Consider the following 57,245-nt stretch of genomic DNA (forward strand, 5'->3'; position numbering starts at 1 on the left):
CCGAGAGTGGCCCCGCCCACCGGACGGCCCGCCACAACCCGACAGGCAGGCCGTGACGGGCAGGTCCCGAACCGGACACCGCACGCGTCAGGCGCCGGACCGACCGACTCCAAGATCCCCACACTTTCGGGCGAAGTGCTGCCTGCGAACGCGCCGAGGCGACACCTTCCCGGAAAGTGCGCACATCTTGCCCACCACGCCAGCGGACGAGACGCCCCCACGGCCGCAGGTGCACACCGACGGACCAATCCCCCGCAGACAGCGCGACCACCCGATCAAGATCGTGCTCGATCCCGGAAATAGGCCCCATCCGGGCCGACCGAGGCCACTACACCCGGGATCGGGCACGATCATGAACCAAACATGTCGCACCCATCGGCGGCCAGCCGCCTCTGGGCACGGCCGTCCACCGTCGGTCAGGGCGTGGTGGCGGTACCGACTGGCGGCGGGCTCACGAACTCGCCTCGGCGCCCTCGACGACCCCGGTGCCCTTGTCGAGCGCGGCAAGGATCGCCTCGGCCGTGCGCCGGCCCACCCCGGGCACCTCGGTGATCTCCTCGACCGTGGCGGCGGAGAGCCGCTTGAGCGAGCCGAAGTGCCGCAGCAGCGCCTTGCGGCGCACCTCCCCCAGACCGGGCACGTGGTCCAGCGCCGACTCGGTCATCCGCTTGGAACGGCGCTGCCGGTGGAAGGTGATGGCGAAGCGGTGCGCCTCGTCGCGGACCCGTTGCAGCAGGTAGAGCCCCTCCGACGTACGCGGCAGGATGACCGGGAACTCGTCGTCGGGGAGCCAGACCTCCTCCAGCCGCTTGGCCAGCCCGCACAGCGCCACGTCGTCGATGCCCAGGTCGGCGAGTGCCTGGGCGGCGGCCGCGACCTGCGGCGCTCCGCCGTCCACGACCACCAACTGCGGCGGGTACGCGAACTTGCGCGGCCGGCCGGTGGTGGGGTCGACGAGTGCGCCGATCTGCGGCTCCTGAGCGTCGGTGGGGGCCTCCGGGTCGTCGGCCGACTCCACTCCCACCTCGCCGGTCTCGGATCGCGCGTCCAGGTAGCGGGCGAAGCGACGGCGCAGCACCTCGGACATCGCGGAGAGGTCGTCGGTGGCGCCCCGGACGATGAACCGCCGGTACTCGCTCTTGCGGGGCAACCCGTCCTCGAAGACGACCATGCTGGCCACGACGTCGGTGCCCTGGATCTGCGAGATGTCGAAGCACTCGATGCGCAGGGGCGAGGTGCGCATGCCCAGCGCCTCGCTGATCTCGTCCAGCGCCTTGCCCCGGGTGGTCAGGTCACCGGACCGCTTGAGCTTGTGCCGGGCCAGCGCGTCCTTGGCGTTGCGCTCCACCGTCTCCATCAGCGAACGCTTGTCTCCGCGCTGCGGCACGCGCAGCGACACGCGGCTGCCCCGGTGGGTGGAGAGCCAGTCGGCCAGCGCGTCGGCGTCCGCGGGCAACTCGGGGACCAGCAGCTCCCGGGGTACGTCGGCCTCGCCGTGCTCGCCGCCGTACACCTGGGTGCAGAAGTGGTGGACCAGGTCGCCGGTGGTCAGGTCCTCGGTCTTCTCCACCACCCAGCCCCGCTGGCCGCGGACCCGGCCGTCGCGGACGTGGAACACCTGCACGGCTGCCTCGAGCGGGTCGTCGGCGAACGCGACCACGTCGGCGTCGGTGCCGTCGCCGAGGACCACGGTCTGCTTCTCCATGGCCCGCCGCAACGCGGCCACGTCGTCGCGCAGCCGGGCGGCCCGCTCGAACTCCAGTTGCTCGCTCGCCTCGGTCATCTCGCGTTCGATCTTGCGGACCATGGTGTCGGTGCGCCCGGCCATGAAGTCGCAGAAGTCGTCGACGATGGCCCGGTGCTCGTCGGCGGAGACGGTGCCGACGCAGGGCGCCGAGCACTTGCCGATGTAGCCGAGCAGACAGGGGCGGCCGACCTGGCCGGCCCGCTTGAACACCCCGGCGGAGCACGTCCGGGCGGGGAACACCCGCAGCAGCAGGTCGAGGGTCTCGCGGATCGCCCAGGCGTGCGAGTACGGCCCGAAGTAGCGCACCCCCTTGCGCTTGGCGCCGCGCATCACCTGCAGCCGAGGGTATTCCTCGTCGAGGGTGACCGCCAGGTAGGGGTAGGACTTGTCGTCGCGATAGCGGACGTTGAACCGCGGGTCGTACTGCTTGATCCAGGTGAACTCCTGCTGGAGCGCCTCGACCTCGGTGCCGACGGTGATCCAGTCGACCGACTCGGCGCTGGTGACCATCTGCCGGGTGCGCTCGTGCAGGTTCCAGATGTCGCCGAAGTAGGAGTTGAGCCGGCTGCGCAGGTTCTTCGCCTTGCCGACGTAGATCACCCGGCCGGTGCCGTCGCGGAAGCGGTAGACCCCCGGTGACTCCGGGATGGTGCCGGGTGGGGGACGGTAGGTCGAGGGGTCAGCCACGCTGTCAAGCCTAGTCCGGCCCTCCGACAGCAGCCGGGTCCGGCAGATCCACTCGGCTTCCGGGAAGCCGGCGTGTCGGGAGCCGCCGAACACCCCGACTTCCCGGAACGCGAGTCGATCAAGCGGCTGAGCCGCGAGGCCCGACCGACGGGGCCGGGCCTCGGTCGATCGGAACGCCCGGCCAGGCCGGCCGGTCAGGCCAGCGAGATCTGGTCCCCGGTGACCTTGATGTTCTTGGGCGGCAGTGGCTTGGTGGCCGGGCCGGCCTTCACCGAGCCGTCCTCGATGGAGAACTTGCTGCCGTGGCAGGTGCAGTTGATGGTGCCGCCGTCGACGTTCGTCACCGGGCAGTTCTGGTGGGTGCAGATCGCGCCGAAGCCCTTGAACTGGCCGGCGGTGGGCTGGGTGATGACCACGCCCTCGGCGTTGAGGATCTTGCCGCCGCCGACCGGGATGTCGTTGGTGGTGGCCAGGGACTGGGCGCCCTGCCGGTCGCCGCCACCGGCGTCTCCGGTGCTGGGCACCGCCGGGCCGCCGCTGGTGGGGGCGGCGCCGTCGCCGCTGCCGGTGTCGTCGCTGCCGCAGGCGGCCAGTACGACGGCTGCGCCGATCGCCCCGACACCGGTGAGCAGGGTCCGACGGGTCTGCGTACCCGGCCCGGTCAGCGCCTGATCGTCACTCATGCCTCGCCTCTCTCTGGGCTGCTGCGCCGGTCCCGATCACCCGGCCACACTCGTCAACACGGGCAACTGTGCCGGATGGTTCACGGTGGCATGGTCTCGACCCAGGAAATGGGAAACGCCGGCGGTGCCCGATCGGGCACCGCCGGCGTTCCTGCTGGTCGGCTCAGCGCGCGACGGCGCGGGCCTTGCGCGGTGCCCGGGTCTTGGTGACGCCGTTGGCCTGGGCGGCCCGGCTGGTTGCCGCCGCCGCGCCCTTGGCCTCGCCGTCGAGCTTGAGCACCTGGCGCAGGAACTGCCCGGTGTGGCTCTCGGGCACCTCGGCGACCTCCTCGGGGGTGCCGGTGGCGAGCACGGTGCCGCCCCGGTGGCCCCCCTCCGGACCCATGTCGATCAGCCAGTCGGCCGTCTTGATCACGTCGAGGTTGTGCTCGATGGTGATCACGGTGTTGCCCTTCTCGACCAGCCCCTCCAGCACCATCAGCAGCTTGCGGATGTCCTCGAAGTGCAGGCCCGTGGTCGGCTCGTCGAGCACGTAGACCGTCCGCCCGGTGGAGCGCTTCTGCAGCTCGGAGGCGAGCTTGACCCGCTGCGCCTCACCGCCGGAGAGGGTGGGCGCGGGCTGACCGAGGCGGACGTAGCCGAGGCCCACGTCGACCAGCGTCTTGAGGTGCCGGTGGATGGCCGGGATGGCCGAGAAGAACTCGGCGGCCTCCTCGATCGGCATCTCCAGCACGTCCGAGACGGTCTTGCCCTTGTAGTGCACCTCCAGGGTCTCCCGGTTGTACCGGGCGCCCTTGCAGACCTCGCACGGGACGTACACGTCGGGCAGGAAGTTCATCTCGATCTTGATCGTGCCGTCGCCGGAGCACGCCTCGCAGCGCCCGCCCTTGACGTTGAACGAGAACCGGCCCGGACCGTACCCGCGCACCTTGGCCTCGGTGGTCTCGGCGAAGAGCTTGCGAACGTGGTCCCAGACCCCGGTGTACGTGGCCGGGTTGGATCGCGGCGTCCGGCCGATCGGCGACTGGTCCACACCGACGACCTTGTCCACGTGCTCCAGGCCGCCGACCCGGGTGTGCCGGCCGGGGACCAGCCGGGCGCCGTTGATCTGGTTGGCCAGCACCGCGTACAGGATGTCGTTGACCAGCGTCGACTTGCCCGAGCCGCTGACACCGGTGACCGCGATCAGCTGGCCCAGCGGGAACGAGACGGTGAGGTTGCGCAGGTTGTGCTCGCGCGCGCCGTGCACCACCAGCTCCCGGTCCTTGGTCTGCGGGCGGCGCTTCTGCGGAGTCGGGATCGACCGGCGCCCGGACAGGTACGCCCCGGTGACCGAGTCCGGGTTCTCCAGCAGCGCCGGCACCGAGCCGCTGTGCACGATCTCGCCGCCGTGCTCACCGGCACCGGGGCCGATGTCGACGATCCAGTCGGCGGTGCGGATGGTGTCCTCGTCGTGCTCCACCACGATCAGCGTGTTGCCCAGCCCGCGCAGCCGGATCAGGGTCTCGATCAGCCGGTGGTTGTCGCGCTGGTGCAGCCCGATCGACGGCTCGTCGAGCACGTAGAGCACGCCCACCAGGCCGGAGCCGATCTGGGTGGCGAGCCGGATGCGCTGCGCCTCGCCGCCGGAGAGGGTGCCGGCCGGCCGGTCCAGGGAGAGGTAGTCCAGGCCGACGTCGAGCAGGAACCGCAGCCGGGCGTTGATCTCCTTGAGCACCCGCTCGGCGATCATCTTCTGCCGGTCGGTCAGCTCGATGCCGGCGAGCAGCTCGGCGCACTCACCCACGGACAGGTTGCAGACCTCGGCGATGCTCTTGCCGGCCAGGGTCACCGCGAGCACCTCGGGCTTGAGCCGGGCGCCGCCGCACGCCGCGCACGGCACGTCGCGCATGTAGCCCTCGTACTTGTCGCGCGACCACTCGGACTCGGTGTCGGAGTGCCGGCGCTCGATCCACTGCACCACGCCCTCGAAGCCGGTGTAGTAGGAGCGCTCGCGGCCGTACTTGTTGCGGTAGCGCACGTGCACCTGGTCGTCGGAGCCGTGCAGGATCGTCTTCTGCGCCCGCGCGGGCAGCGCCCGCCACGGGGTGTCGACGTCGAAGTGCTGGGCCTCGCCGAGCGCCTCCAGCAGACGGAGGAAGTATTCGAGGTTGTGGCCGGTGGACCAGGGCTGGATGGCGCCCTCGCGCAGGGTGCGCTCCGGGTCGGGCACCAGCAGCTCCGGGTCGACCTCCTTCTTGGTGCCCAGGCCGGTGCACTCCGGGCAGGCGCCGTAGGGCGCGTTGAAGGAGAAGACCCGGGGCTCGAGGTCCTCGATGGCGAGCGGGTGGTCGTTGGGGCAGGCCAGGTGCTCGGAGTAGCGGCGCTCCCGGTCCGGGTCGTCCTCGGGGAGGTCGACGAAGTCGAGCAGCACCAGGCCGCTGGACAGGCCCAGGGCGGCCTCGACGGAGTCGGTCAGCCGCTGCTTGGCGCTCGGCTTGACGGTGAGCCGGTCGATCACCACCTCGATGGTGTGCTTCTCCTGCTTCTTGAGCTTGGGCGGCTCGGTCAGCGGGTGCACCACGCCGTCGACCCGGGCCCGGGCGTAGCCCTTGGCCTGCAGCTCGGAGAAGAGGTCGACGTACTCGCCCTTGCGGCCGCGGATGACCGGGGCGAGGACCATGAACTTGGTGCCCTCGGCCATGGCGAGGACCCGGTCGACGATCTGCTGCGGGCTCTGCCGGGAGATCCGCTCGCCGCAGACCGGGCAGTGCGGCTCGCCGATGCGGGCGTAGAGCAGCCGGAGGTAGTCGTAGACCTCGGTGATGGTGCCGACCGTCGAACGCGGGTTGCGCGAGGTCGACTTCTGGTCGATCGAGACGGCCGGGCTCAGCCCCTCGATGAAGTCGACGTCGGGCTTGTCCATCTGGCCGAGGAACTGCCGGGCGTACGAGGAGAGCGACTCCACGTAGCGTCGCTGCCCCTCGGCGAAGATCGTGTCGAAGGCCAGGCTCGACTTGCCCGACCCGGACAGCCCGGTGAACACGATGAGCGCGTCCCGGGGCAGGTCGAGACTGACGTCACGCAGATTGTGCTCGCGCGCGCCACGGATGATCAGTCGGTCGGCCACGGTCCGTGTACTCCCGGATGAAGATGAAGCGGAGAATCTGTCCCGCTCTGGGGTGATTTTGAGCGGTGGTGCGGGCGCGGAAAACACGCCTCGGCAACTCTAGCCCCGAGGTACGACAGTTTCCCGCGCCCGCACATTCCCCCAGCTCAGCCCGGTCGGCCGGGGCCGGTCAGTAGCCGCCGGGCGTCGGCGGTCGGGCCGCCCGACGCCGCGCCGAGCGCCAACCGCCGCGCCGCTCCGCGGCCAGCCGCGCCTCCCGCCGCCGGCTCTCCTGGGCCACCTCCCGCTGCAACCGTCGCCAGCTCTCCCACCGCCGGGTGGACAGCTCCCCGGTACGCAGCGCCTCCCCGACCGCGCAGGCCGGCTCGCCGTCGTGCCCGCAGTCGGCGTACCGACAGCCCTCGGCGAGCCCGGCGATGTCGGCGAACGCCCGGTCGAGCCCGGCCACGCCGTCCAGCAGGCCGACCGCTCGCACGCCGGGAGTGTCGATCACCGCGCCACCACCGGGGATCGACACCAGCGCCCGCCAGGTGGTGGTGTGCCGGCCCTTGCCGTCGACCCGGCGGATCGCCTGGGTCGGCATCATCACCGCACCGGCCAGCGCGTTGACGAGGCTCGACTTGCCCGCGCCGGACGGCCCGAGCAGGCCCAGAGTGCGGCCGGGCGCCACCTCCGCGAGCAGTGGGTCGAGCCCGACGCCGCGCTCGGCGCTGACCGGCAGCACCGGCACTCCGGGGGCGACCGCGGCGAGCTGACGGGCCAGCGCGGCCGGGTCGGCCGCGAGGTCGGCCTTGGTCAGCACGACCAGCGGCCGGGCCCCGGACTCGTGGACCAGGGAGAGCAGCCGCTCGATCCGGCCGACGTCCGGTTCCGGGTGCACCGGCTCCACGACGGCGGCGGCGTCCAGGTTGGCGGCCAGCACCTGGCCGCTGGCGTCCTTTCCGGCGGTACGGCGGATCAGCGCCGCCCGCCGGGGCAGCACCGCCTCCGCGGTGGTGCGGCCGTCCGGCCACTGCGCGAGCAACACCCAGTCCCCGGCACAGGGCAGCGCGGAGGGGTCCCGGGCGGCGGCGACCAGCACCGGCCCTCCCAGGCTGGCCCGGACCGGGCCGGTCGAGGTGAGCACCGTGCAGACCCCCCGGTCCACCCGGGCCACCCGGCCCGGTCGGTGCTCGCCGCGCCGCGCGGCGTACGCCGCCCATCCGGCGTCCCAGCCGAGGGCGGTCAGATCGATCGTCATGGCATCCTCATCGGTGTCGAAGGTGGTGATGGCGGAACACGCGTGCCACGGCCGGCATGGTCACCACCCCCCTCCGACGTCCCGGTGTCGCGTATGCGCCGACGGTAGGGCGCGCGCCGACGCGCCGAAAGCGATTTCCCCGGCGACGACGCGACGGCGGACCGCTAGGGTCGACGCGTGACCACCGACCCACTGCTGCTGATGGGCGAGGTGGACGACGCGACCAGTCGGCTGCTCCGCACCGCGGCCTCCTTCGACGCCGCGGACCTGGCGGCCACGTCGCTGCTGCCGGACTGGACGCGCGGCCACGTGCTGGCCCATTTGGCGCGCAACGCCGACGGTTTCGTCAACCTGCTCACCGCGGCCCGCACCGGCGAGCCGGTGCCCATGTACGCCTCCCCCGCGGCCCGCGCGGCCGACATCGAGGCCGGCGCGGGCCGGCCGGCCGCCGAGCACCTGGACGACCTGCGGCGCAGTGCGGACCGGTTCGCCGAGGCCGTCGCAGCCATGACGGTGCAGGCGTGGGCGGCGACGGTGCAGACCCGCCGGGGCCCGTGGCCCGCCGCCCTGCTCGTCTGGGGCCGGCTGCGCGAGATCGAGGTGCACCACGTCGACCTGGCCGCCGCCTACCGGCCCGCCGACTGGCCGGAGACGTTCGCCCAGCGGCTGCTGCGCGAGGTGGCCGCCCATCACGCCGACCAGCCGGCACCACCGTCGATGGTGCTGCGTTTCGACGGCAGCAAGCACGAGCTGGTGATCGGGGAGCGGGCCGGCGCCCCGACCGTCGCCGGCCCCGCCCCCGACCTCGCCGCCTGGCTGATCGGCCGCGACGGCGGCGACGCGCTCGCCGTCACTCCCGACGGTCCCCTGCCTACTCCACCGGAATGGATATAGACACCTCATGACATACAGCGGAGACGTCACCCCCGGCGGCGCGCCGGCGGTGCGGGAGCTGGACGGCCTCACCATCAGCAAGCTGTCGGTGGGCCCGATGGACAACAACGCGTACCTGCTCCGCTGCACGGCCACGGGCGAGCAGGTGCTGATCGACGCCGCCAACGAGGCACCCCGGCTGCTGGACCTGATCGGCGACGCCGGTCTCACCGCCGTGGTGACCACCCACCAGCACATGGACCACTGGGTGGCGCTGGAAGAGGTGGTGGCCAAGACCGGCGCCCGGACGCTGGTGCACGCCGACGACGCGGCCGGGCTGCCGATCGAGGCGGAGCGGCTCGCCGACGGCGACACCGTGCCGGTCGGCGACTGCGCCCTGGAGGTCATCCACATCAAGGGGCACACCCCGGGCTCGATCGCGCTGCTCTACCGCGACCCGAACGGGACCCCGCACCTGTTCACCGGCGACAGTCTCTTTCCCGGCGGGGTCGGCAACACCGACCAGGACCCGGAGCGTTTCGCCGCGCTGATCGACGACGTCGAGCGGAAGGTGTTCGACAAGCTGCCCGACGACACCTGGTTCTATCCGGGGCACGGCAAGGACAGCACCCTCGGCGCGGAGCGCCCGGCTCTGCCGCAGTGGCGCGCCCGAGGCTGGTGACCCGAGCGGGGCCGGCCCCCCGGCCGGCCCCGCACCACCCACCCGACCACCCGGGCGCACCCCCCGCCCGCCGGTCGGCCGATCCGGTCAGGGCGTCGGCGGGCCGGCGACCGCGCGGAGCCTGCGCCGGGTGCCCAGCAACACCACGGCGGCCAGCACCAGCCCGACGCCCATGGTGACCAGCAGCGGGCTCGACTCCCCCGGCAGCAGCCCCGCCAGGGAGCGCGACGCGGTGCCCAGCGCGAGGTAGAGACCGGCCCAGGCCGTCGCGCCGAGCGCCGCACATCCCAGGAACCGCCGGTACGACATGCGTAGGCCGCCCGCGGCCAGCGGCAGCAGCGCGTTGAACACCGGCAGGAACGGCGCGACCACCATCATCCGGCCGCCACCGCGGCGCAGGATCCCCTCCGCCGCCGTCCAACGCGCCTCGCCGATCCAGTCGCCGACCCGGCTGTGTCGCAGCCGCTCGGAGTACCGGCGACCGACCAGGAAACTCAGCGACCATCCGGCCAGGCAGCCGACCAGCACCGCGGTGAAGGTCGCCAGCCCCGTGGCCGGGCGACCCACGCCGACCGCGGCCAGGATCGCCACGTCACCGGGGATCAGGACCCCCAGCAGGGGTACGGCGTCGAACAGCATGACCAGCCCGAGTGCTCCCATCAGCAGCAGGATGGGCAGGTCTCCGACCTCGGCGAGCCATTGCGTCATGCCCCGTACGCTATGGCCGACACACCACCCTGGACATCCGGTCGCATCCCCCAGCGGCCCCTGGTATCCACCTCGGGGTCGCCCCTGAGATCGGCCGCGCCTCAGGCGGGTCGCAGCACCAGCACCCGGCGTAGCGACGAGTCGACCGACGGTTCCGTCGTGGGCACCGGATAGTCGGCCAGCACCGTCAGCCGGTCCGCCGGCAGGTGCCCCCGGTCGGGGTCGCCCACCAGCACCTCGGCACCGCCGGCGGCGGCCCGTTGCAGGAACGGCAGCATCCGGTCAGCCAGTGCGCGGCTGTAGAAGACGTCGCCGGCGAGGACCACGTCCGCCTCCGCGTCTCCGGTGTCGAGCAGATCACTTCCGGTGGCGTCGACGGCGACCCCGTTGGCCCGCGCGTTGACCGTGACGGCCGCGACGGCGTACGGGTCGATGTCGTTGGCGACCACCTCGGCGGCACCGGCCAGCGCGGCGGCGATGGCCACCAGCCCGGACCCGGCAGCGAGGTCGAGCACCCGCCGGCCGGCGACCAGTTCGGGATGGTCCAGCAGGTGGCGGGCCAGGGCCTGACCTCCGGCCCAGGCGGAGGCCCAGTACGGCGGCGCCAGGGTGCGCCCGGCGGCGGCCTCCATGCGTGCCCACCAGACGATCGCGTCCTCGGCCAGGTGCAGCCGCACCTCGGGAACGAACGGGGTGGGCACCAACCGGAGCCGGTCGAGGCCGTCGCCGGGCGCGTCGATCTCGCGCTCCAGCTCGGACAGCGCGGTGGCTGCGGCACCTCTCATCGGGGCCAAGCATGCCCCAGTGGCGGGTGGCGGGGGCGCGTTTCGCATCGCGCCACGTAGAGTTCACCCGAGTTCCTACGGCACTTCGGCCGGCGGATCCGGGTTTTGCCCGTTACTGTCGGACAGGTACGGGCGATCATCGGCCACACGCCGAGGGTCAGCCGCTTTGAACAGGGAGAGATGCATGGCAACCGGCACGGTTAAGTGGTTCAACTCGGAAAAGGGCTTTGGCTTCATCGAGCAGGACGGTGGAGGGCCGGACGTGTTCGTCCACTACTCCGCCATCGCCTCGAGCGGCTACCGGGAGCTCAACGAGGGCCAGAAGGTCGAGTTCGAGGTGACCCAGGGGCAGAAGGGTCCGCAGGCGGACAACGTCCGCCCGATGTAGCTCCGTGCCGGTGGCGGCGGCCGGTCGACGGCCGCCGCCGCAGTGCACTCAAGACGCCGCCGGGGCGGCGGGCAGGTCCCGCCGCCGCCGGAGCGGCCCTATCAGCAGGATCAACGGGGTGAGCGCCAGCCAGCTGGTCATCACCCCGATCGCCGTGTCGACGCCGTACCGCGCGCCGAGCGCGCCGGCCAGCACGGCGGCCAACGGGATGGTGCCGTAGTTGAGCAGGTGCATGCTCACCGTCACCCGGCCCAGCAGGTGGTGCGGCGTGTAGGTCTGCCGGAAGCTGCCCTTGACCACGTTGCCGATGGCCACACCGAGGCCGATCAGCACTCCGCCGAGGGCCGGCCAGACCAGCCCGGCACCGGGCGCTGCCAGCGGGATGAGCAGCGCTGGCGGGCCGGTGAGGGCCGCACCGAGCAGCATGGCCCGCGCGGTGCCGAAGCGGCGGGCCAGCGTGGTGGCCAGCAACGCACCGACGATCCCCCCGGCGCTCATCACCGCGATCAGGATGCCCACCAGGCCCGGCGCGAGCCGCAGCTCGCGGACCAGGAAGACCACGAGGACCGCCTGGTAGCCGATCAGCCCGATGTTGCTGGCCGCGCCGTAGACCGACAGCACCCGCAGGTACGGGTCGCGGGCGACGAAGCGCAATCCCTCGGCGATGTCCCCGCGCAGCGAACGGGACACCTCCGCCCGCCGGGTGCGCGGCTCCACGGTGCGGATCCGCAGCAGGAAGGCCGCGGAGAGCAGGAAGGTGAGCGCGTCCAGCAGCAGCGCGGCGACCGCCCCGGTGAGCTGGGCGATCAGGCCCGCGAGGCCCGGCCCGACGACGTAGCTCACGGTCTGGGTGGCGTGCAGCTTCGCGTTGCCCTCCGGTAGCTGCTCGGGTCGCAGCACGACCGGCAGGTACACCTGGTCGGCGGTCTCGAAGAAGACCCGCGCGGTGCCGGCGCCGAGCGCGACCACCAGCAGGTGCCAGACGGTGAGCCGGTCCAGCGCGGCGGCCAGCGGCACGCTGAGGAAGGCCAGCGCGCAGAGCACGTCGCAGACGACCATCACCGGTCGGCTCGGCAGGCGGTCCACCCACGCGCCGGCCGGCAGGCCGATCAGCAGCCAGGGCAGCCAGGCCGCGGCGGTGAGCACCGCCACCTGGAAGGTGCCGGCGTCGAGCACGGCCACGGCGACCAGCGGCAGGGCGACGGTGGTGACGTTGCTGCCGATGCTGCTGACGGCCTGGCCGGCCCAGAGCAGCCGGAAGTCCCGGTGCCGCAGCAGACCGCCGGCCGGCCGGGCCGGGGTCGGATCGGTGCGGGTGGCCGTGGTCACGGCCGGGCCGGAACGCCGTGGGCGAACACGAAGACGGGCTGCCGTTCGCGGCCGTCGTCAGGCAGCGGCCGGTCGGCCCAGCGGGCCAGCAGGTCGATCATTTCGCGGCTCAGCTCGGCGAGTTCGTCGGGGGTGAGGTGCAGCCACTTGTCGGTGGAGAACGGGCCGTCCTGCCAGGCGGCCTGCGCCGCCTCGTCGGCGGTGTGCCACGCCCGGGCCAGGGCGACGTGCCGGTCCAGGTTGAGCGAGGTGGCGGCGTCGGCGACCGCCCGTGCCGCGGGGTCGGCGTCGAAGTCGGCGTTGGACCAGCGCACCCCCCTGGTGACCAGCCGCCACCACCGCTCGCGCCGGTCCCGGGCCAGTTCGGGGGCCTCGGTGACGAGTTCACCAGCGGCGAGCACCTTGAGGTGGTGGCTGACGTTCGCGGGCGCCTGGTCGGTGCGCTCGGCGAGCATGCCGACGGTCGAGGGCCCGTGCACCTTGAGCACGTCCATCAAACGGCGGCGCAGCGGGTGGGCCATGGCGGCCAGCACCCGCGAGTCGGTGACCTGGCGTACGTCGGGTCTCTCCATGCCACCGACCCTGCCATCCGCAATGACTGTTGCGCAACAGTTATTGCCCAAGAGTCGCCGCGGACTGGCAGGTTCGGCGCGGCCGGCGAGCCCGGCGGGTCAGGCGACCAGCCGGCGCGCCAGTTCGTCGGCGACCTGCTTGGCCATGGTCGGTGGGATGGCGGCGGCGATCTTCTCCGGGGTCAGCCCGGCGAGTACGCCCTGGATGATCGCCGGCTCGTCGGTGAAGTCCCGGCCGGACAGCGCGGTCAGCGCGCTCTGCAGAGCGGTCACCTGGGCGGCGATCGACTTCAGCGTCGGGTGCGCCGGCGCGTAGTTGGCGACGGTGGCGTCCTCGCCCAACGCCATCCGGGTGTAGATCTGCCCGACCGGGTTGCGGCCGTCCAGCACGGTCAGGTTCCGGTGGACGGTGGCCAGCCAGGCGTGTTCCTCGGGGGTCATGTCGTTCTCCTCCAGAAGTCCGATGGAGCTGAGGTAGCGGCGGAACAACGGCCGCTGGTCGCGACCGGCCTTGATGGCGTCACGGAAGAAGCTGAAGTGGGTGTGCCAGCGGTGCGAGCTGTCGCCGCTGGTGCGCTTGCCGAGCCGGTCCCACCGCTTCACGGTCGTACCGTCAGGGCTGTAGATGATCTCGCGGATGTCCCGGGTGTCGGCCGCGTTCGCGGCGCACTGCCCCACACACCAGAGCGAGAAGCTGCGCATGGTGTGCGTCCCGCCACCGGAGCGGATCTCGAAACCGCCGACGTCCAGCGCCGCCGCGTCGAGGGTCAGGCCGGCACGGTCCCGGGGCGACTCCACCACCGAGTAGTCGTTGGTGACCACCCGGTCCGATCCGCAGTGGTAGCCGCCGCGGTGCGCCGGATCGCCGACGATGCCGACCTCCGCCGGGTCCAGGTCGTCCGGCCCGGGGGCGTTGTCGAGGTGCGTCAGCAGCAGGGTACGGACGGCCAACAGGTTCGCCGGGGCCCGGGTCATGGGGTCCCCCTTTCCATGAGAGGGGACCGGGCACGACGTCACACCGCGTACGCGGTGCAGGGCTGCGGACGAGCCCGGCCTACTGGTGCACAGCGCCGGGCGTTGACCCAACGATAGCCCGCGTTTTGGATGAATGCCCAGCTCAGCGAGGGTCAGTTCAGATTGGAGCCCGCTCGGAGCCAGAGTGGACGGTCGGCAACAGCAGCGCCGAGGGGTGCGCCGGGTCATGCAGGATCTGCTGCCGGCCGGCACGCAGCGTCACGGCCGTACCGAGAGGTTCCCCGGTGCCGGGGTTACGCGCCCAGCGCGGGTGGGCGCCACCGGCCACCTGCACCCGCAGACGGTGCCCGGCGCCGAACCGGTACGCGGTCGGCCACAGTGGCACCGGAACCCGGCGGACCCCGGACGCGTCGGCCGCGAAGCGATCGGGTGTGACCCGGACCAGGCCGTCGCACACGTTCCGGGAGCGGCCGCGACGGTCCACGTCGCACAGTCGGACGAACACGTCCAGGTAGGGCAGCTCAGCGCGGACGTGGATCTCGGCGCGCACCGGGCCGATCACCTCGACCGGCCGGGCCAGCGGGGCGCTGGTGTACGTCAGCACGTCGGGTCGGGCCTCGACGCGCCGGTTGTCGACCGGGCCGGCCCGCTGCGCCACGAGCAGCGGCCCGCCCAGCGACGGGGTGGGGTCGCCGGGGTCGTACCGGAACTCGTCCGGCGCCGACGCGACCGGCGGGCGCGTGGCCAGCTCGCCGCCCGGGTGCAGATGCCAGGCGGTCTCGACCGCCGGCGGAGGCCAGTCCGGCAGGTCCCGCCAGCCGCCGCCGGGGCCGCTCACGTACAGCCGGACCGGAGCCGACGCGGACGGCCCGACGCGGGGCGGCCGGTCGCGCGCGGAGGCCGGGCCCGCCAGGTGCTCGTCGAGCCAGGCCAGCCCCTCCCGCAGGGCGGCGACGAACAGGCCGGGGCTGCCGTGCGTCCACGGGCCGATGACCAGGCGTGGCCGGGCCCCGGCGGCACGCAGGGTGGCGTGGTCGTCGAGCTGGGCGGGCAGGAAGATGTCGTGCCAGCCGGTGACCATGACCACCGGCGCCCGCACCCGGGCCACCCGGTCGGCGAAGACCCTCCTCCGCCAGTACGCGGCGTCCGGGGTGTGGTGGCGCAGCCACTCCTGGAAGAACGGGATGGTCACCCCGGTGGCCACCCGGTCGGCATCGGCCAGCGGCAGGTGCTCCAGCGCGGCCGCCAGTCGGGGCTGTCCACGCTTGAGCTCCCACTGCCGCGTCAGCCACGGCACGGTCTGCGCGTGCAGCAGCTCCGCCCAGGTCAGGACCGTGTCCAGGGCGAAGGACTCCCCCGCGTACGTCGAGTCCCGGGTGGCCGAGGCGGTCACGACCGCGACCATCGCGCGCAGCTCGTCGCCGGCGTCGGCGGCCAGCGCCCACTGGGCGAAGCCCTGGTAGCTGACCCCGAACATGCCGAGCGCGCCGGACCACCAGGGTTGGCGGCGCAGCCAGTCCAGGGTGTCCAGCCCGTCGTCGCGCTCGTGCACCAGCGGGGCGAACGTCCCACCGGAGCCACCGGTGCCCCGACAGGACTGGATGACCGCGTGCCGGCCACGCGCGGCGAGCAGCCGGCCGAGCAGCCGCAACGGTCCACCCCGCCCGTACGGGGTGCGGATCAGCACGGTGGGCGCGTCCGAGACGGCCGGGGCGTAGTGATCGGTGCGCAGCACCACGCCGTCGCGGACCCGGACCGGGATGTCGCGGGTGACCCGTACCGGGCCGGGGCGGGTCGCGGGCAGGCGCAGCGCGGTGCCGGCGAGGCGGGCGACGAGCCGGTGCGGCACGGTCAGCCTGTCGGGCGGCGGGGTGACTCGGGCCGCGCTGCGCGCACCGAGTCGCGGTGCGCGCGCAACGACTCGCTCATCTCCGTCATGAACCGGTGCACCACCTCCAGCTCGTGGTCGGCGAACCGGGCCATCACCTCGTCGGTACGGGTGCCCAGCGGCTGGAAGAACCGCATGGCCAGGGCGGCTCCCTGGTCGGCGTAGTGCAGCAGCACCTTGCGTCGGTCGACGGTGTCCCGGTCGCGGCGGATGTGGCCGGCGCGCTCGAGCCGGTCGATCAGGGCGGTGACCGAGCCGGAGGAGAGGTTGAGCTGCTCACCGAGGCGGCCGGGCGTGATCGGCTCACCGAGCAGCTCGGCGTCCATCACGGCGATCAGCGCCTGCAGGTCGGTCGGGTTGAGCCCGTGCAGGTTGGCGAAGGCGTGGCCCACCTGCTGGGCGTCCACCGAGTAGCGCCGCAGGTTGTTGGTGATCTCCGCGACCAACTGCTCGCGGCGCGTGTCGCGCCGCCGGTACATGCCGTGAGTCGCCACGTCGCGCCGCTTCTTCCCATCGTCGGTCCCCCGGCTTGCAGCATAGAACAGGCGTCGATAATCTCGATAGTCAAGATACTTGGCGTTCGAAGGACCCAGAGGTCATCTGATGTCTGTCTTCACCAGAGTCGCCCGCGGCCGGTTGGCCGCCTGGTTCACCGTGGCCGCCGCCGTCGTCGTCGGCGCGGCGGTCTTCGGACTGCCCCGACCGGACAACCCGGCGCCGGTCTCCGCCAGCGGGTTGTCCGTGCGGTGGCAGTCGACGCAGGTGGAGCGGCTGCAGGACCAACTCCCGTCCAGTGAGGTGCAGCCGGCCATCGTGGTGGTCAGCCGCGCCGACGGCGGCGCGCTGGTCGAGGCCGACCGGGACGCCCTCGCCGCCCGCTCCGGAGACCTCAGCCGCTTCGCGGTGGGTGGGCTGATCAGCCCCGCCCAGATCTCCCCGGACGGCACGGTGGCGCTCGTCGCCGTGCCGCTGAGCACCGCTGGCGGGCAGGACCAGGTCACCGAGACGATCAGCCAACTCCGCGCCACACTGACGGACCTGCCCGGCGGGCTCACCGTCGCGGTGACCGGCGCCCCCGCGTTCACCGCCGACCTCTCCTCGGTCTTCGACGGCGCCGACATCACCCTGCTCGCGGTGACCGCCGCCGTGGTCGCGCTGCTGCTCCTGATCACCTACCGCAGCCCGTTTCTGTGGATCGTGCCGCTGGCCGTGGTCGCGGCGACCGAGCAGCTGACCCTGCGCGCGGTGGACACGATCGTGCCGGCCGTCGGCATCACCCTCCAGCAGGGCCAGGTCACCGGCATCGCCAGCGTGCTGGTCTTCGGCGCCGCCACCGACTACGCCCTGCTGCTCATCGCCCGCTACCGGGAGGAGTTGCGCCGCGAGGAGGACCGGTTCACGGCGATGCGCGCCGCGCTGCGCCGGACGGCCGAGCCCATCCTGGCCAGCGGCGGCACCGTGGTGCTCGGCGTGCTCACCCTGCTGCTCAGTGAGCAGGAGACGAACCGCGCACTGGCCGTGGCCTGCGCGACCGGGGTGGTCTTCGCCATGCTCTCGGCGCTGTTCGTGCTCCCCGCCGTGCTGGCGCTCTTCGGCCGCGGCCTGTTCTGGCCGTTCGTACCCCGGGTCGGTGGGCAGGTCCGCGAGGGCCGGCTCTGGGGCCGGCTCGGCACCGCCGTGGAGCGCCGCCCGGTGCCGGTCGCGGTGCTGGCGACGCTCCTGCTCGCCGGTCTGGCGCTGGGCGGGCTCGGCATCCGCACCGGCCTGTCCGAGACCGAGCAGTTCCGGGCCGAGCCCGAGGCGGTCGTCGGCGCGCAGACCCTCGCCCGGGCGTTCCCCGCCGGCACCACCCAGCCGGTGGCCGTGCTCACCACCCCGACGGCGGTGCGGGCGGTCACCGACGCCGCGTCCGCCGTCCCCGGGGTCGCCTCGGCCCGCCCCGGCGACGCCGGCCAGGCTGTCGCCCAGGTCGACGTGGTGCTGGCCTCCGAACCCGGCACCGCCGCGGCCGACCGGACGATCCAGGCGCTGCGCGACGCGGTCGCCGCGGTCCCCGGCTCCGCACCCCCCGCGGTCGACGGCGCCGACGCGCCGTCGGGGGCCATCGTCGGCGGCACCGTCGCGGCCACCTACGACTCCGAGGAGGCCAACGACCGGGACCTGCGGCTGATCCTGCCGATCATCCTGCTGCTGGTCGGCGCGGTGCTCGTACTGCTGCTGCGGGGCCTGCTGGCACCGGTGCTGCTGGTGCTGACCGTCATCGCGTCGTTCTTCGCGAGCCTGGGTGCGGCGTGGCTGCTCTTCGACCACGTGCTCGGTTTCCCGGCGTTGGACAGCGGTGTGCTGCTGCTCGCCTTCGTGTTCCTGGTGGCACTCGGCGTGGACTACAACATCTTCCTGGTCACCCGAGCCCGGGAGGACGCCCGCGGCGCCGGCACCCGGGACGGGATGCTCTCCGCGCTGCGGGTCACCGGCGGGGTGATCACCAGTGCCGGTGTTCTGCTGGCCGCGGTCTTCGCCGTCCTCGGCGTGCTGCCGCTGATCACGCTGACCCAGATCGGCATCATCGTCTGCATCGGCGTCCTGCTGGACACCCTGCTCGTGCGCACGGTCCTGGTGCCGGCGCTCGCGTTCATGCTCGGCGACCGCTTCTGGTGGCCCGGCCGGATCGCCCGCGATCGGGTGGCCGACACCCCGGTGTCGCACGAGCCGGCTGCCTCCCGGCACTGACCGGCACGACGACGGGGGCGGGGCCGGGTCTCCCCCGGCCACCGCCCCCGTCGGTCGGCGTGCTCAGTACGCCAGGCAGACGCACTGGGTCATCAGCGCCCGCACGTTGTACACGTACGACGGGTTCGGGATGGCCAGCGGCTTCCCCTCCTGCGCCACCGCGCCGTGCCCGAAGTTGTACGCGGCGATCACCGCGTTGAGCAGGCAGGAGTTCAGCTCGCTGGTGCACAGGGTCGCGTCGAGCCGGTAGTCGGACTCGAAGTACATGTCGCCGATGTACTTGGTCAGCCAGGCCAGGTACGTGCCGCCGAGGTACGCGTTGTCCTGGTAGTTGTGCAGGTCGTAGTTCTGCTCGAACCGCTGGTTCATCCAGGTCGCGGTGGCCGGCATCACCTGCATCAGCCCGACGCCGCCGTCGCAGGCGTAGATGTTGGACTGCCAGCCGCTCTCCTGCCAGGCGGTGGCCTTGACCAGGTTCAGTGGGATCTTGATGCTCGGGGCGGACACCGGCCAGTAGGTGCGCTCCGCGGCGTTGGTCAGCGCCGCCTTCGCCTCGGCCCGGGTCGCCTGGGTGCCCCGGTAGCTGGGCACGCAGGGGCTCGCCCGGGGACGCGGCGGTGGCGGCGGACCCCAGGTCTCGGTGGGCCGCCGGGGCACAAGGCGAGGCCTCGGCGCCACGCTGGCCGTGCGGGCCGCCTCCATGGGCGCTGCCGCGCTCGGCGACGCGAGGCGTTTCGGAGCGGGGTCGGTCGTCGCCGCCCCGGCCGCCGACGGGCTCGGCTCCCCGGTGGTCTCGTCGACGGGTGCGTCGGCCATTGCCTCCGCCGGCCCCTCGGTGACCGCGACCGGCGCGGCCTGGTCCTGGGGTTGCCCTCCGGTGGCGCCGCAGCCGACCAGCGTGCCCGCCAGCAGCAGCCCGGCGAGCACCGCGGCGCCCATCCGACCGGTCCGTCGATGCATCCGTACCTCCCCGTGTGATCGTCGCCGCACACTAGCAAGGTTCGACGGGGCGACGAGGCCCCTGCGACGGCGGCCGGACCTGGTCCGCCGGCTGCTCCCGATCCCCCACGGCCCGGTCGCGGGTCGCCCAGGCGACCACGAACACCACCGTCCAGAGCACCCCGAGCAGCACCGCCGCCGCCGTCCCGCTGGCCGTGTCCAGCCCGAGGTAGAGCCGCGCGCCACCGACCCCGAGAACGCCCGCGGCGGCCGCCGTCCAGGCCGCCACCGCCACCGGCCACCGGGTGCCCCGGGACACCAGCCAGGCCAGGGTGCAGAAGCTGGCCGCCACCACCGCGTTCTGCGTCGGGAACGGCACCGATTCGCCGCCGTTCGGGCCGGCCCCCGGCGAACCGGTGAGTTCGGCCACCACGGCCAGCACCAGCAGCGGCACGAACGCACCCACCGTGCCCACCACGCTCAGCAGGTCCGCCCGGAAGGGGCGGTTCCGCCACGCCAGCACCGCCGCCACCACCGCCACCAGCACGATCAGCACCCACCCGCGCAGCACCGACACCACGGCCATGGTGAGGTCGGCGGCACCCGGTGTCCGCCGGGCGGCGAACCAGTCCCCGATCGCCCCGTCCAGCGCGGCCAGCCCGCTGTTGCGGACACCGACGGCGAGCAGGCCGGCGATGGCGAGCCCGGCGGCGAAGAGCAGCAGGAGCCCCGCGGCGAGATTGAGCAGCAGCGTCCAGGCCGGCCCGATCCGCATCGCCACCAGGAAGAACAGCACCCCGTAGCGGGCGCTGAGCCAGCGCACCGGGGGCAGCGCGCCGGCCCGGGAGAGCAGCGCCCGTGCCGGATCCGGGTTACGGCCGAGCCACCGGCCGGCGAGCACCACCGCGAGTAGGCCGGCCAGCAGCACCAGTGCCGCGCCGGTGGCCCGGCCCAGCAACCGGGAGACAGTGTCGTACGACTCACCGGCCAGGTGACCGAGCAGCACCGACCCGCCCACCCAGGTCACCACGCCGGCCAGGTTCCACGGCGCGAACCGCCGGTACGGCATCCCGGCCGCCCCGGCCAGCCGGGGCACCAGGGTGCGGGCGAAAGCCACCCAGCGCGCGGCGAACACGCCCCGACCACCGAGTCGGGCCAGCATGGCGTCCGCCCGGCTCCACCGCGCGGGCCCGACGCGGTGGCCCAGCCCGGCACGCAGCCGTGGGCCGTACCGCCGTCCGGCGCGGAACGCCAGCCCGTCGCCCAGGACCGCCGCGACGATCATCGTGAGCAACGCCGGGCCCAGCCGCAAGGTACCGTTGTAGGTGAGGAAGCCGACGAGCAGCAGGGTAGCCTCACCCGGCACCAGCAGGCCGAAGATCACCGCGGTCTCGCCCGCCACGATCAACGCGGCGACCAGGTAGATCCACAGGGTGGGCAGACCCTGCACCAAGGTCAGCAGGTCGTGCACTCAGGCCCCCGGGACACGGGAGTCAGCATGCCAGCCGGGGGAACGACCCGGACAGCAGTTTCACCAGAGATCAGGGGCACCTGGGGGTGACCCCGACGCAGCCTGCGCGAGCGCAGGCGGAAGGATAGAGGGTATGCAGCTTCGCACCGACCTCCGCAACGTCGCCATCATCGCTCACGTCGACCACGGCAAGACCACCCTGGTCGACGCCATGTTGCGGCAGGCTGGCGCGTACGGCGCCCGGGGTGAGACGACCGAGCGGGTCATGGACTCGGGTGACCTGGAACGGGAGAAGGGCATCACGATCCTGGCCAAGAACACCGGCGTGCGTTACCTGCCGGCCGACGGCTCGGACCCGGTCACCATCAACATCATCGACACCCCCGGCCACGCCGACTTCGGTGGCGAGGTGGAGCGCGGCCTGACGATGGTCGACGGTGTGGTGCTCCTGGTCGACGCGAGCGAGGGCCCGCTGCCGCAGACCCGCTTCGTGCTGCGCAAGGCGCTGCGGGCGCGACTCCCGATCATCCTGGTGATCAACAAGGTGGACCGTCCGGACGCCCGGATCAAGGAGGTCGTGGACGACACCTACGAGCTCTTCCTCGACCTGGACGCCGACGAGGAGCAGATCGACTTCCCGATCGTCTACGCCTGCGCCCGCGACGGCATCGCCTCGCTGACCCAGCCCGCCGACGGCTCGGTGCCGGACGACAGCACCTCCCTGGAGCCGCTGTTCCGCACCCTGCTGGACACCATCCCGCCGCCCGCGTACGAGGACGGCGCGCCGCTGCAGGCGCACGTCACCAACCTGGACGCCTCGCCGTTCCTCGGCCGGCTGGCGCTGTGCCGCGTCCGCCAGGGCACCATCACCAAGGGCCAGACGGTGACCTGGTGCCGCACCGACGGCAGCACCCAGCGGGTCCGCATCTCCGAGATGCTGATGACCGAGGGCCTGGAGCGCAAGCCGGCCGAGTCGGCCGGCCCCGGCGACATCATCGCGGTCGCCGGGATCTCCGAGATCATGATCGGTGAGACGCTGGCCGACCCGGAGAACCCGGTGGCGCTGCCGCTGATCACCGTCGACGAGCCGGCCATCTCGATGACCATCGGCACCAACACCTCGCCGCTGGTCGGCCGGGTCAAGGGCTCCAAGGTCACCGCACGGATGGTCAAGGACCGCCTCGACAAGGAGCTGATCGGCAACGTCTCGCTGCGGGTGCTGCCCACCGAGCGGCCGGACGCCTGGGAGGTGCAGGGCCGTGGTGAGCTGGCGCTGGCCATCCTGGTCGAGCAGATGCGCCGGGAGAGCTACGAGCTGACCGTCGGCAAGCCGCAGGTGGTCACCCGCGAGATCGACGGCAAGACCTGCGAGCCGGTCGAGCGGCTGACCATCGACGCCCCCGAGGAGTACCTGGGCGCGATCACCCAGCTCCTCGCCACCCGCAAGGGCCGGATGGAGCAGCTGGTCAACCACGGCACCGGCTGGATTCGGATGGAGTGGCTGGTCCCGGCCCGGGGCCTGATCGGCTTCCGTACCGAGTTCCTCACCGACACCCGGGGCACCGGCATCCTGCACCACGTCTTCGAGTCCTACGAGCCGTGGTTCGGCGAGCTGCGTACCCGCAACAACGGCTCGCTGGTCGCCGACCGCGCCGGCGCGGTCACCGCCTTCGCGATGATCAACCTCCAGGAGCGCGGGCAGCTCTTCGTCGAGCCGACCACCGAGGTGTACGAGGGCATGATCGTCGGGGAGAACTCCCGCTCCGACGACATGGACGTCAACATCACCAAGGAGAAGAAGCTCACCAACATGCGGGCGTCGACCTCCGACGAGACCGAGAAGCTGATCCCGCCGCGCAAGCTGTCGCTGGAGCAGGCTCTCGAGTTCTGCCGCGAGGACGAGTGCGTCGAGGTCACCCCGACCGCCGTCCGGATCCGCAAGGTCGTGCTCGACCAGCAGCTGCGCGGTCGCGCGGCGGCCCGCCGCAAGCACGCCGGCTGACCCACCAGCACCCGGGACCGGGCGCGTCGGCCGCTTGCGGCCGGCGCGCCCGTCCGCTTTCCGGCGGGGGTACGTCGCCCTCCCCCGTCGAACGATCGGCTACGGTCACCGGCATGACCTGGGATGATCTCGACGCCCACCTGGACAAGGTGCCCGGCACCGTCTCGGCGTACGTGGGCCGCCTCGACGCGCCGCCGACCTGGACCCGCCACGCCGGCGCCGCCCACTACGCCGCCAGCACCATGAAGGTGGCGGTGCTCGCCGCCCTGTACCGTGCCGCCGACGCCGGCACGCTGGAGCTGGACGCCCCGGTCCCGGTGGTCAACCAGTTCGACTCGGCCCAGCCCGGCGCGCCCCGGTTCTCCTGCGCCCCGCACTACGACAACGACGACGCCGTCTGGGAGCGCGTGGGTGGCACGGCGCCGCTGCGCTGGCTCGCCGAGCGGATGATCGTGCGGTCCAGCAACCTGGCCACCAACCTGGTCATCGGCCATGTGGGGCTGCCCGCCGTCGCCCAGGCGTGGGCGCTGGCCGGCGCCCGGCACAGCATCACCGGCCGGGGCATCGAGGACTTCGCCGCCCGCGAGGCCGGCATCACCAACCTGGTCACCGCCGCCGACCTGGCCGCTCTGCTCGGCGCCCTGGCCACCGGGGCCAGCAGCCCTGGATGCCTCGCCTCGCCGGCTGGCTGCGCGGCCATGCTGGACGTCCTGTTCGCGCAGGAGCACCGCGAGGACCTGGCCGCCGGCCTGCCCGAGGGCACCCGGATCGCACACAAGAACGGTTGGGTACGCGGCGTCCGGCACGGCGCCGGGGTGGTTCTGCCCGACGACGCCCCGCCGTACCTGATCGCGGTCTGCACCACCACCGAGCTGGCCGACGGCGGCCCGAGCGGCGACGAGGTCGAGGACGACGCCTGCCGCCTGATCGCCAACGTCTCGGCGCGGGTCTGGGCCGCCCGCCACCAGCTCTGACCGGTCGACTCCGGCTAGGCTGCTCGCACCCCCCACCCCGGAGCCCGCCGATGCCCCGCAGTCGTGTCCTCCTTGCCACCTTCCTCGCCGTGACGGTGGCGAACCTGCTGGCCAACGCCACCGACAACGGCGTGGCCGAGCTGCTCACGAAGCCGCTGCTGATGCCGCTGCTGGCCGCGTACCTCTGGCGGGCCACCGCCGAGCGCGGCGCCCGCCCGGACCGGCTGGTGCTCGCCGCGCTGGCCTTCTCCACCGGCGGCGACGTGGCGCTGCTGGGCGACGGCACCGGTTGGTTCATGGCCGGCATGGCCTGCTTCCTCGCCGCGCACCTGTGCTACCTCGCGGCGTTCACCCGGCACGGTGCCGCGACCGCGCTGCGCCGTACACCGCTGGTCGCGGTCCCGCTGGGGTACGCGGTGCTGACCGTCGTCGCGCTGACCTGGATGTGGGCGGGGCTCGCCGACGACGGGCTGGCCGTGCCCGTGGCCGGCTACGCGCTCGCCCTGGCCGCGATGGCCAGCACCGCCGCCACCCAGGGCTGGCGGGTCGGTCTCGGCGCCGCGCTGTTCCTCGGTTCCGACATGGTGATCGCCGCCGGGGTCGCCGGGATGGCCCAGCCACCCGGCACGCCGGTCCTGGTGATGGCGAGCTACGCCGCCGGCCAGGCGCTGATCGTCCTCGGTCGGGCCGCCCGCACCGGTAGGCCGGACGGCGCGTCGGTCACTCCAGCAACTGCGCCCGCAGCGCCGTGAGGGTCTCCTCGGTCAGCCCGAGCCCGTCGCGCAGGTAGCCGTCGAACGAGCCGTGCACCCGGCGCACCTCCTGGTAGCCGGCGTCGAGGTACTCCGGGCGGACCTCCAGCACCGGCAGCACGGCGTCGACATCCAGCTCGGGCTGCCGCCGCCGCATCGCCTCGACGATCACCGCGCGCAGGCTGTCGGTCAGCGGGTTGTTGCGCAGGTACTCGGCGCGGATCGTGGCCTCGTCAACGCCGAGCGCGGTCAGCAGAATGGCGGTGAGCCAGCCGGTGCGGTCCTTGCCGGCGGAGCAGTGGTAGACCAGCGGCAGGTTCTCCGGTCGGGCGGCCAGCCGCACCGCCTCGGCGAAGCCGACCCGTGCCGACTCCCCGGTGACGAACCAGCGGTAGATCTCCGCCATCGCTCCCGCCGTGCCCTGCCGGGCCAGCTCGGCGTACGCGTTCAGGTCGTGGCCGAGCAGCACCGCCGAGACGTACGTGAAGACCGGGTGCTCCGGGTCGTGCACCGGCAGGTGCACCACCCGGGGTTCGCCGACCAGCCGGTCCGACGGGGCCACCGCGATCTCCGAGCCGTCGCGCAGGTCCACCACGCAGGCCGGCCCGAGCTTCGCCAGCACCGGCAGGTCCTCGTCGGTGAGGCGGCCCAGCGCCGGCGTACGGATCAGTCGTCCGGCGCGTACCCGTCGGCCGTCCGCACCGATCAGGCCACCCAGGTCACGCGCGTTCGGCGCGCCCACCAACTCCCAGTCCCGCCCGGTCATCCGGTCTCCCCTCCCGCCGCGTGCCTCCGTATAGGGTGCCCCACATGACGATCTCGGCGGTACGCACCCACCGGGTTTCCGCCCCCTTACACACCCCGTTCGTCACCGCGTTGCGCCGCACCACCACAGTGGACACGCTGGTCGTCGAGCTGATCGACGGCGACGGCCGGTCCGGCTTCGGCGAGGCGCCGCAGGTCTGGCAGGTCACCGGCGCGTCGGTGGCCGGCGCTCAGGCCTGCGTGCGGGAACTCCTCGGGCCGCTGTTGACCGGGCGCGACCCGGACGACCTGGTGACCCGCTGCGCGGAGGTGCAGCGCGCGGTGGTGGGCAACGAGGCGGCGAAGGCCGCGGTGGACGTGGCCCTGCACGACCTGGTCGCCCAGCGGCTGGGCGTACCCCTGGTGCGGCTGCTGGGTGGCACCTCGCTGCGGGTCCCCACGGACGTCACGCTGGCCGCGGGCGACGCGGTGGACCTGGCGGCGGCCGCGCGGCAGCGACAGGCCGACGGTTTCGGCGTGCTCAAGTTGAAGGTCGGCACGGACGCGGCCGGTGACCTGGAGCGGGTGCGGGCGGTCCGCTCGGCGGTCGGCGCCGGTGCCCGGATCCGGCTCGACGCGAACCAGGGCTGGACGCCCCGGGAGGCGGTCCGGGTGATCCGTGGCATCGAGGACGCGGGGCTCGACGTGGAGCTGGTCGAGCAGCCGGTGGCCCGTTGGGACCTGGACGGGATGGCCTGGGTCAGCGACCGGGTGTCGGTGCCGATCCTGGCCGACGAGGCGGTCTTCGGGGTTCGTGACCTGGTGGAGGTGATCCGCCGTCGGGCGGCCGACCTCGTGAACGTCAAGTTGGCCAAGTGCGGCGGGCTGCACCCGGCGCGCACCCTGCTGGAGCTGGCCGCCGCGCACGGCCTCGGCACGGTTGTCGGGTCGATGATGGAGAGTCAGGTGGGCATCGGCGCGGCCGCGAGCCTGGTCGCCGCGTACGGCACCACGGCCGTCGCCGACCTGGACGCCGCATGGTGGCTGGCCTGGTCGCCGGTGCAGGGTGGGATCCGCTACGAGGGGGCCACCGTGGTGCTGCCGGACGCTCCCGGCCTGGGCATCTCGGGCCTGACTGAAGCAAATATGCAGCCTCGCAGTTGATGATTGTTGGTTTCTTTCATAGTGTTTGCGGAGGACGGCCGACACGAGCTGGGGGTTGACGTGGAGCTGCAACCGGGCCGCGAGGCCGTCGTCCGGGTCGCGGTGGCGACGCTCTGGACCTCCCCCGAGGCTGTCCGCCCCGTCGACCGGCCTGCGCTCACCGCCCGCGCCGACATCCCCGCCTGGGTCTCCGGCCTGGACACCGACCAGCAGGTCGGCGACTGCGTGCTGAGCCAACTGCTGCTCGGTGAACGGGTTCTCGTCAGCGAGCTGCGCCCCGACGGTTGGGCCCGGGTGGTGGCCGTCGAACAGCCGGCCGCGAAGCTGGACCCGCGCGGCTACCCGGGCTGGCTACCCGCCGACCAGCTGATCCCCGCCGACCCGACCGCCACCGGGACCCCGCTGGTGGTGGACGCCACGGCCGTCGCGCTGCGCGCCGCACCGGACGGGCCGGTGGTGCTGCCCGGCGTGGTCGTCGGCACCCGGCTCGTCCCGGCCGGCCCGGTGCGCGACGGTTGGCAGCCGGTGCACGTCCCCGGCCACGCCACGCCGCTCTGGCTGCCCGACGATCAACTGGTCCCGGCACCGGCCGAGCCGCCCAGCGCCGCCGCCGTGCTGGCAGTGGCGCAGCGGCTGCTGCACGTGGTCTACGTCTGGGGCGGGCTCTCCGCGTACGGCATCGACTGCTCCGGCCTGGTGCACCTGGCCTGGCGCCGGTTCGGGGTGCTGCTGCCCCGCGACGCCGACGATCAGGCGGTGGCGACCACTCCCCTGCCGCTGGGCGCGGAACGTCCCGGCGACCTCTACTTCTTCGCCCGTCCCGGCCGGAAGATCCACCACATCGGGATCGTCACCGCCGTTCCCGGCGACAACGAGAACCGGCGGATGCTGCACGCCTGCTACCGGCGGCGGCGGGTGGTGGAGGAGCCGCTGCCAGCCGATCGGACCGCGACCCTGGTCGGCGCGCACCGGGTCTGACCCCGGCCGGGCGCGTCCCCGCACCCGGCCGGTGACGACTCAGCGCCGGGCCTCGGCCAGCTCGCGGCGGCGGTCCCGGGCGGACTTCATCAGGCTGGCGACCGTGGCGATCAGCAGCGTGCCGAGGATGACCAGCAGGGAGAGCCAGATCGGGATGTGCGGCGCCCACCCCACGTGCTCCCCGCCGTTGATGAACGGCAGGTTGTTGTCGGCCAGCGCCTCCAGCACCAGCTTGACCCCGATGAAGCCGAGCACCACGGCCAGCCCGTAGCTCAGGTAGATAAGCCGGTCGAGCAGGCCCCCGAGCAGGAAGTAGAGCTGGCGCAGACCCATCAGCGCGAAGACGTTCGCGGTGAAGACCAGGTACGGCTCCTGGGTGATGCCGAAGATCGCCGGGATCGAGTCCAGAGCGAAGATCAGGTCGGTGGTGCCGATCGCGATCATGACGATCAGCATCGGGGTGAAGAGCCGTCGCCCGGCCGAGTGCGTGGTCAGCTTCGCGCCGTCGTAGTCCTTGGAGATCGGCAGCGCCTTGCGGCTCCACCGGATCAGCAGGTTCTCGGAGAACTCGTCCTCGTCCGGCTCACCCTGCCGGGCCAGGTTGACCGCGGTGTAGATCAGGAACGCGCCGAAGATGTAGAAGACCCAGGAGAACTGCGAGATCAGGGCCGCGCCGGCGGCGATGAAGCCACCACGCATCACCAACGCGAGCACGATGCCGACCAGCAGCACCTTCTGCTGGTACTGCCGGGGCACCCCGAAGCGGGCCATGATGATCACGAAGACGAAGAGGTTGTCCACCGAGAGGCTGTACTCGGTGAGCCAGCCGGTGTAGAACTGCCCGGCCGCGCTGGCCCCGGAGGTCAGCCAGACGCCGGCGCCGAAGAGCAGGGCCAGGCCGACGTAGAAGGCGACCCAGAGGCTCGACTCGCGCACGCTGGGCTCGTGCGGGCGCCGACCGATGATCAACAGGTCGACGAGCAGAACCGCAGTCAGTGCGACGAGGGTCCCCGCCCACACCAATCCGGACACGTCCAACGTTCATTCCTCCGGCAGACACGCGGCGTCGGGCACACCGTACGCCCCTGCGGGGCCCGGCGTGCCGCTGACGCTCACTCTGGTGACTGTCGGAGGTCTCTTCCGCCACCGGCCCGCACGAGCGGGACGGCGACCGACGGCGCCGGGTCGGGGACGCCGATAACCGGCGGCCGACCGTGCTGACGACTCCGTCGCGAGGGAATACTCCCCTCCTCGATCACCATTCTCCCCCACCACGCCGTGTGATCGCACCCCGGGCAGCCGGTGTGCCCGCCCACTCGGAGACGGGGAATAGGGCACCGCACGCCCCGTCCGCCGTCCTAGGAGGCTAGTGTGAGTTTGGTGCGGCGAGCGGCCAACCGAGGCCCGCAGCGCGTCACCCACCCCGGGCCACTGTCGACACCGGAACAGACCCCACGAGACCGCCGGACCCACCCGCCGTGGGAGGCTTCCGGCATGGTGCTTGAGGTCGCGTTGATCGACGTACTGCCCGGACACGAGGACGAGTTCGCCGCCGCGTACGCCCAGGGTCACCCGGTGCTGGCCGGGACACCCGGCTGCCGGTCGGTGCGGATGACCCGGGGCATCGAGTCCCCGAACCGGTTCGTGCTGCTCGTCGAGTGGGACTCGGTCGAGGCGCACACCGACAACTTCCGGGCCACCGAGCGGTTCGAGCAGTGGCGGGCACTGATCGGGCCGCACTTCGCCGGGCCGCCCCTGGTCGAGCACTTCATCGACGTACCGGCCTGAGCGCACTGTCGTACCGCGCGGTTATCGTGCCCACCGCACGCGCCGGCCGCCGGTCCCGACGGGCTCGGGGGCGCCGGGCCCGGTGGCCGCGCGGGCGGGCCGTGGGCTCATTCCCCCACGCGGCGGGCCAGCGCGGTGACCGTCTCCTCCGGTGACAACGCCGCGGCCAGCAGCGCCTCGGTCATCCGCTCGTACCGGTCGACGTCCAGCACGGTGGCCAGGCGGACGTCGGTGGTCAACGCCTCCAGCATCACCGTCCGCGGGTCCGCCGGGTCGGGAAAGGCATAGCAGGAGTACGGGGTGAGCGCGTGCAGGCCACCGTCGGCCGCCGCCCCGCGTGGCAACAGTCGGACCGTCACGTGGGCCAGCCCGGTCACGGCGACCAGGTGGCGCAGCTGCTCACGCCAGATCGGGACGGGCAGGTCGCCCAGGTCGCAGGCTGCCTCGGCGAGCACCGCCGTGTAGCGCGGCGGGTCGGCCCGGCGCAGCACCTCCTGCCGCAGCGCCCGGGCACGCACCTCGGCCTCGATGTCGATCTCCGGCGTGAGCAGGGCACCGGCGGCCACCCGGAACCGGGCGTACGCGGGCGTCTGGAGGAGCCCCGGCACGACCGCCGGCTGGTACTCGACGATGTGGGCGGCACCCGCCTCCAGTTCGGCGTACGTGCGCTGCCGCTCGCTCATCTCACCCAGGGTCTTCCACCAGGCGCGACTGGTGGCCGCGTCCCGCGCGATCACGATCAGCGCGTCCCGGGCCGGCGACGGCACCTGGTAGACGTCCAGCAGATCGAGCACGTCGGCGAGGTCCGGGCGGCTCTGGCCCAGCTCGATCCGGGACAGTTTCGACGTCGAGGCCCAACCCAGCCGGTCGCAGACCTGCTCCAAGGTCAGCGCCTCGCGCCGACGTAGCTGACGCAGCTCGGCACCGAGCCGCACACGTCGAATGACAGGACTCGTTGGCAACGGCATCCCCGCCTCCCCACCGAGGGAGAGTACGCAGGACGATCACCCAGTGCAATAGCTCGCTCGCGCACCGCAATCAGGCGGATCGCCCCGACGGCCGACCAGAACCGGCCCGCACCTGCCATTTCCGCAGGTGGGAGGCCGCCGGGGCGGTTCGTTACTTCACGCCTGCGGCATCCATGCCGCGCAGTTCCTTCTTCAGGTCGGAGACCTCGTCGCGGATGCGGGCCGCCAGCTCGAACTGCAGCTCGCGGGCGGCGGCCAGCATCTGGTCGTTGAGCTCCTGGATGAGCTGGGCGAGGTCGGCACGGGCCATCCCCTCCCGTGAGGTGGTGGTGGCGCCTGCCCGACTCCGGCTGCGGGTCTCCTTGACCGGCGCCTTGCCCCGGGAGAGCTGACGCACCGCACCGCCGACGCGGGAGTTCTCGGTGTCCTCCGCCTCGCGGTAGATGTCGTCCAGAATGTCGTGGATCTTCTTGCGCAGCGGCTCCGGGCTGATGCCGTGCGCCTCGTTGTGCGCGATCTGCTTGGCCCGCCGCCGATCGGTCTCGTCGATCGCCGCCGCCATCGACGGGGTGATCTTGTCGGCGTACATGTGCACCTGACCGGAGACGTTACGGGCGGCCCGCCCGATGGTCTGGATCAGCGACCGGCCGCTGCGCAGGAAGCCCTCCTTGTCGGCGTCGAGGATCGCCACCAACGACACCTCGGGCAGGTCCAGGCCCTCGCGGAGCAGGTTGATGCCGACCAGCACGTCGTAGTCGCCCTTGCGCAGCTCGCGCAGCAGCTCCACCCGGCGCAGCGTGTCCACCTCCGAGTGCAGGTAGCGCACCCGGATGCCGTTCTCGAGCAGGTAGTCCGACAGGTCCTCGGCCATCTTCTTGGTCAGCGTGGTGACCAGCACCCGCTCGTCCCGGTCGGTGCGCAGCTTGATCTCGTGCATCAGGTCGTCGATCTGGCCCTTGGTCGGCTTGATCACGACCTCCGGATCGATCAGGCCGGTGGGCCGGATGACCTGCTCGACGAACTCGCCCTGGGCCTGCTCCAGCTCCCACGGCCCCGGGGTCGCCGAGAGGTAGACCATCTGGCCGACCCGCTCCAGGAACTCGTCGAAGCGCAGCGGCCGGTTGTCGGCCGCGCTGGGCAGCCGGAAGCCGTGGTCGATGAGCATCCGCTTGCGGGAGGCGTCACCCTCGTACATGCCGCCGATCTGCGGGATCGTCACGTGCGACTCGTCGACGACGGTGAGGAAGTCGTCCGGGAAGTAGTCGAGCAGGCAGTGCGGCGGGCTGCCGGGCAGCCGCCCGTCCATGTGCATCGAGTAGTTCTCGATGCCGGAGCAGAAGCCCACCTGCCGCATCATCTCGATGTCGTAGGTGGTGCGCATCCGCAGCCGCTGCGCCTCGAGCAGCTTGCCCTGCCGCTCCAGCTCGGCGAGCCGGTCGGCCAGCTCCGCCTCGATGTCGCGGATCGCCCGCTCCATCCGCTCCGGACCGGCCGCGTAGTGCGTGGCAGGGAAGATCACCAGCTGGTCGACCTCGCGGACCACGTCACCGGTGAGCGGGTTGAGGTAGTAGAGCTTCTCCACCTCGTCGCCGAACATCTCGACGCGGACGGCCAGCTCCTCGTACGCCGGGATGATCTCCAGCGTGTCGCCCCGGACCCGGAAGGTGCCCCGCTGGAAGGCCATGTCGTTGCGGGTGTAGCGGATGTCGACGAGCCGCCGCAGCAACTGGTCGCGGTCGAGCTCCTGGCCGACACCGATGCGGATCGCCCGGTCGAGGTATTCCTCCGGCGTGCCCAGGCCGTAGATCGCCGACACGGTGGCCACCACGACCACGTCGCGGCGGGTCAGCAGCGACATGGTCGCCGAGTGTCGCAACCGCTCGACCTCCTCGTTGATCGAGGAGTCCTTCTCGATGTAGGTGTCGGTCTGCGGGATGTACGCCTCGGGCTGGTAGTAGTCGTAGTACGAGACGAAGTATTCGACCGCGTTGTCGGGCAGCAGCTCGCTGAACTCCTTGGCCAGCTGCGCGCAGAGCGTCTTGTTCGGGGCGAGCACCAGGGTCGGGCGCTGCAGCCGCTCGATCAGCCACGCGGTGGTGGCGCTCTTGCCGGTGCCGGTCGCGCCGAGCAGCACCGTGTTACGGTCGCCGCGCCGGACCCGACGCTCAAGGTCGTCGATGGCGGCCGGCTGGTCGCCGGCCGGCTGAAACTCGCTGACGACCTGGAAGCGGCCGTCGAGCCGGGGAATGTCGAGCGCCATGACGTCAACGGTACGCCGGAGGTCCGACAGGAACGGCCTGCACGGCGGGTACGTGATCAGCTTCAATATTCCCATTGTGTGGCCCATGTCACCGGCGCTAGGCTCTCGCTGTAGGCCGCTCGCGGCGGCCGACCGGGCCGGTGGCCAGGCCGTCATCACGGCCGGCCGCCCCCGGCACTGCGGTCGCAGCACCCGGCACCGTCCGGCGTGCGCACCGGTGTGGTCGCGCTCGAGGCGCAGACCGGCCGCCGCGAGCGCCCCTGCTCGTCACCCCCGTGCCACCCCGCCCGTTTCACATCCGTGGACACCTCTCCAGAGCCGGCACCCGACACCGATCCCGGGGGCAAGCCCCGTCCCGGCACGAACCGGCCGGTCACCCGGGCCGCCAGCCGATCCGCCACCGGTCGCCACCGCGACGGCCCGGCCGGCACCACCGGCCGGACCGCCGGCACCCCGAGCGGATCGGCGCCCACGGACCGGCCCGGCACGGCCCACCGAGCCGGTTCCGACCGCGCCACCGACAGCCCCGCCGGCGCCGCCGACACCACCGGTCCAACCCCGGCCGGCCGTCGCCGACGCACGGTCCTGATGCTGCTCGGCCTGACCGCGGTGGCGTCCGCGACGGGGCTGGTGCTCGGGTTGTTGAGCTGGGCACCCGACCCACCCGAGGCGGCCCGACCGCTGACGATCGCCGAGGGCGAGCGGCTGGCGGCCATGCGGGTCACCAACCTGCGGGACCTGCGCGCCGGGGTCCGTGTCACGGTCGGCGCCGGAGCCGCCCGTACGGAACTGGTCGGGTGGGTGGACTGGTCCCGGGCGCTGCTCTACCTCGACGTGGGTGGTCCGGGCGCAGGCGCCGAACGTGGCCTGCTGCAACGTGCCGGTCCGGTGCTGGTGATCCGACCGGACCCGGCGGCGGTGCCCACCCCGGCGGCGCCACCGCTGGTGCCCCCGGCGGACCGTTGGCGGCTGCACCGCCCGGCGCCCGACGCGCGCCTGGTACCCGTCCTCGACCTGCTCCTCGGCCTCGCCGCGGACCGTCCGGACCCGGCCCAGGCGCTGCGGGACAGCGGCGCCCGCTGGCTGGCCCGGGACACCGTCGCGGCCGGGCCGGTGGACGTCGTCGAGGCACCGCTACCCGGCGGGACGTCACCGGCCACCGGCGACAGACGAGCGGGCGGCGACGCCGACGGGCAGGCCCGCTACTGGCTCGACCAGGACGCCCGGCTGCACAAGCTGGTGGTCGGGTTGCCCGGCGTTGGTGCGGTCACGGTGACCGTCAACCGGGCTGACCGCCCGACGCTACGACCGGTGGACGCACTCGGTGGACGACCCGGCCTGCCCCGCGCGCTCACCGACGCCGAGCAGGACCGGCTGGAGCGGCTGCCGGCCCGGCTGCGCGCCCAGGGCGGCGCCGCGCTGACGCTGACCGCGCCGACGGGCACGGACACCAACCTGCGGGGCGCCGGCTGGTTGAGCTGGACCGCCCGCACCGCGTACCTTGCCGTCGCCGACCTCGGCGTCCCGGACCGCCGGACCCTGCTGCGGCGCGATCCCACCGGCGTGGCCCGGGCTGACGTGCCGGCCACGGCCGGTGGCGGCGGCACCGCCGAGACGCCCGGTCGGCCGCCGCTGACGCCCACGGGAGCGTGGCGGTTCAACCGGCCCGGAACGGACGACCTCGGTCTGCTGGTCGACGCCGCGCTGGCCGCCGGCTCGTCCGGCCCGCGAGGCCGGGCTGTGCGGATACGCGAGGACGTCGCCGGTGGGCGGACGGTGGACGTCGTTGAGCTGCGCACGGCCGACGCGCGGCTGCGCTACTGGATCGACCGGGGCGGGTCGCTACGCCGGCTGGAACTGCACACCGACCCCGGTGCGTGGGCGCAGCTGGACCTCAGCCCCGCCTCGGTGCCGCGCCTCGCCCCGGTGCCCCGCCCGGCGGCCACCGCCCGGCCTACCGGCGCCACCACACGGTGACCCGTGCTTCTCAGGGCCGCCAGCCGGTCTGCGCGGCCCACTGCTCGGCCCGCAGGTACTCCTCGTCGAACCAGGGATCCCGGGCCGTGCCGGCTCCGCCGACGTCCGGCGCGGCGTCGACCAGCTCCCGCTTGAGCAGCAGGTACGCGGCCCGCTGATCCGGGTCGGCGCGCAGGTGGTCGCGCATCAGCAGCGCGTACCGCCAGCCCGGCGAGTCGGCCGCCCGCACGTGCAGGCGCACCGGGCGGGCCGGGTCGGCGCTGCCGTGCAGCCGCTTCTCCCACCGGCCGCTGCCGGCCGGGCGTGGATCGTCCCACCAGTGCCCCGGCACCCGCGGGAACCCGGCGTTCGCCAGCCGGTCGGCCAGCACCCCGTCGGCGTCGGCGAGGCTGGGGACGGCCACCTGCACGTCGATGACGTCCTCGGCGGCGTGGCCCGGCACCGCGGTCGCGCCGATGTGGTCGATCCGCAGGTCGGCCGGGGCGAGCGCGTGCCGGATCCGGGCGGCCAGCCGGGCGTACTGCTCCGGCCAGCTCGGGTTGGTCTCGGCCAGGTCGACCCGGCCCGGCGGGACCACCCGCCGCTCCCGCAGGTTGTGCTCGTAGGGCAGCAACCGCTGGCGCCAGAGCGTGTCGACGGCGGCGTCCAGCTCCGCCAGGCTTCCGTCGTTGGTCAGCACCACATCCGCCGCCGCGCGACGGCGCGCGTCGTCGGCCTGCGCGGCGATCCGCCGCTCGGCCTCCGCGCGGTCCATTCCCCGGTCGCGGGCGAGCCGTTGCAGTCGGGTCGCCACGGCCGTCTGCACCACGACCACCAGGTGGTACGTGGGCGCGAGACCCACCTCGACCAGCAGCGGTACGTCGTTCACGACGATCGCGTCGGGTGCCGCCGCGGCGGCCAACTCGGCGGTGCGGGCACGGACCCGGGGGTGGGTGATCGCCTCCAGCCGTCGACGGGCCGTCTCGTCGGTGAACACCACCGCGCCCAGTGCGGCGCGGTCCAGTGCGCCGTCGGCGTCCAGCACCCTCTCGGAGAAGGTGGCGACGATCTCGGCCAGTCCCTCGCTGCCCGGTGCGACGACCTCCCGGGCCACCCGGTCGGCGTCGATGAGCACCGCACCCCGCTCGACCAGCCGCGCGGCCACCGCGCTCTTGCCCGACCCGATACCGCCGGTCAACCCCACCCTCAGCACCGGACCAGTCAACCGGATCACGAGCCCCGTCGCCAAACCACCCCCGGGGCGGACGGAATCAACTCGGTGCCCGTGCGGCGCGGCGAGCGCCCGGGGGTACGGCGAGGGCCCCGCCCCCGGCGATCCGAAGATCGCGGGGACGGGGCCCTTCGTCGTTCAGCGGGTCACTTACCGCCGGCGAGCTTCTCCCGCAGAGCGGCGAGCGCCTCGTCGGTGGCCAGCGTGCCGGCCGGCTCCTCGGCCTGCCGGCTCGGGGCCGGGCTGGACGAGGAGGTGGTGCCGCCACCGGCGGCGGCCGGAACGGCCGGAGTCGGGTTGGCAGCGGCCTCGGCGTCGGCGGCCCGAGAGGTCTGCACCTGCTTGGTGTGGGCCTCCCAGCGCAGACGAGCCTCGGCGTACTGGTTCTCCCAGGTCTCGCGCTGCTTGTCGTACCCCTCGAGCCACTCGCCCGTCTCGGGGTCGAAGCCCTCCGGGTAGATGTAGTTGCCCTCGGCGTCGTACGTCGCGGCCATGCCGTAGAGGGTCGGGTCGAAGTGCTCCTCGCCCTCGACGAAGCCCTCGTTGGCCTGCTTGAGCGACAGCGAGATCCGGCGGCGCTCCAGGTCGATGTCGATGACCTTGACCATGACCTCGGAGCCGACCTGGACGACCTGCTCCGGGATCTCCACGTGGCGCTCGGCCAGCTCGGAGATGTGGACCAGGCCCTCGATGCCGTCGTCCACCCGGACGAACGCACCGAACGGAACCAGCTTGGTGACCTTACCCGGCACGATCTGCTGGATCGCGTGGGTGCGGGCGAACTGCCGCCACGGGTCCTCCTGGGTCGCCTTCAGCGACAGGGAGACGCGCTCGCGGTCCAGGTCGACGTCCAGGACCTCGACCTCGACCTCCTGGCCCACCTCGACGACCTCGGACGGGTGGTCGATGTGCTTCCAGGACAGCTCGGAGACGTGCACCAGACCGTCGACGCCGCCGAGGTCCACGAAGGCGCCGAAGTTGACGATCGAGGACACGACGCCCTTGCGGACCTGGCCCTTCTGCAGCTTGTTGAGGAACTCGGTGCGCACCTCGGACTGCGTCTGCTCCAGCCAGGCCCGGCGGGACAGGACCACGTTGTTGCGGTTCTTGTCCAGCTCGATGATCTTGGCCTCGAGCTCACGCCCGACGTACGGCTGCAGGTCGCGCACGCGCCGCATCTCGACCAGGGACGCGGGCAGGAAGCCGCGCAGCCCGATGTCGAGGATGAGGCCACCCTTGACCACCTCGATGACCGAGCCGCGGACGACGCCGTCCTCGTCCTTGATCTTCTCGATCGTGCCCCAGGCCCGCTCGTACTGTGCCCGCTTCTTGGAGAGGATCAGACGACCCTCCTTGTCCTCCTTCTGGAGGACCAGGGCCTCGATGTGGTCACCAACCGTCACAACCTCGGCGGGGTCCACGTCGTGCTTGATCGACAACTCACGAGAGGGGATGACACCCTCGGTCTTGTAGCCGATGTCGAGCAGGACCTCGTCCCGATCGACCTTGACGACGGTGCCTTCGACAATGTCGCCGTCGTTGAAGTACTTGATGGTCTCGTCGATCGCGGCGAGGAAAGCCTCCTCGGAACCGAGATCGTCGTGGGTGACCCGGGTGGCGCTCGAGGGGGCCTCGATGCTGCTCGTCATGTGGGCGGTTGCTCCGGTCGGATGGGTTGTCACAGCAGGCTGGTGTCGCAGTGACCTGTTCGCGCCAGCGGATCCGTCGCCGGGCACACCGAACGATCACAGTGGGATCATGATGTGACTCCGTCGACCGCGCACCTGCTCCCTGCCGAGACACACGATCCGCGAGCGCATCGTCTAGCCTACCGTGCGCATTACCACAGCGTGCAAGCCCTCCCGGCTTCTCGGCATGCGATGACCTGCGAAAGCCGAACAATCGCCCGGAAACCACCCCTGCTGTCTCGTGCGTCACAGAAGCCCCGGTGGCACCACTGACCGGGGGCGGCGCGAGTGGGGCCGGCGGGTCGGCCCGGCCCACCGCGGCAGGAACCTCGGCGGGGCCTAGCGTGGGCGCGTGGATGACGACAGCCGGGTGACCCGGCGCCGGGTGGGTGACGCCGAGGCCCGACGGGCCAACCGCGGCTGGTGGGACAGCGACGCCGACGACTACCAGGCCGAGCACGGCGCGTTCCTCGGCGACGTCGACTTCGTCTGGTGTCCCGAGGGCCTGCGCGAGGCCGACGCCCGGCTGCTCGGCGACGTCTCCGGGCGGCGGGTGCTGGAGGTGGGCTCCGGTGCCGCCGCCGCCGCGCGCTGGCTGGCAACCCAGGGTGCCCGGCCGGTCGCCTTCGACCTGTCCGCCGGCATGTTGCGCCACGCCGCGGAAGCCGCCGACCGCACCGGGGTACGCGTACCGCTGGTGCAGGCCGACGCCCTCGCCCTGCCGTTCGCCGACCGGTCGTTCGACCTGGCCTGCACCGCGTTCGGCGCGATCCCCTTCGTGGACGACTCCGCGGCCCTGCACGCCGAGGTGCACCGGGTGCTGCGCCCCGGCGGCCGGTGGGTGTTCTCGGTGACCCACCCGATGCGCTGGATCTTCCTCGACGACCCCGGCGAGGGCGGGCTGAGGGCCGTCCACTCGTACTTCGACCGCTCCCCCTACGTCGAGCAGGACGAATCCGGCGTGGCCACCTACGTCGAGCAGCACCGCACCCTCGGCGACCGGATCCGCGAATTGGTCGGTGCCGGGTTCCGGCTGCTGGACCTGGTGGAGCCGGAGTGGCCGGCGGGGCACGAGGGAATCTGGGGGCAGTGGAGCCCGCTACGTGGGCGCCTCTTCCCCGGCACCGCCATCTTCGTCACCGAGAAGCCCGCCGAATGACCGCGTCGCACTCGCGGTGCGGCCCCCACCCCATCGACGGGCGGTAGGCTCGCCCCATGAGCGCGGAGCCCATCCGGACACCACCTGGCCCCTGGTGTCCGGACCCGATGCGGCAGCAGCGCGCCGACTACACGGTCGAGGATCTGCTCAACCTGCCGGATGACGCCCCCCGCGTCGAACTCGTCGATGGAGTCATCCAGGTGACACCCTCCCCCACCCTGGGCCACCAGGACATCTGCGGCCTTCTCTGGTTGTGGCTACGCTCCCACGCACCGGTAGGCTTCCGTGCTGCCCAGGCCGTCGGAGTCCGGCTCAGCGCCAACACCAGCCGTCAGCCGGACGTCCTGCTGTGCCGCGCCGAGGTGCCGTCCGATCGGTCCATGCTGCGGCCGGCGGACGTCGTCCTCGCCGTGGAGATCGTCTCGCCGGGCACCCGACGGATCGACCGATTCGCCAAGCCCGGCGAGTACGCCGCCGCCGGCATCCCCTTCTACTGGCGGATCGAGCAGGACCCGGTGCACGTGTACGCGTACCGGATCGGCGACCGGGTGGGGCCCGGCGGTGAGCGGCAGTACGAGGTGGTGACCGACAGCGCCGACGTGATCGAGCTGTCCGATCCGTTCGACATCAAGCTGCCGATCGGCGAGATCACCCCGTAGTGCCCTCCCCGGGACCAGCCGTTTTGCCGAGGCAGGCACGGGTAGCCAGGGCGTATGGCCGAGCAGAGGGAATTCCGCGCGGGTGACCACGTCTCCTGGGCCAGTCACAGCGGCCGGGCGCACGGCGTGGTCAAGGAGAAGCTGACCGACCGGACGCACGTACGCGGGCACGCCGTGAACGCGACGGAGGACGAGCCGCAGTACCGGATCCGCAACGACGACTCGGGCCGCGACGTGGCCCACCGCCCGGAGGTGCTGCGCCGTGAGCAGGGGTGACGACGGCCAGGACACCTACCGGGAGTTCACCGACGCGGTGAACATGAAGCCCGGCGAGCTGTCGAAGTGGCTGGAGAGCGACGAGTCGAAGCAGGTCGGCTGGCACAAGGGCGGCCGCTCCGGCGGCGGTGAGTCGGTCGGCCACGAGTCCGGTCGGAAGATCATCGACCTGTTGCGCCGCAAGCGTGGCAACCTGTCCGAGGGCGACTACAAGCACATGCGCAAGGTGGTCGGCTACGTACGCCGGCACATGGCGCAGCGCCCCTCGGGCGACGTCCGTGAGACCAAGTGGCGCTGGTCGCTGATGAACTGGGGCCACGACCCCCTCAAGGGTCCGTTGCCGCCCCCGGGCGGCCCGTCCCGGCGTGCCCTCGACCGGCACGGCACCCCGCCGAAGGAGCGCCGGGGCCCCGGCCGCTGACCCGCGCCGTCACCACGTCGGCAACAACGGTCAGTGGTCGGCGCTGTTCCAGTCGCGGCCCTCGCCGACCGACACCTCCAGCGGCACCGACAGCGGGTAGGCCTCGCCCATTTCCCGCCGGACCAGCGCCTCCAGCGCCTCCCGCTCGCCCGGTGCCACCTCGAAGACCAGCTCGTCGTGCACCTGCAGCAGCATCCGGGAGCGGAACCCGGCCTCGCCCAGCGCGGTGTCGACGTGCAGCATCGCCACCTTGATGATGTCGGCCGCCGAGCCCTGGATGGGGGCGTTGAGCGCCATCCGCTCGGCGATGTCCCGGCGCTGCCGGTTGTCACTGCCGAGGTCGGGCAGGTAGCGGCGACGACCCAGGATCGTCGAGGTGTAGCCGTCCTGGCGGGCCCTGGCGACCACCTGGTGCAGGTAGTCGCGCACCCCGCCGAAGCCGGCGAAGTAGTTCTCCATCAGCCCGCGTGCCTCTTCGGTGCCGATGCCGAGCTGCTGGGACAGCCCGAACGCGCTCAGCCCGTACGCCAGGCCGTAGTTCATGGCCTTGATCTTGCGGCGCTGGTCCGGGGTGACCTCGTCGAGCGGCACCCCGAAGACCGACGAGGCGGTGGCGGCGTGGAAGTCGGCGCCGGAGTTGAACGCGTCGATCAGCGCGTCGTCCGACGAGAGGTGCGCCATGATGCGCATCTCGATCTGGCTGTAGTCGGCGGTGAGCAGGCACTCGTAGCCCTCACCCACCACGAAGGCCCGGCGGATGCGCCGGCCCTCCTCGGTGCGGATCGGGATGTTCTGCAGGTTGGGCTCGGTGGAGGAGAGGCGCCCGGTGGCCGCGACCGTCTGGTTGAACGTGGTGTGGATCCGGCCGTCGTCGGAGACCGACTTGAGCAGCCCGTCCACGGTCGACTTGAGCTTGGCCACGTCGCGGTGGCGCAGCAGGTGGGCCAGCACCGGATGCGGGTTCTGCGCGTAGAGCCACTGCAGGGCGTCGGCGTCGGTGGTGTAGCCCGTCTTGATCTTCTTGGTCTTGGGCAGGCCCAGCTCGGTGAAGAGGATCTCCTGCAACTGCTTGGGCGAGCCGAGGTTGAACTCCCGACCCACCGCCTCGTACGCGCCCTGCGCCGCGGCCTTCACCTCGGCCGCGAAGTGGGCCTCCAACTCGGACAGATAGTGCGTGTCGGCGGCGATGCCGGTGCGCTCCATGCCGGCCAGCACCCGCATCAACGGCAGCTCCACCCCGGCCATCAGCCGGGCGGACTGCTCGCCGTCACGGGACAGCTCGGCGTCGATGGCGTCGGCCAGGTCGAGGGTGGCCCGGGCCTGGAGCATCAGGTTCTGCTCGGCCACGCCCTCGTCACCGAGCCCGTCGAGGGTGAGCTGGCCGGTCTCCGGCGCGTCGACCCGCAGCTCCCGGTGCAGGTAGCGCAGCGCGAGGTCGGTCAGGTCGTAGGAGCGCTGGTCGGGTCGGGCCAGGTATGCGGCGATCTGGGTGTCGCGGACGATGCCGGCCAGCTCCCAGCCGTGCGCCGAGCAGGCCAGAACGGCTGGCTTGCTGTCGTGCAGCACCTTGGGCCGCTGCGCGTCGGCCAGCCAACCGGCCAGCGCGCCCTCGTCGGCCGCGTCGAGCCGGGCCGGGTCCACCCAGGCCGCCGCCCCGCCGGCGGTGGCCAGCGCCAGCCCGGTGATCGAGGCGGTGTGCCGCCGGTTGGGGCCGGTGTCGAGCTTGACCGCCATGCCGACCGGGGTGCCGGTCGGGGCGTGCGCGGACAGCCAGCCGCTCAGCGCCCCCGGCTCGGTCAGCATCTCGCCGGTCAGGTCGAAGCCGGACTCGGCCTCCGGCTCGACCGCCTCCAGGTACTGGTAGAGCCGGTCCCGCAGGATGCGGAACTCGAGGGTGTCGAAGACCTGGTGCACGGCCTCCCGGTCCCAGCCCGTCCACCGGGTGTCCTCCGGGCGCAGCGGCAGCTCAAGATCGGAGACCAGGCAGTTGATCTCGTAGTTGCGGATCACGTCGGCGAGCCGCTCGCGCAGGCTGTCGCCGGCCTTGCCCTTGATCTCGTCGGCGCGGGCGATCACGCCCTCCACCCCGCCGTAGGTGGTGATCCACTTGGCTGCGGTCTTCGGGCCGACACCCGGGACGCCCGGCAGGTTGTCACTGGTCTCGCCGACCAGCGCGGCCAGGTCCCGGTAGCGCTCCGGGCCGACGCCGTACTTCGCCTCGATCGCCGCCGGGTCCATCCGGGCCAGGTCGGAGACACCCTTGCGCGGGTAGAGCACGGTGACCTGGTCGCCGACCAACTGGAACGCGTCGCGGTCACCGGTGCTGATCAGCACCGTCATGCCCTGGTCGCGGGCCTGGCAGGCGAGCGTGGCGATGACGTCGTCGGCCTCGTAGCCCTCCATCTCCACCACCGGGATCTGCAGCGCGGCCAGGACCTCCTTGACCAGGCTGACTTGACCCTTGAAGTCGGTCGGGGTCTCGCTGCGGCCGGCCTTGTACTCCGCGTACCGGTCGGTGCGGAAGGAACGGCGGGAGACGTCGAAGGCGACGACGATGTGGGTCGGCTGCTCGTCGCGTAGCACGTTGATCAGCATTGAGGTGAAGCCGTACACCGCGTTGGTCGGCTGACCCGTCGTGGTGGAGAAGTTTTCCACCGGCAGGGCGAAGAACGCCCGGTATGCCAGGGAGTGTCCGTCGACGAGGAGCAGGCGCGGAGTCGTAGCTGTCACGGCAGCGACTCTAGTCCGTCGCACCGACATCCCCGGGTGGCGGCACCGCGCGAACGACGCCGGAACGGACAGCCGGTGCGAACGCCGGCGGCCGACCACCCCGCGAGGGGATGGCCGGCCGCCGGGCGGGTGGCTCAGGCCACGCCGAGGTACGCCTCCTTGACCGCCGGGTCGTGCAGGAGTTCCTGGCCGGTGCCCTCCTTGACGATCCGGCCGGTCTCCAGCACGTACCCACGGTGCGCCCGGGAGAGCGCCTGCTGCGCGTTCTGCTCGACCAGCAGGATGGTGGTGCCCTGCTCGTTGATCCGGGTGATGATCTCGAAGATCTGCTGGATCAACTTGGGCGCCAGACCCATCGACGGCTCGTCCAGCAGCAGCAGCTTCGGACGGGTCATCAGCGCCCGGCCGACCGCGAGCATCTGCTGCTCGCCGCCGGAGAGCGTGCCGCCGGCCTGCTTGCGGCGCTCGGCGAGCCGCGGGAACAGCTCGAAGACCATCGCGAGGTCCTTGGCGATGTCGGCCTTGTCCCGGCGGGTGTACGCCCCCATCTCCAGGTTCTCCAGCACGGTCATGCCGGGGAAGACGCCACGACCCTCGGGTGACTGCCCGATCCCCCGGATCACCCGCAGGTCGGCGCGGAGCCGGCTCACGTCGGTGCCGTCGAACCGGATGCTGCCGCCGGAGATGGCGTGCAGCCCCGAGATCGCCTTCATGGTCGTGGTCTTGCCGGCACCGTTCGCGCCGATGAGCGCCACGATCTCGCCCTGGTCGACGTGCAGGCTGATGCCGTGCAGCGCCTCGATGCGGCCGTAGAGCAGCTTCAGGTTCTCGATCTCAAGCAGCATCCTCGACACCTCCCAGGTAGGCGGCGATCACCTTGGGATCGTTGCGCACGTCGGCCGGCGAACCCTCGGCGATCTTCTGCCCGAACTCCAACACCACCAGCCGGTCCACCACGCCCATGACCAGTCGCATGTCGTGCTCGATCAGCAGGACGGTGACCCCCGAGTCGCGGATCTTGCGGATCAGCTGCAGCAGGGCGACCTTCTCGGCCGGGTTGAAGCCGGCGGCCGGCTCGTCGAGGCAGAGCAGCGTGGGATCGGTGGCCAGGGCCCGCGCGATCTCCAGTCGACGCTGGTCACCGTAGGACAGGTTGCGGGCGAGGTCACCCGCCCTGCCCTGGATGCCGACGAAGTCCAGCAGCTCCTGCGCCTTCTCCCGACCCTGCCGCTCCTCCCGCCAGTGCCGCGGCAACCGAAGCAACGCGCTGGGGACGCTGGTCTTGTGGTTCGCGTCCGCGCCGACCTGGACGTTCTCCAGTGCCGTCATCTCGGGGAACAGCCGGATGTTCTGGAAGGTCCGCGCGATGCCCAGCTTGGTGATCTGGAATCGCTTACGGCCGCTGACCTTCTCGCCCCGGAACCGGATCTGCCCGGTCGTCGGGGCGTAGACGCCCGTCATCGCGTTGAAGCAGGTGGTCTTACCCGCCCCGTTCGGGCCGATCAGCCCGAGGATCTCGCCCTCGTAGAGGGTGAAGTTGACGTCGTTGAGGGCCACCACGCCGCCGAAGCGCAGCGTGACGTGGTCGACCTCCAGCAGCGGCTTGCGGCCGTCGGTCGGGGTCGGCTCGGCGGTCCCCTCGTCCGGCGTCGACGACGTCTCCGGCGGGCTACCCACCGTCGTCCGCGCGTCGATCGCCATGTCGCGCTCGCTGGTGACGTCGCGCGCACTACCCATCCGTGGCTCACTCAACGACAGCCACCTCCTTCTGCCGGTCCTTGAGCTCGGCGGCCCGCCGCCGGTTCGGCCAGAGGCCCTGCGGCCGGAAGATCATCACGATGATCAGCAGGATCCCGAAGATGAAGTACCGCAGCGACGTCGGGCTGACGTCGATGTCGTTACCGAAGACGGTCGCCACCTCGGGCAGACCGAAGACGTCACCCACCGACCGCAGCCACTCCGGAATGTAGATGACCAGGAAGCCACCGAGCAGTGCCCCACCGATACTGCCCGCACCACCGAGCAGGACCGCCGCCAGCACCAGGATCGAGTTCTCCAGCGAGAAGGTCGACGAGTTGACGAAGTTGGCCTGACCAGCCCACAGCGAACCGGACAGACCGCCGACCGCCGCGCCGATGGCGAACGCCCAGAGCTTGAAGCGGAAGGTCGGTACGCCCATCAGTTCCGCGGCGTCCTCGTCCTCACGGATCGCGATCCAGGCCCGGCCGACCCGGCTGTTCGCCAGGTTCCGGATCAGGAAGACAGCGCCGATGATCACGGTGAGCAGCAGCCAGTAATAGGGCTTGAACTCGAACTGGAAGATGGCCGACCCGTCCGGGTACTTGCCCGGCGGGTGCCCCACCTGCGGGATACCGCGGTCGCCGTTGAGGATCCAGTCCTGGTTCTTGGCGATGATCCGGATCATCTCGGCGAAGCCGAGCGTCACGATCGCCAGGTAGTCGCCCCGCAATCGCAGTGTCGGCGCACCCAGCAGCACACCGGACAGCAGCGCCAGGGAGATGGCGATCGGCACCGTGACCAACCAGGGCCACGGGCTCTCGAACCAGTTGTACTCGGTGATGAGCTTGCTCTCCGGCGACGTCAACAACGCCACGGTGTACGCACCGACGGCGAAGAAGCCGAAGAAGCCGAGGTCCAGCAGACCCGCGTAGCCGACCACCACGTTGAGACCGAGGGAGAGCAGCGCGATCCAGGCGCAGTAGAACAGCACCGCGGCCATGTCGTTGCGGGTCGTGTAGAGCGGAATCCACACACCGGGGATGTTCAGGTACTCGTAGAACCACTTGTTCGGCAGCACGTAGAGGAAGGCAATGAAGGCCAGCAGACCGGTGATCCGGGCGGACTTCGGCAGCCCGTCCACCCTCCGGCCGACGGCACTCGAGGCGGAATGCCAGCGTTCTCGCAGAGCGGTCATGCTCGCGCCCTCCCCAACGACTCACCCAGCAGACCGGTCGGCCGGAACATCAGCAGGACGATCAGCACGACGAAGGCGATGAGGTCGCGCCACTGTGAGCCGAACAGCGCCGATCCGTAGTTTTCCACCAGGCCGAGCAGCAGGCCACCGATGGCCGCGCCCCGCAGGTTGCCGATGCCGCCCAGGACCGCGGCCGAGAACGCCTTGAGCCCGAGCAGGAAGCCGATGTTGTACCGGGTGTTGCCGCTCTTCATGTCGCTGAAGACGGCGGCGACACCGGCCATCAGGCCGCCCAGCACGAAGACGAGCGCGATCACGCGGCTCTTGTTGACACCCATCAGCGCGGCGGTGTTCGCATCCTGCGCCACCGCGCGGATGCCCTTGCCGAACCGGGTCTTGTTCACGAACCAGTCGAGCCCGACCATCATCAGCACGGCCACGACGAGCGTCAGCAACTGCACCGGGGTGATGCTCCAGCCACCGATGCTGATCACCGTCTTGGTGGGGAGCAGGGCGGGCGCGCCGACCTGACGACGCTGGGTCAGCGTCCCCATGAGCTCCATCAGGGCGTACGAGGCACCGATGGCGGTGATGAGGAAGGCCAGAGGCGGCGCGTTTCGCCGCCGCAGCGGCCGATAGGCGGTAACCTCAATCAGCAGCGCGACGCTGCCGGAGAGCAGCGCGGCGGCCACGATCGCGAGAGCGATCAGGAGCAGCGCCTTCGGCACCGAGGGGGCGCCGCTGTTGCTGTCGAGCCCGAACACCGCCCAGGTCCAGATGGCACCGAACGTGCCGATCATGAAGACCTCGGAGTGCGCAAAGTTGATCAGGCGTAGTACGCCGTAAACGAGGGTGTAGCCGAGGGCGATGAGCGCGTAGATCGCACCCTGCACCAACCCGGTTGTGGTCAGTTCCGGGAAGCCCCGGACGAGTTCTGCAAAGTCCACCGATGCTCCGAAGGGTGTTGCGTCGAGCCGGTGCGGCCGGGGTTGCACCCCGACCGCACCGGAACAACTCTTTTCGTCACGCCCTCAAACCTGTGTGACCCCCGACGGGATCAGGCCTTCGGGATCTCCAGTTCCGGAGCCCAGGCACCGGCGGTCGCCTTGAAGGCCCACACCTTGACCTGCGCCGGGTCCAGCTCGCCGTTCGGCTCCCACTTGTAGGTCACGCCAGAAGCGGAACCGGCCTTGTTGTAGGTGGAGAGGAAGGCCTGGATGTCGGCCCGGCTGGTCTTGCCGGCCTTGATCGCCTCGAGGTAGATGTTGGCCAGGTCGAACGACACGTCCGCGTACACGCCCGGGTCGACGCTGTACTTGGCCTTGAAGTCGGTCACGAAGGTGCCCTTGGCCGCGGTGGCCGGGCCACACGGGCAGGTGGAGACGGTGCCCTCGACGTCCTTCTGACCGGTCACCGACAGCATGTTGGCGTCGTTGATGCCGTCGCCGCCGATGAAGGTGCCCGTCCAGCCGGCAGCGCGCAGCTGCTTGAGGAACGGCGCGGCCTCCTCGGTGTAGCCGGCGTAGAACAGCACGGTGGCGCCGCTGGTCTTCACCTTGGAGATCTGCGCGCCGAACTCCTGCGCGTTGTCGACAACCTTGTCGGTGCCGATGATCGTGGTGCCGAGGACCTTCTTGGCCTCGTCGGCGAGGCCGGCGCCGTACGCCGACTGGTCGTCGATGACGAACGCCTTCTCCGCCTTCAGCACGTTCTTGATGTAGCTGGCGATGGCCGGGCCCTGGGAGAAGTCGTTACCCACGCCGCGGTGGAAGACCTTCCAGTTCTTGGTCGCCAGGCTCGGACGGGTCGCCGACGGGGTGATGACGGACAGGCCCGCGGTGTCGAAGATCGGCAGCGCGACCTCGCTCTCACCGGAGAACGCCGGGCCGATCATCGCGACGATCTTGCTGTCGGCGGCGGCGCTGGTCGCCAGACCACCGGCAAGGTCGGCCTTGCCCTGCGAGTCGAACGCCTGGACGCTGACCTTGCAGTCCGCGTTCTCCGCGTTGTACTTCTCCACGGCGAGATCGGCGCCCTGCTTCATCGGGGTCACCAGGCCGGCGTCGGCGCCGGAGAGTGCCCCGAAGAAGCCGATCTTCAGGTCGCACGCCTTGTTGGCGGAACCACCCGACGTGCCCTCGTCCTGCTTGCATGCGCTGGCGCCGCCGGCAATGAGCGCCGCGATGGCGACGCTGCCGAGGACGCGCACGAAGTTTTGCCTCAAGGCTGGAACCCTCCTCCGTCCAGAAGTCCGGTGCCGCCTGGCTGAGACCCGAGGCGGCAACGAACCGGACCGTTCACCCGGTCTGGGGCGGGACGTTATCCCACAAGCGCTACTCACCGTAAGGTGTCGTAGGCGGCATTGACTCAACCGTTACCCGCGGCGGCGCAACTCGCGTTTAAACGTCACATCCACCCACGTCGCGTCTCATCAGGTGGTCGGCAGAGACGCGGACCAGAGGGCGGCCGCCGTTCCGCCGTCGATGGCGATCATCATCCGGCCATCGAGCACCGCGACCGTCGCGGACGTGTCCCCACCAGCGGAAACATCGATCGGCAGGGTCACCGACGCCCAGGTGGTGCCACCGTCGGCGGACCGCCACAGCTGATGGTCGCGGGCCCCCACCGTCATCGCCAGCAGCTCGCCACCACCGCCGGCCACCGCCTCCACCCCGGCCACCGCCCCGGTGCCCGTCGCACCGAACCGCCCGACCGCCCGCCACTCACCGGCGGTCGTCGCCGCGCCCGCACCGGCGGCCCCGGTTTCGCGCGCCCACGCCTGGAAGACACTCCCCCGCACTCCCAGGGCGTACACGACGGAACCGACGCGCAGGAGGCGCTGCACGACCTCGTCCTCGCCCGTCGCCGGGAGCGCCACCCGCGTCCACGCCCGGGCGTCCTCGGAGAACCAGACAAACGGATCACGGTCGGCTCGACCCGCCGGGCGCCCCGCGCCGCTCACCAACCAGCCGTCGGCCGCCGCCAGCGCGTCGGTGGCGAGCGTCGTCAGGGCAGGTTCGCTGGCGAGCGCCGGGGCCTGGTCGACAAGCTGGAAGTCGGCGGCGTCCGGGGAGTGCCAGACCGAGGCACCGCCGGTGCGGGCACCCGCGATCAACCAGCCGTCGCCGCCGCCCGCGATACGGCTCGCGCTGACCGCGTCCGGCCCGCCGTAGAGCTCGAACTCCGCCGGCACCTCGGTCAGGCCGCCGTCGGCGTCCTGCCGCCAGGTCCGTACCCGGGGATTGCCGTGCGCGCCGCCGGCCCTGGCCCCGATGACCGCGACCCGGCCCTCGTGGCAGCCCACGGCGTAGAGGATCGCTCGCTCACCGTAGTAACTGATCGGGTGCAGCGGCAGCGGCGACCAGCTGCGGCCGTCGGTGCTTCGCCACGCGGCCGGCCGGGTCGAGCCGTCGGGGCCGGCGACGGCGCCGACCACATACCACCGGCCCGCGCAGGCGGCCGCGTCGCGCACCACGAGCCGGCCCGGGGCGCCCGGCGGTGCCGGCAGATCGGATGCCTGCCACTGCGGCCGGACCGGCTCGGGAGAGCTCTCGTCGCGGGCGGACCGGCAGCCGGCGAGCAGCGTGACGACAACCCCGAGCACCGCGACCCCACGCCGGACGGACACGCAGGTGATGCTATCGATCCGTCGGCGGACGTGGAGCCCGCCGGACTGGTCAGACGGTCGGCTGCGCCACCTCGCCGCCGGCGGTCTCGGCGAGGATCCGCTCGGCGACCTCCTTCATGGTCATCCGGTGGTCCATCGCCGTGCGCTGGATCCACTTGAAGGCCTGCGGCTCGGTCATCCCGTACGTGGTCATCAGCGCGCCCTTGGCGCGCTCCACCGTCTTGCGGATCTCCAGGCGGTCGGTCAGGCCGGCGACCTCCGCCTCCAGGGCGGCGACCTCCGAGTAGCGCGACAACGCGATCTCGACGGCCGGGACCAGGTCGCTCTTCTGGAAGGGCTTCACCAGGTACGCCATCGCGCCCGCCGCCCGGGCGCGCTCCACCAGGTCACGCTGGCTGAACGCGGTCAGGATGATCACCGGGGCGATCCGGGCACCGGCGATCCGCTCGGCGGCGGCCAGCCCATCCATGATCGGCATCTTGATGTCGAGGATGACGAGATCGGGCTTCAGCTCCTCGGCGAGGCGGACGGCGGTCTCGCCGTCACCGGCCTCCCCCACCACCTCGTAGCCCTCTTCGACCAGCATCTCGGCGAGGTCCAGCCGGATCAGCGCCTCGTCCTCGGCGATCAGTACGCGCCTGCGCTCGGCATCCGTCGGCATCTCGGCCACCAGCCCTACCCCCACCAGTCAGAACCCGACACTGGCCTAGCCGGGTGTCACCGCCCTCAGCGTAGTGGGTAACCTGTCTAGGTCGAATTACGGAGGCCCCTGTACTCCAACCGGAAGAGAGACGGAGCTCAAACCTCCGACAGTGTGGGTTCGAGTCCCACCGGGGGCACCAAAATTGACGTACGCGTGTTCGAAGATGGCGTCATGCACCCGCCCGAAATCCGAGCTCACGCTCGTTTGCTCTACTCGTCCGGGGCCACCATCGCCGACGTCGCCCGCCGCGTGCGACTCCCCTACTACACCGTCCGGCACTGGTGTCGCGAGCCCCCCGCACCTCTCATGCAGGCGACGGCTCTGCGGTGCTTCCGCTGTCGGAAAGACGTCGACAACCCGACAGACGAACCGGCCTACGCCTACCTCCTGGGCCTCTACCTGGGCGACGGCCACCTGGTCACCTCGGCGCGCGTGCCGGTCCTCCGCATCTCGTGCAGTAACACCTGGCCGGGCCTGATCGCCGAGTGCGACACCGCAATGCGCGCGGTGCTTGCCACGAAGGTGCAGCGCGTCCAGCAGCAGGGCTGCGTGAACGTGCAGAGCTACGGCGTGCACTGGCCGTGCCTGCTTCCCCAGCACGGCCCCGGCAAGAAGCACGAGCGGCCGATCGTCCTCGCCGACTGGCAGCGGGCGATCATCGAACGTCACCCCGGCGACTTCCTGCGGGGCCTGTTCCACTCCGACGGCTGCCGGTTCGCCAATCGAGTGACGGTGCGGGGCAAGGTGTACGTCTACCCGCGGTACATGTTCAGCAACGAGTCGGCCGACATCATGGGGCTCTGCCAGTGGGCGCTCGACCTGCTCGGCATCGCCTGGCGGATGAACCGGCCCAACTCGCTGTCGGTGGCGCGACGGCCGGCTGTCGCCGCGCTGGACCGCCACGTCGGCCCAAAGTCGTGACCACCCTTCAGGTTCGGAATGCAGGTTCCTGCGGGATCATCTCGCGGGGTCGCAGCGTCAGGGATGTCCCGACATCAGCGATGACGAGTCGATCAACTGACGTGGGTGCGGCCTGGGACGCTTGTCCAGGCCGGGACGCCCCGGTTGACGAGACCGACGACAGGAGAGTGGGAACCGATGCGCGTGGTGATCTTCGGCGCGACCGGCATGGTCGGCCAGGGTGTGCTGCGGGAGTGTCTGCTCGCCGACGACGTGCGGGAGGTGCTGACCGTCGGCCGGACGCCGACCGGGCAGCGGCATCCGAAGCTGCGCGAGCTCACCGTCGCCGACGTCGGCGACCTGGACGCGGTCCGCGACGAGCTGACCGGTGTCGACGCCTGCTTCTACTGCCTGGGCGTCTCCTCGCTGGGCCTCGACGAGGCGACGTACACCACAGTCAGCTACGACTACCCGCTCGCGGCGGTGCGGCTGCTGGCCGAGGTGAGCCCGAACGTCACCTTCGTCTACGTCTCCGGCGTCGGCACCGACTCCACCCAGCGGGGCCGGGTGATGTGGGCGCGGGTCAAGGGCCGCACCGAGAACGCGGTCCTCGACCTGCTGCCCAACGGCTACGCGGCCCGGCCGGGCTTCATCCAGCCGACGCACGGCGCCGCGTCGCGGACGCGCTGGTACCGGGTGCTCTACGCGGTGACCAGCCCGCTGTTTCCGGTGGTGAGCCGGCTCTTTCCGAACCAGGTGACCAGCACCGACCGACTCGGCCGGGCGATGCTGCGGGTGGCCCGGCAGGGCTCGCCCCGACGGGTGCTGGCCGGCCGGGACCTGACCTGACCCCGAGGGCTCGACCGGTCAGCCGAGCGCGGCGAGCGCCTGCGCGAGGTCGGCCCGCAGGTCCTCGGTGTCCTCCAGCCCGACCGAGAGGCGCAGCAGACCGCCGACGGGCTTCGCGTCGCCCTCCACGGGCCGGTGGGTGAGCGAGGCGGGGTGCTGGATGAGGGTGTCCACGCCACCGAGGGACACCGCGTGGGTGATCAACCGGCAGGTGCCGGCGACGGCGGCCGCGGCGGGCGCGCCGCCGCGTACCTCGAAGGCGAGCAGGCTGCCCGGGCCGGCCATCTGCCGGCCGACCAACGCCGCCGGGTCGTGCACCGACGGGTGGTGCACGCGGTGTACGGCGGGGTGCTCGGCGAGCCAGCCGGCGAGCTTCTCGGCGTTGGCCTGCTGGGCGCGGACGCGCAGCGGCAGGGTCTGCAGCCCGCGGTGCAGCAGGTAGCCGCCGAGCGGGTGCAGGATCGCGCCGGTGACCGCGCGGACCTGGCGCAACCGGGCGCCCCACTCGGCGTCGCAGGCGATGACGCCGGCGAGCACGTCGCCGTGCCCGCCGATGCTCTTGGTGGCGCTGTGCAGCACGAGGGCGGCGCCGTGCCGGGCCGGCTGTTGCAGCACGGGGGTGGCGACGGTGTTGTCGACCAGCAGCGGGACGTCGCCGGCGGCGGTGGCGACGGCGGCGATGTCCACCAGGTCGAGGGTGGGGTTGGCGGGCGTCTCGACGATGACCAGCGCGGTGTCCGGGCGGACGGCGGCGGCGACCTCGTCGGGACGGGCCCAGGTGACGGTGGTGCCGAGCAGGCCGGTGGCGAGCACGTGGTCGGTGCCGCCGTACAGCGGTCGGACGGCGACGACGTGCCGGCGGCCGTCCCGGCCGGCGGCGAGCAGGGCGGCGGTGAGGGCGGCCATGCCACTGGCGAAGGCCACCGCCTGCGCGGTGCCCTCCAGCTCGGCGAGCGCGGTCTCGAACCGGGCCACGGTGGGGTTCCACAGTCGCTGGTAGACGGAGCCGCCCTCGACGGGGCGGAGGCCTCCGGTGGCGAGCTGCTCGTAGGCGTTGCCGCCGTCCTCGACCGACGGCAGGGGGTTGGTGGTGGACAGGTCGATCGGCGGCACGTGCACGCCGAGCGTTCGCAGGTCGTCGCGGCCGGCGTGCACGGCCCGGGTGTCCACCGTTGTCATGGCGGTAGCGTCGAACATCTCCCGGCAGAAGGGCAATGAGCTGGAAGATAATTCTGTCTGGGGTTCTGGTTTTGTTGCGGGGTTCGGACGAGGATGGTGGGGTGCCCCCTGAGCCGAACGATGTGCGGCCGTACCCCGCCCTGGACGAGGTGGACCGCGCGATCCTGACCGAGTTGGCCGCCGACGGCCGGCTACCGAACAACGCCCTCGCCGAACGGGTGGGGGTGGCGCCGTCGACCTGCCTGACCCGCACCCGGGCGCTACGCGAGCGCGGTGCGATCCGTGGTTTCCACGCCGAGGTGGATCCGGCGGCGCTCGGCCTGCCGTTGCAGGCGCTGGTGTCGGTGCGGCTGACCGCGCACGAGCGGGCCGCGGTGGACGCGTTCCGGGCCCGGTCGGTGCGGCTGCCCGGGGTGGTGTCGGTGTTCCACGTCGCCGGTGCGGAGGACTACGTGCTGCACGTGCGGGCCGCGTCGGGGGACGCGCTGCGCGACTTCGTGCTCGACCATCTCGCCGTCGATCCGGTGGTCCAGCACACCCAGACCAGCCTGATCTTCGAACAGGCCCGCGGGATGGGCTGAGCGACGGCGGGGCGGGTGAGTCGGGCGACAATGCCGGCCAGGAGGAACAAAACCGGCCAGCGGCGGGTTGGCTGAGCGTGTGATCACCGTACCGTTGTCTGTTCTTGATCTTGCCCCGGTCGCCAAGGGCACCACCGCCGGCGCGGCCCTGCAGGCCACCACCGAGCTGGCCCGCCGCACCGAGGAGCTGGGCTACCACCGGTTCTGGGTCGCCGAGCACCACAACATGCCGGCGATCGCCAGCTCCGCACCGGCCGTGCTGCTCGCCCACCTGGCCGCGAACACCTCCACGATCCGGCTCGGCTCGGGCGGGGTGATGCTGCCCAACCACGCGCCGCTGGTGGTGGCCGAGCAGTTCGGCACCCTGGAGGCGCTGCACCCCGGGCGGATCGACCTCGGCATCGGCCGGGCGCCCGGCACCGACCAGGTGACGGCGCTGGCACTGCGCCGCACCATGGAGGGGCTCTCCGCCGAGGGCTTCCCGCGTGAGCTGGCCGACCTGATGAACTACTTCAGCGGGGAGCGGCCCGGGCAGATCATCGCCACCCCGGGGCACGGTGAGCAGCCGACGGTCTGGCTGCTCGGCTCCAGCGGCTTCAGCGCGCAGTTGGCCGGCCTGCTCGGCCTGCCCTTCTCCTTCGCGCACCACTTCAGCTCGGCGAACACGCTGCCGGCGCTCGCGCTCTACCGGCAGAACTTCCGGCCCTCGCAGTGGCTGGACAAGCCGTACGCGATGGTCGCCGTCAACGCCGTCTGCGCGGAGACCGACGAACGGGCCGAATGGCTGGCCGGGCCGAGTGCCCTGTCGTTCCTGAAGCTGCGCTCCGGCCGGCCCGAGCCCCTGTCCACGCCCGACGAGGCCGCGGCGTACCCGTACACCGAGATCGAGCGGGAGTTCGTGCTGCAGCGCCGCGACGGTCAGGCGATGGGCTCACCGGAGACGGTCCGCCAGCAGTTGACCGACCTGCAGGAACGCACCGGCGCGGACGAGCTGATGCTGACCACGCTCGTCTACGACGTGCAGGACCGGGTGCGCTCGTACGAGCTGATCGCCGAGCAGGTCGCGGGCCGCCTGCGTCGGGACGCCTGAAACACGATCTTCACGTCAGCGTCACCGCCGCGACCCTGACGGTGCCTAACGTAGGTGCCGGTGGTGGTACGGCATCCCCGGTCGGGACGGGTCGGGAATGCCGCGGTGTGGAGCACCGGGCCGGAGCTGAGCGGATTCCGCGGCTGCGGCCCGGTGCCTGCCACCCTAGGCGACCCTGATCGGCACCACCAGGGTCAGATCAGCGTAGGTAGATGTTCGGGGTGGATGGGGCGGCCATCGCGTCGCCGATGAAGAAGCCCGGATGCGGCGGCTGGTTGTAGGCGGTGTTCTGCCAGGCGATCGCCACCCGGTACTGCGGGTCGTGCATCAGGGTGTGGATCCGGGTGCTGGTCGGGACGGGCGTGCTGTAGACGCGCAACGCCCGGCTGTCGGTGGTCCGCCAGATCACCTCCTCGCGCCAGTCGCCCAGGATGTCCCCGGAGAGCGCCGGCGTCGACTTGGTGCCGTTGTTGGACGCCACGTCGCTGCCGGTGAGCAGCCGGGTCTCACCGTTGGTGCCGTACTTGTCGATCCTCGTTCCGTCGAGCAGTTCCCGCACCGGGTCGCCATCCCACCAGGCGAGGAAGTTGGCCGACGACGGCTTGCGGCCGACGTTCTGCCCCCGCGTGTTGGCCAGCCCGGCGACCGCCGACGACCACGACTCCGCTCCGGGACTGCCCGCCCAGATGTCCGCCGAGACACCCCGGCCGTTGTCGCCGGAGGCCGGCGTGGACCAGAGAATCTGACCGGTACGGGCGTCGGCGAACCAGGAACTGGGCTTGGTCGCGTCCTCGTCGACCTTGAACACCTCCAGGCCGGAACGACTCGGGTCCAGGTCGCCGACGTGCAGGGCGTCACCGTGCCCGTTGCCCGTCGAGTAGAGCAGCCGACCGTTGTCGTCGATGGTGGCGGCACCGTAGACGATCTCCTGGCGGCCGTCGCCGTCGACGTCGGCGACGGAGAGCTGATGGTTGCCCTGACCCGCGGCGGCGCCGTTGCCGGAGGCGTTCGAGTCGAACGTCCAGCGCCTGCGCAGCGTGCCGTCGCGGAAGTCCCAGGCCGCGATCACCGCACGGGTGTAGTAGCCCCGCGCCATGATCAGGGAGGGGCGCTGCCCGTCCAGGTACGCGGTGCCGGCGAGGAACCGGTCCACCCGGTTGCCGTACGAGTCACCCCAGGACGACACCGTGCCGCGCGGTGGGTCGTAGTTCACGGTGGACAGCACGGCGCCGGTCTGTCCGTCGAACATGGTCAGGTACTCGGGGCCGGCGAGCACGTAGCCGCCGGAGTTGCGGTGGTCCGCCGAGGCGGAACCGATCACCTGGCCGGTGCCCGAGCGGGTGCCGTCGGCGGTCTTCATGGCCACCTCGGCCCGCCCGTCGCCGTCGTAGTCGTACACCTGGAACTGGGTGTAGTGGGCGCCGGCGCGGATGTTGCGGCCCAGGTCGACGCGCCACAACCGGGCCCCGGCGAGGGTGTACGCGTCGACGTGGACGACGCCCGTGTAGCCGGACTGGGAGTTGTCCCTGGCGTTCGACGGCTCCCACTTGAGCACGATCTCGTAGCGTCCGTCGCCGTCGAGATCGCCGACGGAGGCGTCGCCCGCGCTGTAGGTGTAGCTCTCCCCGCTGGGGGTGGTGCCGCCCGGTGGCACCTGCAACGGCACGTCCAGGTAGCCGGCGCCGAACTGGAGGGCGGGCGCCGACGCGGCCTGCTCGACGCCGCCCACCACTGCGCGGACGGTGTACGCCGAGCCGGCCGCCGCACCGCTGTCGAGGTACGTGGTGGCGCCGGTGATCGGGCTGGCGTTGACCCGGGTGGAACCTCGGTAGAGGTTGAACGCGACGCCGGAGGTCTCGGTGCCGAGCAGCCTCCAGGAGACCAGGTTGCCGCTGCCGGAGCGGACGCTGACCAGCCCCCGGTCCAGGTCCTCCATCTGCAGGGCTCCAGCCGAGGGCGGCGGTGCGGTGGTGGGCGGCGGGGTGCTCGGCGGTGGAGTGGTGGGTGCGGCTCCGGTGCAGGTGACGCCGTTGAGCGCGAAGCTGGTCGGCGCCGGGTTGCTGCCGGTCCACGAGGCGTTGAAGCCGAACCCCGCGGTGCCGTTGGTGGCGATGACGGCGTTGTGGTCCACGTTGCGCGCGGTGACCTGGGCGCCGGACTGGCCGACGGCCGCGTTCCACGCCTGCGTGACCTGCTGGCCCGAGCCGTACGACCAGGTGAGGGCCCAGCCGGTGACCGGGTCGCCGAGGTTGGTGACGGTGACGTTGGCGCCGAAGCCGCCCTGCCACTGGTTGGTGACCTGGTAGTCGACCCGGCAGCCGCTGGCGGCGGCCGAGGCGACGACCGCACCGACGACGCCGGCCGCGACGGCTGTCACGGTCATGGCGGCGAGCAGGATCATCCGCTGTCTGGACGGGTGCATGAACTGCCTCCGGGGATCCGGTGATCGCTGCCCGTCCTCCGGCCTGCCCGGTGAGCACGGTGGACTCGTCCACCGCGACCGCGGCGAGCGGCGATCTGATCGGGGTTGAACGCCCTGGAACTCACGGATCCGACTCAAGGCGCATCGTAAGGCAAGCGCTTTCCGCCGCGCAACATCGGTGACCGTCGTCTCGCTGAGCGCCTGCGGAATTGCCGGCGGATCGACCGACATTGCCGACCGCCGCACCCCCTCGTCAGATCAGCAGAAAAGGCGGAACCCGGCCCGCAGGTGCATTCACCGCCGGGCCGGGCGCCTGGGTTTGCCTACCGAATCAGCAGTTCTGGTTGACGACCCGAGCAGAATTGCCGTCAGAAATGCGAATCCACTTGTAGGCGGCCGACG

49 protein-coding genes and 1 tRNA gene (1 of these 50 running past the window's edge) are annotated in these 57,245 nt (G+C 71.9%); 20 read left to right on the top strand and 30 right to left on the bottom strand.

Going from position 1 to position 57,245, the window contains the following annotated elements; translation table 11 throughout:
* Window positions 1-451: 451 nt before the first annotated feature.
* The 4 genes from uvrC to rsgA all read right to left on the bottom strand — a co-directional run bounded on the left by uvrC (window position 452) and on the right by rsgA (window position 7,466).
* Window positions 452-2,434 carry an excinuclease ABC subunit UvrC gene (gene uvrC / locus M8C17_RS21550; RefSeq protein WP_252418341.1) on the bottom strand — a complete coding sequence of 661 codons (1,983 nt, stop codon included), beginning with the start codon at window positions 2,432-2,434 and terminating at the stop codon, window positions 452-454.
* A gap of 194 nt (window positions 2,435-2,628) precedes the next feature.
* Complete coding sequence (locus M8C17_RS21555) at window positions 2,629-3,117, bottom strand: Rieske (2Fe-2S) protein (RefSeq protein ID WP_252418342.1); 489 nt, start codon at window positions 3,115-3,117, stop codon at window positions 2,629-2,631.
* 163 nt (window positions 3,118-3,280) lie between these two features.
* Entirely contained in the window at window positions 3,281-6,226 is a 2,946-nt protein-coding gene (gene uvrA, locus M8C17_RS21560) for an excinuclease ABC subunit UvrA (RefSeq protein ID WP_252418343.1), read from the bottom strand.
* 169 nt (window positions 6,227-6,395) lie between these two features.
* A complete protein-coding gene (gene rsgA / locus M8C17_RS21565) occupies window positions 6,396-7,466 on the bottom strand; it encodes a ribosome small subunit-dependent GTPase A (RefSeq protein ID WP_252418344.1) in 1,071 nt (356 codons plus the stop codon).
* A 177-nt stretch (window positions 7,467-7,643) separates the two neighbouring features.
* On the opposite strand from rsgA, the gene M8C17_RS21570 reads away from it, so the two are divergent.
* Together M8C17_RS21570 and M8C17_RS21575 are read left to right on the top strand one after the other, a co-directional pair.
* Window positions 7,644-8,360, top strand: coding sequence for a maleylpyruvate isomerase family mycothiol-dependent enzyme (locus tag M8C17_RS21570; protein ID WP_252418345.1), 717 nt, complete (start codon window positions 7,644-7,646; stop codon window positions 8,358-8,360).
* A 7-nt stretch (window positions 8,361-8,367) separates the two neighbouring features.
* Window positions 8,368-9,021: an MBL fold metallo-hydrolase gene (locus M8C17_RS21575; RefSeq protein WP_252418346.1), complete on the top strand. Its 654-nt coding sequence runs from the start codon at window positions 8,368-8,370 to the stop codon at window positions 9,019-9,021.
* Window positions 9,022-9,108: 87 nt separating this feature from the next.
* Here M8C17_RS21575 and M8C17_RS21580 read toward each other — a convergent pair whose 3' ends face one another.
* A complete protein-coding gene (locus M8C17_RS21580) occupies window positions 9,109-9,729 on the bottom strand; it encodes a DedA family protein (RefSeq protein WP_252418347.1) in 621 nt (206 codons plus the stop codon).
* 101 nt (window positions 9,730-9,830) lie between these two features.
* A complete protein-coding gene (locus M8C17_RS21585; protein WP_252418348.1) occupies window positions 9,831-10,514 on the bottom strand; it encodes a methyltransferase in 684 nt (227 codons plus the stop codon).
* Window positions 10,515-10,698: 184 nt separating this feature from the next.
* Here M8C17_RS21585 and M8C17_RS21590 point away from each other — a divergent pair, with 184 nt between their 5' ends.
* On the top strand, window positions 10,699-10,902 hold the full coding sequence (locus M8C17_RS21590) for a cold-shock protein (RefSeq protein WP_007462771.1): 204 nt from the start codon (window positions 10,699-10,701) through the stop codon (window positions 10,900-10,902).
* A 48-nt stretch (window positions 10,903-10,950) separates the two neighbouring features.
* On the opposite strand, the gene M8C17_RS21595 is transcribed toward M8C17_RS21590, so the two are convergent.
* The 5 genes from M8C17_RS21595 to M8C17_RS21615 form a co-directional block, all read right to left on the bottom strand.
* Complete coding sequence (locus M8C17_RS21595) at window positions 10,951-12,231, bottom strand: MFS transporter (RefSeq protein WP_252418349.1); 1,281 nt, start codon at window positions 12,229-12,231, stop codon at window positions 10,951-10,953.
* On the bottom strand, window positions 12,228-12,803 hold the full coding sequence (locus M8C17_RS21600) for a helix-turn-helix transcriptional regulator (protein ID WP_252418350.1): 576 nt from the start codon (window positions 12,801-12,803) through the stop codon (window positions 12,228-12,230). The genes M8C17_RS21595 and M8C17_RS21600 overlap by 4 nt, the downstream gene beginning before the upstream one ends.
* A gap of 99 nt (window positions 12,804-12,902) precedes the next feature.
* Window positions 12,903-13,778, bottom strand: a complete 876-nt coding sequence (locus M8C17_RS21605; RefSeq protein ID WP_252418351.1) for a hypothetical protein — start codon at window positions 13,776-13,778, stop codon at window positions 12,903-12,905.
* A 157-nt stretch (window positions 13,779-13,935) separates the two neighbouring features.
* On the bottom strand, window positions 13,936-15,627 hold the full coding sequence (locus M8C17_RS21610) for a CocE/NonD family hydrolase (protein ID WP_252418352.1): 1,692 nt from the start codon (window positions 15,625-15,627) through the stop codon (window positions 13,936-13,938).
* A 2-nt stretch (window positions 15,628-15,629) separates the two neighbouring features.
* Window positions 15,630-16,145: a MarR family winged helix-turn-helix transcriptional regulator gene (locus M8C17_RS21615; RefSeq protein WP_252418485.1), complete on the bottom strand. Its 516-nt coding sequence runs from the start codon at window positions 16,143-16,145 to the stop codon at window positions 15,630-15,632.
* Window positions 16,146-16,269: 124 nt separating this feature from the next.
* Between M8C17_RS21615 and M8C17_RS21620 the strand changes: the two genes are divergently transcribed.
* The gene (locus tag M8C17_RS21620) at window positions 16,270-18,396 is read left to right on the top strand and encodes an MMPL family transporter (protein WP_252418353.1); all 2,127 of its coding nucleotides are present in this window, start codon (window positions 16,270-16,272) and stop codon (window positions 18,394-18,396) included.
* A 63-nt stretch (window positions 18,397-18,459) separates the two neighbouring features.
* Here M8C17_RS21620 and M8C17_RS21625 read toward each other — a convergent pair whose 3' ends face one another.
* A complete protein-coding gene (locus M8C17_RS21625) occupies window positions 18,460-19,356 on the bottom strand; it encodes a transglycosylase SLT domain-containing protein (protein WP_252418354.1) in 897 nt (298 codons plus the stop codon).
* 31 nt (window positions 19,357-19,387) lie between these two features.
* The gene (locus M8C17_RS21630; protein ID WP_252418355.1) at window positions 19,388-20,806 is read right to left on the bottom strand and encodes a DedA family protein; all 1,419 of its coding nucleotides are present in this window, start codon (window positions 20,804-20,806) and stop codon (window positions 19,388-19,390) included.
* A 133-nt stretch (window positions 20,807-20,939) separates the two neighbouring features.
* On the opposite strand from M8C17_RS21630, the gene typA reads away from it, so the two are divergent.
* The 3 genes from typA (at window position 20,940) to M8C17_RS21645 (ending at window position 24,534) form a co-directional block, all read left to right on the top strand.
* The gene (typA, locus tag M8C17_RS21635) at window positions 20,940-22,808 is read left to right on the top strand and encodes a translational GTPase TypA (RefSeq protein ID WP_252418356.1); all 1,869 of its coding nucleotides are present in this window, start codon (window positions 20,940-20,942) and stop codon (window positions 22,806-22,808) included.
* A gap of 113 nt (window positions 22,809-22,921) precedes the next feature.
* Window positions 22,922-23,782 carry a serine hydrolase gene (locus tag M8C17_RS21640; RefSeq protein ID WP_252418357.1) on the top strand — a complete coding sequence of 287 codons (861 nt, stop codon included), beginning with the start codon at window positions 22,922-22,924 and terminating at the stop codon, window positions 23,780-23,782.
* A gap of 50 nt (window positions 23,783-23,832) precedes the next feature.
* Window positions 23,833-24,534 (top strand): lysoplasmalogenase, encoded by a 702-nt coding sequence (locus M8C17_RS21645; RefSeq protein WP_252418358.1) that lies wholly within the window; start codon window positions 23,833-23,835, stop codon window positions 24,532-24,534.
* On the opposite strand, the gene M8C17_RS21650 is transcribed toward M8C17_RS21645, so the two are convergent.
* Window positions 24,503-25,300, bottom strand: a complete 798-nt coding sequence (locus tag M8C17_RS21650; RefSeq protein WP_252418359.1) for a tyrosine-protein phosphatase — start codon at window positions 25,298-25,300, stop codon at window positions 24,503-24,505. The two genes, M8C17_RS21645 and M8C17_RS21650, sit on opposite strands and share 32 nt — an antisense overlap.
* 44 nt (window positions 25,301-25,344) lie before the next feature.
* Here M8C17_RS21650 and M8C17_RS21655 point away from each other — a divergent pair, with 44 nt between their 5' ends.
* Together M8C17_RS21655 and M8C17_RS21660 are read left to right on the top strand one after the other, a co-directional pair.
* Window positions 25,345-26,442, top strand: a complete 1,098-nt coding sequence (locus M8C17_RS21655) for a mandelate racemase/muconate lactonizing enzyme family protein (RefSeq protein ID WP_252418360.1) — start codon at window positions 25,345-25,347, stop codon at window positions 26,440-26,442.
* Between the two features lie 60 nt (window positions 26,443-26,502).
* Window positions 26,503-27,420, top strand: a complete 918-nt coding sequence (locus tag M8C17_RS21660) for an NlpC/P60 family protein (RefSeq protein ID WP_252418361.1) — start codon at window positions 26,503-26,505, stop codon at window positions 27,418-27,420.
* Window positions 27,421-27,459: 39 nt separating this feature from the next.
* Here the strand turns inward: M8C17_RS21660 and M8C17_RS21665 are convergent, their stop codons facing one another.
* Window positions 27,460-28,458 carry a TerC family protein gene (locus M8C17_RS21665; RefSeq protein ID WP_252418362.1) on the bottom strand — a complete coding sequence of 333 codons (999 nt, stop codon included), beginning with the start codon at window positions 28,456-28,458 and terminating at the stop codon, window positions 27,460-27,462.
* A 456-nt stretch (window positions 28,459-28,914) separates the two neighbouring features.
* Between M8C17_RS21665 and M8C17_RS21670 the strand changes: the two genes are divergently transcribed.
* The gene (locus tag M8C17_RS21670) at window positions 28,915-29,208 is read left to right on the top strand and encodes an antibiotic biosynthesis monooxygenase (RefSeq protein WP_252418363.1); all 294 of its coding nucleotides are present in this window, start codon (window positions 28,915-28,917) and stop codon (window positions 29,206-29,208) included.
* Between the two features lie 107 nt (window positions 29,209-29,315).
* On the opposite strand, the gene M8C17_RS21675 is transcribed toward M8C17_RS21670, so the two are convergent.
* Entirely contained in the window at window positions 29,316-30,176 is an 861-nt protein-coding gene (locus M8C17_RS21675; protein ID WP_252418364.1) for a helix-turn-helix transcriptional regulator, read from the bottom strand.
* Window positions 30,177-30,327: 151 nt separating this feature from the next.
* The gene (gene uvrB / locus M8C17_RS21680; RefSeq protein ID WP_252418365.1) at window positions 30,328-32,436 is read right to left on the bottom strand and encodes an excinuclease ABC subunit UvrB; all 2,109 of its coding nucleotides are present in this window, start codon (window positions 32,434-32,436) and stop codon (window positions 30,328-30,330) included.
* Between the two features lie 300 nt (window positions 32,437-32,736).
* Between uvrB and M8C17_RS21685 the strand changes: the two genes are divergently transcribed.
* Window positions 32,737-34,413, top strand: a complete 1,677-nt coding sequence (locus M8C17_RS21685) for a hypothetical protein (protein WP_252418494.1) — start codon at window positions 32,737-32,739, stop codon at window positions 34,411-34,413.
* Between the two features lie 10 nt (window positions 34,414-34,423).
* Here M8C17_RS21685 and coaE read toward each other — a convergent pair whose 3' ends face one another.
* Together coaE and rpsA are read right to left on the bottom strand one after the other, a co-directional pair.
* Window positions 34,424-35,605, bottom strand: a complete 1,182-nt coding sequence (gene coaE / locus M8C17_RS21690; protein WP_252418366.1) for a dephospho-CoA kinase — start codon at window positions 35,603-35,605, stop codon at window positions 34,424-34,426.
* 164 nt (window positions 35,606-35,769) lie between these two features.
* Entirely contained in the window at window positions 35,770-37,272 is a 1,503-nt protein-coding gene (gene rpsA / locus M8C17_RS21695) for a 30S ribosomal protein S1 (RefSeq protein WP_252418367.1), read from the bottom strand.
* A gap of 391 nt (window positions 37,273-37,663) precedes the next feature.
* Between rpsA and M8C17_RS21700 the strand changes: the two genes are divergently transcribed.
* From M8C17_RS21700 to M8C17_RS21715, 4 genes are read left to right on the top strand one after another with little or no spacing between them, the layout of a single operon-like run.
* Entirely contained in the window at window positions 37,664-38,470 is an 807-nt protein-coding gene (locus M8C17_RS21700; protein ID WP_252418368.1) for a class I SAM-dependent methyltransferase, read from the top strand.
* 56 nt (window positions 38,471-38,526) lie between these two features.
* A complete protein-coding gene (locus tag M8C17_RS21705) occupies window positions 38,527-39,129 on the top strand; it encodes a Uma2 family endonuclease (protein WP_252418369.1) in 603 nt (200 codons plus the stop codon).
* Window positions 39,130-39,183: 54 nt separating this feature from the next.
* Window positions 39,184-39,405, top strand: a complete 222-nt coding sequence (locus tag M8C17_RS21710) for a DUF2945 domain-containing protein (RefSeq protein ID WP_252418370.1) — start codon at window positions 39,184-39,186, stop codon at window positions 39,403-39,405.
* Entirely contained in the window at window positions 39,392-39,826 is a 435-nt protein-coding gene (locus M8C17_RS21715; protein ID WP_252418371.1) for a DUF3140 domain-containing protein, read from the top strand. The genes M8C17_RS21710 and M8C17_RS21715 overlap by 14 nt, the downstream gene beginning before the upstream one ends.
* A 30-nt stretch (window positions 39,827-39,856) precedes the next feature.
* Here the strand turns inward: M8C17_RS21715 and polA are convergent, their stop codons facing one another.
* The 8 genes from polA to M8C17_RS21755 form a co-directional block, all read right to left on the bottom strand.
* Window positions 39,857-42,556 carry a DNA polymerase I gene (gene polA / locus M8C17_RS21720; protein ID WP_252418372.1) on the bottom strand — a complete coding sequence of 900 codons (2,700 nt, stop codon included), beginning with the start codon at window positions 42,554-42,556 and terminating at the stop codon, window positions 39,857-39,859.
* 134 nt (window positions 42,557-42,690) lie between these two features.
* Window positions 42,691-43,401 (bottom strand): ABC transporter ATP-binding protein, encoded by a 711-nt coding sequence (locus M8C17_RS21725; protein ID WP_252418373.1) that lies wholly within the window; start codon window positions 43,399-43,401, stop codon window positions 42,691-42,693.
* Window positions 43,391-44,293, bottom strand: coding sequence for an ABC transporter ATP-binding protein (locus tag M8C17_RS21730; protein ID WP_252418374.1), 903 nt, complete (start codon window positions 44,291-44,293; stop codon window positions 43,391-43,393). Before M8C17_RS21730 ends, M8C17_RS21725 begins: the two co-directional genes overlap by 11 nt.
* Window positions 44,294-44,300: 7 nt before the next feature.
* Window positions 44,301-45,491: a branched-chain amino acid ABC transporter permease gene (locus M8C17_RS21735; protein ID WP_252418375.1), complete on the bottom strand. Its 1,191-nt coding sequence runs from the start codon at window positions 45,489-45,491 to the stop codon at window positions 44,301-44,303.
* Complete coding sequence (locus tag M8C17_RS21740) at window positions 45,488-46,438, bottom strand: branched-chain amino acid ABC transporter permease (protein WP_252418376.1); 951 nt, start codon at window positions 46,436-46,438, stop codon at window positions 45,488-45,490. The genes M8C17_RS21735 and M8C17_RS21740 overlap by 4 nt, the downstream gene beginning before the upstream one ends.
* Window positions 46,439-46,548: 110 nt before the next feature.
* Window positions 46,549-47,715 carry a branched-chain amino acid ABC transporter substrate-binding protein gene (locus tag M8C17_RS21745; RefSeq protein WP_252418377.1) on the bottom strand — a complete coding sequence of 389 codons (1,167 nt, stop codon included), beginning with the start codon at window positions 47,713-47,715 and terminating at the stop codon, window positions 46,549-46,551.
* 207 nt (window positions 47,716-47,922) lie between these two features.
* Window positions 47,923-49,119 carry a hypothetical protein gene (locus tag M8C17_RS21750; protein ID WP_252418378.1) on the bottom strand — a complete coding sequence of 399 codons (1,197 nt, stop codon included), beginning with the start codon at window positions 49,117-49,119 and terminating at the stop codon, window positions 47,923-47,925.
* Window positions 49,120-49,168: 49 nt separating this feature from the next.
* Entirely contained in the window at window positions 49,169-49,789 is a 621-nt protein-coding gene (locus M8C17_RS21755; protein WP_252418486.1) for an ANTAR domain-containing response regulator, read from the bottom strand.
* A 95-nt stretch (window positions 49,790-49,884) separates the two neighbouring features.
* Between M8C17_RS21755 and M8C17_RS21760 the strand changes: the two genes are divergently transcribed.
* The 3 genes from M8C17_RS21760 to M8C17_RS21770 all read left to right on the top strand — a co-directional run bounded on the left by M8C17_RS21760 (window position 49,885) and on the right by M8C17_RS21770 (window position 51,571).
* Window positions 49,885-49,961: transfer RNA gene (locus M8C17_RS21760), tRNA-Leu, on the top strand.
* Between the two features lie 32 nt (window positions 49,962-49,993).
* The gene (locus M8C17_RS21765; RefSeq protein WP_252418379.1) at window positions 49,994-50,743 is read left to right on the top strand and encodes a transcriptional regulator; all 750 of its coding nucleotides are present in this window, start codon (window positions 49,994-49,996) and stop codon (window positions 50,741-50,743) included.
* 177 nt (window positions 50,744-50,920) lie between these two features.
* Complete coding sequence (locus M8C17_RS21770; protein ID WP_252418380.1) at window positions 50,921-51,571, top strand: NAD-dependent epimerase/dehydratase family protein; 651 nt, start codon at window positions 50,921-50,923, stop codon at window positions 51,569-51,571.
* Window positions 51,572-51,589: 18 nt separating this feature from the next.
* Here M8C17_RS21770 and M8C17_RS21775 read toward each other — a convergent pair whose 3' ends face one another.
* Window positions 51,590-52,768: a PLP-dependent aspartate aminotransferase family protein gene (locus M8C17_RS21775; protein ID WP_252418381.1), complete on the bottom strand. Its 1,179-nt coding sequence runs from the start codon at window positions 52,766-52,768 to the stop codon at window positions 51,590-51,592.
* An 83-nt stretch (window positions 52,769-52,851) separates the two neighbouring features.
* On the opposite strand from M8C17_RS21775, the gene M8C17_RS21780 reads away from it, so the two are divergent.
* Window positions 52,852-53,331, top strand: a complete 480-nt coding sequence (locus M8C17_RS21780) for an Lrp/AsnC family transcriptional regulator (protein WP_030334356.1) — start codon at window positions 52,852-52,854, stop codon at window positions 53,329-53,331.
* A gap of 79 nt (window positions 53,332-53,410) precedes the next feature.
* A complete protein-coding gene (locus M8C17_RS21785; RefSeq protein WP_252418382.1) occupies window positions 53,411-54,421 on the top strand; it encodes an LLM class flavin-dependent oxidoreductase in 1,011 nt (336 codons plus the stop codon).
* Between the two features lie 199 nt (window positions 54,422-54,620).
* Here the strand turns inward: M8C17_RS21785 and M8C17_RS21790 are convergent, their stop codons facing one another.
* The gene (locus M8C17_RS21790) at window positions 54,621-56,843 is read right to left on the bottom strand and encodes a cellulose binding domain-containing protein (protein ID WP_252418383.1); all 2,223 of its coding nucleotides are present in this window, start codon (window positions 56,841-56,843) and stop codon (window positions 54,621-54,623) included.
* Window positions 56,844-57,174: 331 nt separating this feature from the next.
* A protein-coding gene (locus M8C17_RS21795; protein WP_252418384.1) for a hypothetical protein crosses the window boundary here: on the bottom strand, window positions 57,175-57,245 show its end. 316 nt of this gene lie beyond the right edge of the window; only the last 71 of its 387 coding nucleotides appear in the window; its start codon lies beyond the right edge, outside the window — the gene reads right to left on this strand; its stop codon occupies window positions 57,175-57,177.

This window comes from Micromonospora sp. RHAY321, assembly GCF_023896955.1.
Classification (GTDB): Bacteria; Actinomycetota; Actinomycetes; order Mycobacteriales; family Micromonosporaceae; genus Micromonospora.

What these genes read in the sequence shown, in the direction of transcription:
- M8C17_RS21555 (WP_252418342.1), bottom strand. Translation starts at nt 3,117, where the DNA reads ATGAGTGACGATCAGGCGCTGACCGGGCCGGGTACGCAGACCCGTCGG.
- rsgA (WP_252418344.1), bottom strand. Translation starts at nt 7,466, where the DNA reads ATGACGATCGATCTGACCGCCCTCGGCTGGGACGCCGGATGGGCGGCG.
- M8C17_RS21575 (WP_252418346.1), top strand. Translation starts at nt 8,368, where the DNA reads ATGACATACAGCGGAGACGTCACCCCCGGCGGCGCGCCGGCGGTGCGG.
- M8C17_RS21580 (WP_252418347.1), bottom strand. Translation starts at nt 9,729, where the DNA reads ATGACGCAATGGCTCGCCGAGGTCGGAGACCTGCCCATCCTGCTGCTG.
- M8C17_RS21585 (WP_252418348.1), bottom strand. Translation starts at nt 10,514, where the DNA reads ATGAGAGGTGCCGCAGCCACCGCGCTGTCCGAGCTGGAGCGCGAGATC.
- M8C17_RS21590 (WP_007462771.1), top strand. Translation starts at nt 10,699, where the DNA reads ATGGCAACCGGCACGGTTAAGTGGTTCAACTCGGAAAAGGGCTTTGGC.
- M8C17_RS21600 (WP_252418350.1), bottom strand. Translation starts at nt 12,803, where the DNA reads ATGGAGAGACCCGACGTACGCCAGGTCACCGACTCGCGGGTGCTGGCC.
- M8C17_RS21605 (WP_252418351.1), bottom strand. Translation starts at nt 13,778, where the DNA reads ATGACCCGGGCCCCGGCGAACCTGTTGGCCGTCCGTACCCTGCTGCTG.
- M8C17_RS21615 (WP_252418485.1), bottom strand. Translation starts at nt 16,145, where the DNA reads ATGTACCGGCGGCGCGACACGCGCCGCGAGCAGTTGGTCGCGGAGATC.
- M8C17_RS21620 (WP_252418353.1), top strand. Translation starts at nt 16,270, where the DNA reads ATGTCTGTCTTCACCAGAGTCGCCCGCGGCCGGTTGGCCGCCTGGTTC.
- M8C17_RS21625 (WP_252418354.1), bottom strand. Translation starts at nt 19,356, where the DNA reads ATGCATCGACGGACCGGTCGGATGGGCGCCGCGGTGCTCGCCGGGCTG.
- typA (WP_252418356.1), top strand. Translation starts at nt 20,940, where the DNA reads ATGCAGCTTCGCACCGACCTCCGCAACGTCGCCATCATCGCTCACGTC.
- M8C17_RS21640 (WP_252418357.1), top strand. Translation starts at nt 22,922, where the DNA reads ATGACCTGGGATGATCTCGACGCCCACCTGGACAAGGTGCCCGGCACC.
- M8C17_RS21645 (WP_252418358.1), top strand. Translation starts at nt 23,833, where the DNA reads ATGCCCCGCAGTCGTGTCCTCCTTGCCACCTTCCTCGCCGTGACGGTG.
- M8C17_RS21650 (WP_252418359.1), bottom strand. Translation starts at nt 25,300, where the DNA reads ATGACCGGGCGGGACTGGGAGTTGGTGGGCGCGCCGAACGCGCGTGAC.
- M8C17_RS21655 (WP_252418360.1), top strand. Translation starts at nt 25,345, where the DNA reads ATGACGATCTCGGCGGTACGCACCCACCGGGTTTCCGCCCCCTTACAC.
- M8C17_RS21670 (WP_252418363.1), top strand. Translation starts at nt 28,915, where the DNA reads ATGGTGCTTGAGGTCGCGTTGATCGACGTACTGCCCGGACACGAGGAC.
- M8C17_RS21675 (WP_252418364.1), bottom strand. Translation starts at nt 30,176, where the DNA reads ATGCCGTTGCCAACGAGTCCTGTCATTCGACGTGTGCGGCTCGGTGCC.
- uvrB (WP_252418365.1), bottom strand. Translation starts at nt 32,436, where the DNA reads ATGGCGCTCGACATTCCCCGGCTCGACGGCCGCTTCCAGGTCGTCAGC.
- rpsA (WP_252418367.1), bottom strand. Translation starts at nt 37,272, where the DNA reads ATGACGAGCAGCATCGAGGCCCCCTCGAGCGCCACCCGGGTCACCCAC.
- M8C17_RS21705 (WP_252418369.1), top strand. Translation starts at nt 38,527, where the DNA reads ATGAGCGCGGAGCCCATCCGGACACCACCTGGCCCCTGGTGTCCGGAC.
- M8C17_RS21710 (WP_252418370.1), top strand. Translation starts at nt 39,184, where the DNA reads ATGGCCGAGCAGAGGGAATTCCGCGCGGGTGACCACGTCTCCTGGGCC.
- M8C17_RS21725 (WP_252418373.1), bottom strand. Translation starts at nt 43,401, where the DNA reads ATGCTGCTTGAGATCGAGAACCTGAAGCTGCTCTACGGCCGCATCGAG.
- M8C17_RS21730 (WP_252418374.1), bottom strand. Translation starts at nt 44,293, where the DNA reads ATGGGTAGTGCGCGCGACGTCACCAGCGAGCGCGACATGGCGATCGAC.
- M8C17_RS21735 (WP_252418375.1), bottom strand. Translation starts at nt 45,491, where the DNA reads ATGACCGCTCTGCGAGAACGCTGGCATTCCGCCTCGAGTGCCGTCGGC.
- M8C17_RS21765 (WP_252418379.1), top strand. Translation starts at nt 49,994, where the DNA reads ATGCACCCGCCCGAAATCCGAGCTCACGCTCGTTTGCTCTACTCGTCC.
- M8C17_RS21770 (WP_252418380.1), top strand. Translation starts at nt 50,921, where the DNA reads ATGCGCGTGGTGATCTTCGGCGCGACCGGCATGGTCGGCCAGGGTGTG.
- M8C17_RS21775 (WP_252418381.1), bottom strand. Translation starts at nt 52,768, where the DNA reads ATGTTCGACGCTACCGCCATGACAACGGTGGACACCCGGGCCGTGCAC.
- M8C17_RS21790 (WP_252418383.1), bottom strand. Translation starts at nt 56,843, where the DNA reads ATGCACCCGTCCAGACAGCGGATGATCCTGCTCGCCGCCATGACCGTG.